Origin of the sequence: Lactiplantibacillus sp. ME-2, from assembly GCF_022549155.1 — a bacterium.
In the GTDB taxonomy this organism is placed as follows: Bacteria; Bacillota; Bacilli; order Lactobacillales; family Lactobacillaceae; genus Lactiplantibacillus; species Lactiplantibacillus plantarum.
On the sequence record NZ_JAKZEQ010000029.1, the window covers coordinates 1 to 47,967 of the forward strand.

Consider the following 47,967-nt stretch of genomic DNA (forward strand, 5'->3'; position numbering starts at 1 on the left):
GTTGTAATATCGATCAGAAAGGTCGGCCGTACCGAAGACTTCCCGGAAATTCAGTCCATTGTCCATTGAAGCTAACTGATTGTCTAATACAAAATTACGAATGTCTTTAGCATAAAGATAATTGTCATGGTCACTAAAGTCGATTTCTTGGATTGCAAGCTGGTTAGCAACGACTGCATAGGCATCATCCGGGATTCGTTGTGCGACCCAGTAATGACCAGCACCAGTTTCCATGTACCAAACTTCGTTGACATCACTAAAGAGAATCCCGTTAGTTTCGTAGGTGCCGTGTTCTTCAATAATATGCCCGAGACGTTCAACGCCTTCACGAGCAGAATGAATGTACGGTAAGGTGACAGTGACCATTGCTTCTTCACCGATGCCGTCCTTAACATACGGGTCAGCAGCCAGTACGCGTGTATTACAGTAAGCACTTTCAGTAGCACTCATTGCCACGCCGTACTCGTTAATGCCATCCTCCTCGAACAGGCCATATTCGGCAGTCCATTCAGGGGTGGCTGTGTATTTCGCACGAATCTTTGGCAGGGTCATGGTAAAGGGATGAGTTTGATCCTGAGACTTGAAGGTCTGTGGTTCTTCGAATTCGCGGTGCGCGTGGATAATCATTTTTTTCGCCCAAGCGGCGCGTGAATCTTCATTACGGCCAATCATGGTCGAACCATCCGCGCTGGCATTTTTACCCACTAGGATACTAGTGCAGGCGGAATAAGGATTAAACTGATGAGTCAACATATGGGGCCTTCTTTCTCCACGGTACGAGCAGTCAATGGCGGTATCGTGACATAATCATTTTTGTTAAATTAATTTTAGCATGTTTAGTCATCAATGGGGGTTTTCGGTTTGTGCTTCTGATTAGTTTTGCAAGGTAGCCTTAATTGGTCAGCGTGCTGGGCATTAGAAAAGAACCGTTAAATCAACAACGTCGTGGCTTGCAAAATAGAAAAGATTAAAGTAAGATTAAAACATTCGAAAATAGTGAATTAAGATAGGAGCGTGGCCTCATGCCAATCGTACACATTGATCTAATTGCTGGTCGTTCACAAGAACAACTTAAAAACTTGGTGAAAGATGTTACTGACGCGGTCAGCAAGAATACCGGTGCACCAGCAGAACACATTCACGTGATTTTAAGTGAGATGCAGAAAAATCGCTATAGTGTTGGTGGTGTCTTAAAGAGCGACGAAGAAGCAGAATAGGTTGTTCATTGCCGGACCGGTCGAATATGACGTGGCCGGCTTTTTTTAAAAGTTTAGAAGGTAGGTTAAACTGTGAACGAACAAATTAAGACGGATGCATTAAATTCGGCGCACCATTTAATGGTCGGGGGCGTCGATACATTGACCCTTGCAAAAAAATATCAAACACCGCTATATGTCTATGATACCGGTGAAATTCGTGCCGAAATCGCAGCATTCAAGCAAGTTTTTGAAGAAAACCACGTGGACTATCAAATCAGTTATGCTAGTAAGGCGTTTGCAACGGTCGCGATGTATCAATTGATCGCCCAAGAACACATTCATTGTGATGTGGTTTCTGGTGGTGAATTGTATACCGCCCAACAAGCAGATTTCCCAATGGCCGCCGTCTCGTTTCACGGTAATAACAAGTCACTGGCCGAGCTAACCATGGCCTTAGATGCCGGTGTTGGTACCATCGTGGTCGATAATTTCGGTGAACTACGACAACTGACGACGTTGACGACGCAACGGCAACAGCCGACCACGATTATGTTGCGGATTGCCCCAGGGATCTCAGCGCATACGCATGATTACATTTCAACTGGTCAGGCCGATTCTAAGTTTGGATTTGATTTGGACAGTGGGCAAGCAGACCAGGCTATCAAAGCCGCGCAAGCCGCACCATATTTGAAACTGGTCGGGATTCATTGTCACATTGGGTCACAGATTTTTGAAGTGAATGGTTTTAAGATGATTGTTGATAAGCTCGTTAGTGAGTTTGCTCGCTGGCAACGCGAACTTGATTTTTACCCACAGATTATGAATGTGGGGGGTGGCTTTGGCGTGAAGTACACTGCCGAAGATCATCCGCTACAGCCAACCGATTTTGTCGATGCAATTATTAAGGAAACGCGCGCGCAAACTGCAGCCAAACAAGTTCCAATGTTAGAAATCTGGATCGAGCCTGGACGCTCGTTAGTCGCTACCGCTGGAATGACCCTGTATACGATTGGCGATGAGAAGGATATTCCGGGCATTCGGAAGTATTTGTCTGTTGATGGAGGTATGGGTGATAATATTCGGCCAGCTTTATATCAGGCCAAGTATGAAGCGGTATTAGCCAAGAATCCGGCCTTACCAGCTGAACAGGTAGCCTCGATTGCTGGTAAATACTGTGAGTCAGGTGATATGTTGATCTGGAATCAGCAATTACCGGCCACTGCACCAGGCGACGTGTTAGCGGTCCTAGATACTGGTGCATACGGTTATTCGATGGCTAGCAACTACAATCGGAATCCACGACCTGCCGTTGTTTTTTGTGAACAGGGACATAGTCAACTTGTTGTGCAGCGTGAAAGCTATGCTGACTTAACACGGCTGGACCTCCCACTCTCAGTGCCGGAGAAAACCAAGTAGATTAGTCACCAAAAAGCATTTCAAGAGTTAGGCTCTTGAAATGCTTTTTTGGGTCTGCTGCTGTCGTCGAAGGGCTTGTGGCAACGTTTGACTAGGATCAGTGCTAAAATGGGCAGTATGAATTTATTAGTTACGGTATACTTATCATTGAAGGATGTTAATGGCTGCTATGAAGTCATTACGCTGGTCTGAAGATGGCTAGCAGGGGTGCCAGCATGTGGCGTGGGATTTCCAAGTGACCGGTTGCATACTGGCCCTAATTTTTTTGTTAAATCTATCCGCTTTGCTTGCGTTAGGCGTGAAGTTTGTTAAAATTTGATAGTTAAAGTCTTCGACGGTGACGATGGTCAATAAGGTCCCAATAGATAATTAACGATTTAAATAACCGGTGGGGGAGTTGTTAAAATGTTTAAAAAATGGCTAACTTGGCCAGTATTCTATGAGCTGACAGAAATTTATACGGCACCACTTAATATCATGTGGTTTGTTCTCGGAAGCGCCATTGCGCAATATCACTTAGGTACGGTGAATTGGCTTAACGTGACGCTGTGTTTAGTTAGCGTATTTATTTTTGATTTAGCCGTCAATGTTTCTGATAATTATTATGATTATCGGCATGCTCGTGATCGGGAAGGCTATGCGCAGAAGACGAATCCGATTGGTCGCTTGCAGTTACCCGTAGCGGGTGTCGGCCGCTTAGCATTGGGATTGTACCTGATTTCATTGATTCCCGGAATCTGGCTTGTCATGCGGACTGGGTGGTTAGTGCTCGTCCTTGGATTAGTTGGCTATGTGATTGGTATTTTTTACACAGCTGGGCCCTATCCAATCAACGCGACCCCGCTGTGTGAGACGGTCGTGGCGTTAGCAATTGCATTTTTAATTGAATTGACCTGTGTGGTCGTATCGACGTATGGACAGCATCCGTTGACTTGGTCGATCGTTGGGACGACTTTCTTACTATGTTTACCACTGACCCTGATTTTCTTTTGCCTACAACTGGCTAATAACACAGCGGACCGTGATGAAGATATTTTGAATCATCGCTACACCTTGGCCTACTACCTTGGTAAACCAGGTTCGGTACGGCTGATTCAAGCGTTTTTAGTTATTGGTGGCATTTGGCCGCTCGTGAACGTCTTACTGGGACTGGCACCCGTTGTTACGATTTGGGTCGTACTCTTACTACCAATTATGTGGCAAGGTATGCGCCCGTTCTTTGAGGTGCAAGATAAAAAGAAGACGTTTATTACGACGGTCAAGAGTGCCTCGCTGTTCTTCATTCTATACCCAGTGCTATTTGTTTTAGGGACTTGGTTGTAACGAATTAGTAAAGCTCACTTAATTTTTCGCACTTATCGTGGTTATTTTTATGAAAGTGGACTATATTATTACCAGTTTATAAAATAGGGGTAAGCAGGATGGAAACAGAACAGCGACAGCAACGAAGAATTGCGGTGTATCACTTAATTGTCACACTTTTGACACTCTGGTCAGCAGTTAACGTGATCCTATTATCGTTTCATATCGGTGATTGGCACGTTGAAACCCGCATCAGTAACGGCTTATTAGTCATGTTTGCGGTGGACTACTTTGTGCGCCTAATTCGTTCTCGAGATCGGAAGACTTTTCTCATTCATTCAGCGTTCGATTTGATGGGGATTATTCCCATGCACCCGGTGTTTGCACTCTTTCGACTTGGGCGTTTGGCACGGATGGTCCAATATCACCATTTGTTCTGGAAGCTCGGACTGGATGGTAAGTGGACGCACGATTTTCACCGCTTTATCTATAGCACCGGGTTTATCTACCTGTTTTCAATTAGTATTGCGATTATTGTTCTTAGTGCGTTGCTCTTTTCCGTTTTCGAGCATCAAAGCCTGTCAGATTCACTGTGGTGGGCCATCACAACGGCGACTACCGTGGGTTATGGTGACGATACGCCCCATACTGCCGTTGGCAAAGTGATCGCGGTCGGGCTGATGTTCGGTGGGATTGGTTTTATTGGTTTGTTAACGAGTACGATTACTGACTTCTTCACAACGCAAGCCAGTCAGAATGTCACGATCGAGGAACCACAGCATGATGACGAGCTGCGACAACTACTGATTAAAATTGACACGTTGACGACGAAGGTCGATCATTTACAAAATCAAGTTAAACGTTTAGAAAAATCAGGCTACAAAAAACAACATTGAATTTTCGGACCGTTGGATGCCCTCAATGGGGCGCAGCGGTCCGTTTTGCTATGCTATAATAACGGTAACAAATTCGAAACGGTGGTGGTGAGATGGGACAAGCAATAACACGGTGGGTCTGGCTACCAGCCCCAATTGTGACCCGTCAATCAACGTTTAAAATTCATGTGGGGGATTTACAGCGGCATCCAGTGCCATTACGTGCCGCACAGTGGTATCAATTTGAGCAGTCACGAACAAAGCTAATCTGCTCGGTGCCAATCACAACGACTCAGTATGCGGCCGTTACGCACTTAGCAGCTCAGCGGCTTAAAGCTGGTCAAGCGGGAATGTTACCAGCACCCGAGCAGCCCGTGATGACCCGGGGGACGACGATTACATTCACAATGTAAAGCGGCGTGATGACAGTTACTTACTGTAAAGATACTTTGTGAATGGTACTTGACGGTTGGGGGGCACGATGCTCACGTGTTATATTCAGGCTAATCAAATTGCCGCGAGGTCGCGAATTCACGAGGGAGTGATTTTTCGATGAAAACACGCTATCAGTTACAAGTCAAGTACGACGGAATCAGATCGTTAACACGTTGCCGCGTGTTGGCAATCATCATTGCGAGTTTTACGGGTTGGCTGACCGGGTGCGAATTAGCGCAGGCCACCACGGTGCCGACTATGATGCAAACTTACCATCCTTGGTCCGTACGGGGGCTGAATCTAGAAAGCTTGCGTTTGCTGGTGGCAACGACCGTCTTAGGGCTAGTCTGTTGGGGCCTAGCCACTTACTTAAAACCTAAGGCCAAGTGAGACTGAGTAAACAAACGATTGTTGTCTGACCCTTGATAGGGGGCGGATGATAATCGTTTTTTCTTACCGCTTATGTGGCACTGAGCGGTGTCGTTCAATGTGGGAGCGCGTATCCATTCCCAACGTGCACTAGCATGGCCACGGACCTCGCGCGCAGCAGGTGAGCTGAGGAAAATGATGGCGACCAGCAAGGCAGTTTGGTGGTCGCGTTCACAATTTAAAATGATCCCAGATTGTTGATTAGCTGTTAGCAATTGGTTGAATGAACCGGTGATTTTTTTAATTTACATCTTATTAATTAAAAAATTGATTAGCGCTAAAGCTAGGGCTATGCTGGTAAAGACGGGTATTTGTAAACAAAAATATGGGCGCAAGGACTTGCATAGAAATTAAAATATGATTAAAATAAGTCTTATTAAATTAATGGAGGCTTGCGAATGATTAGTCAAAACCATCGTTTGGATCAGCAACTTATTGAACGTGAAGACCATTATATGGCGACGGCGGCACGAATCAATTACTATGATTTAGTTATTGACCATGCTCACGGGGCCCTGCTTACCGATGTTGATGGCAACCAATACATCGATTTGTTAGCCAGTGCTTCGGCCATTAACGTGGGCCATACGCACCCTCGCGTTGTTAAGGCCATTCAGGAACAGGCAGCCAAGTTGATTCATTACACGCCAGCATATTTTCATCATCAACCGGAACAACGATTGGCTGAGCGACTGGCAAAATCAGCTCCCGGCACTGATAATGAGGTGGTTTTTGGTAACTCTGGTTCGGATGCCAATGATGCCATTATTAAATTTGCACGGGCCTATACTAACCGACAATACATAGTCGCCTATACGGATGCCTATCATGGTTCAACGTATGGCTCAATGTCACTCTCAGGAGTTAGCCTGAATATGGTCCGTAAGATGGGACCGTTACTACCTGGGATCGTGCACGTCCCGTATCCTGATTGTTATCGTACGTTGCCGCATGAGACGGAACATGAACTTGCATTACGCTATTTTGAAGCGTTCAAGGCACCATTTGACTCATACTTACCAGCGGAGGAAACCGCGTGCGTCATTATTGAACCGATTCAAGGTGATGGCGGTATCCGCAAGGCACCAGCAGAGTATGTCCAATTAGTCTATGACTTTTGTCACCAGCACGGTATCTTATTTGCCGTCGACGAGGTCAATCAAGGGATGGGACGAACCGGGAAGATGTGGAGCATTCAAAACTTCCCGGGAATCCGCCCGGACTTAATGTCCGTTGGCAAATCACTGGCTTCGGGGTTACCACTTAGTGCAGTGATCGGTCGCCGTGAAGTGATGGAGAGTCTAGCAGCGCCGGCGCACACCTTTACGACGGCGGCCAATCCGGTTTGTTGTGCGGCGGCGCTGGCGACAATCGACGTTCTAGCAGATGAACAGTTGGTTGCCCGTTCCGCCAATTATGGCCGCTATGCCAAGGAACAGTTTTTAGCGCTTCAACAACGCCATCCTAAAATTGGGCAGGTACGGATGTACGGGCTGAACGGGGGCATTGAATTGGTGACAGACCGGCAGAGTCAGCAACCTGATCCTGATTTTGCCAGTGACGTCATTTATGCCGCTTTTGAACGGGGTGTCGTCATGATAACGCTCAAAGGAAATATTTTGCGGTTCCAACCACCACTAGTCATCACGAAGACGCAATTAGATACTGCGTTAACCGTATTAGATGAGGCAATGGCTGCTGCTGAACAGGGCCTGGTTAAACGGCCCCAAGGCAAGATTGGTTGGTAAAATAAGGAGGATTTTGATGCAACGGTTATTAAAACGGTTAACTTTAAAGGAAGATCCAAGCATATATGAAGACAAAGATTCTCACCTAGCTCGAGTATTGACGGTCAAGGACTTCTTGGCTTTAGGGGTGGGGACGATTGTTTCAACGTCAATTTTTACATTACCCGGAGTGGTGGCTGCGAACCATGCGGGCCCTGCGGTAGTCTTCTCATTCATCGTCGCAGCCGTCGTTGCCGGCCTGGTTGCATTTGCTTATGCTGAAATGGCGGCGGCGATGCCGTTTGCCGGTTCTGCTTATTCGTGGATCAACGTAATGTTCGGTGAATTCTTTGGTTGGATCGCTGGTTGGGCGTTGCTTGCGGAGTACTTTATTGCGTTGGCATTCGTCGGTTCAGGACTGTCCGCCAATCTGCGGGGGCTCTTGTCACCATTAGGACTAACTCTACCGAAAGCTTTGTCAAATACGTTTGGGACTGATGGTGGTGTGGTCGACCTGATTGCCGTCTTGGTGATTGCGCTGGTCTCGTTACTGCTCTCACGTGGAATCAGTAAGGCCTCCCGGGTCGAAAACGTGTTAGTGGTGTTGAAAGTGTTAGCCGTACTCACGTTTATCGTCGTGGGTGCGACGGCGATCCACGTGCAAAACTACGTCCCGTTTATCCCCAAGTATCATTTAAACGCTGATGGTAGTGCTTTTGGGGGCTGGCAAGGAATTTATGCCGGGGTATCGATGATTTTCTTAGCTTATATTGGGTTTGATTCGATTGCCGCTAATTCAGCGGAAGCTAAGAATCCTGGCAAAACAATGCCACGAGGAATTCTTGGTTCACTCGTCATTGCGGTGGTACTCTTTGTGGCTGTTGCTTTGGTCTTAGTCGGTATGTTCAAATATTCATCATATGCTAATAACGCTGAACCAGTCGGCTGGGCATTACGACAAGCTGGCCATCCGATTGTTGCCAGTGTTATTCAGGCCATTGCCGTGCTGGGAATGTTTACTGCGCTGATTGGGATGACTTTAGCAGGGTCACGGCTAATTTATTCCTTTGGGCGTGATGGTATGTTACCTAAGTGGCTTGGCAAGTTACATCATAATCAACCTAATAACGCGCTACTTGTGTTAACAATCGTTGCTATTATCATTGGGGCGTTTTGCCCGTTTGCTTTTCTGGCCCAATTGATTTCAGCGGGAACCCTGATTGCCTTCATGTTTGTCTCGCTGGGAATCTATGCTTTGCGGCGTCGTGAAGGTGTTGATATTGCGGTACCAGCCTTTAAGATGCCGTTCTATCCAGTTTTACCAGCTATTGCCTTTCTAGGCGCACTGTTCGTTTTTATGGGCTTAGATATCCAGGCAAAATTATACGCGGGCGTGTGGTTCATCGTCGGTTTAGTGATCTACTTTAGCTATGGTATGCGTCACTCATATTTGGCTGAAAAACGTCTGTCTGAGACTGATACTGCGGCTAAATCAGCTTCGAAGGTGGCTGATTCGACTGTTGAAGAGCGTGACTGAGCTTAGCTAACGCAAGCCCTTGATAGTTGAACAACAACTAAAATGGCACTTCCAGAATTGAATTTTATCTGGAAGTGCCATTTTTGAGTGGTGATTACGAGCTAGTGTAAAGTCCGAAAATTAATAGTGATGCGCAGTCAGCAACTTAAGATACAACTGACGACTACTTGCATCCGAACTTATTCCGCAATTGCAAAATAATCGTTCAAGTAACGAGCAACACCGTTTTGATCATTATTATAGAGGCCGTTACATCGTCAGCCGTTGCTTTGATCTTGTCAGTACCATTGGCCATTGCCACACCGAGACCCGCGTATGCTAACATCTCGAGGTCGTTATGTTCGTCACCAAAGGCGATGATATTGCGCCGTGAAATTTGAAAGTAATCCGCTAAGTAGGCGACACCCTTGGCTTTGTGGACGCCTTTGGAGGTGATCTCGAGGATGGCATTCGGGCCGCCCCAAACACCAACGTCAACTTGATCGCCAAAGCGTTCAGTGATCCAGTCAATGATGGCAGCCCGCCGATCAAGATGGACTAGCAAGACGAGGGAATTCGGATTACGAGTCAACGTATCTGGTGTAAGTCGGGGGCTGTCAGCAATCTCTGGGAAGAATTGACCAGCAATCAAATCTTGACCCGCTGTCATGGTACTGTTTTTATTTTCTGCAATAATTTCATTGATCCCCAATTGTTCGCGATATTTAACGAGTGCTAAGACAATCGCTTTGTTGATCGTGAACTGATATTCTGAGGCCCATGTTTGGTGAGGTAAATGGCCCAGAGAACCGTTAAAGTTGATCATTGGGCTTTTGAGACGCAGCTGGTCATAGATCGCTTGTGAACCCTGATATGAGCGACCAGTAATAATGCTAACAATGTGACCCGCTGCTTGTAGTCGTTGCATCGTTTGGATCGTCGCTGAATTGAGTTTGGATTCAGCATTCAAAGTGGTTCCGTCTAAGTCTAACGCAATTAGTTTTCTTTCCATATTCAACAAACATCTCCCATATTTCCGGCAGTTAATTAATTTAATTTAGCATAAATCTCACCTAATTGCGAATCTTTGCTACCTTACAGTCGGGGCAAAATGTGGTAATCTAATTGAGGATGCTTTTTAATTGAGGAGGAAATTTGGGTGCAATTACCAGCAGAATTTATTCAAAAATATCAACGACTACTAGGCGATCAAGCGCCCGCTTTTTTGGCAGCTTTCGATGGCCCTGTTGAAAAAGGGTTTCGGATTAATCCGAACAAGACTGTGACGGCCACGATGCGCGCCAAGATGACAGCACCCGTTCCGTATAGCCCAATTGGGTATTATGGCAAGGTGAACGGCAATGCGCTGGAACACTTGGCTGGTGCCGTCTACAGTCAAGAACCAAGTGCCATGACCGTTGGCGAGTTTGCAAAACCAGAACCTGGTGAACGAGTGTTAGACTTATGTGCGGCACCGGGTGGCAAAACGACGCATCTGTTAAGCTACTTGCATCAGACCGGTCTACTCGTGACAAATGAGATCAATCGGCAACGGGTGACCGCCCTTGGCGATAATGTGGAACGCTACGGCGCCCGCAATACAGTGATTACCAACGATACACCCGCCGCCCTTGCCAAGGAATTGCCAGGCTTTTTTGACCGGATCTTGGTGGATGCGCCGTGTTCGGGTGAAGGGATGTTTCGTAAGGATCATGACGCAGTTCAGTATTGGACGCCCGACTATCCAGCGGCGTGTGCTGAACGCCAACGGGAGATTTTGACGGAAGCGGTCAAGATGTTGCGTCCGGGTGGACATTTGATTTATTCGACCTGTACCTTTGCACCGGAAGAGGACGAACAGATGATGGCCTGGCTGTTAAAAACTTATCCTGAGTTTGAGCTGGAGCCACTGGCCAAGACGGCTGGGATGGTCGATGCAAAGCCGGAATGGGCGGATGGCAATCCTGAACTGGCTAAAGCGGCCCGGTTATTTCCGCACTTGATGCGCGGTGAGGGTCACTTTATTGCCAAATTGGTCTATCATGGCACGACGGTGGGCAAGGACAAAAAAGTGGTTCGCGAACAGTTAAACGCCACGCAACGGCAGCTATGGACGGACTTTTTAAAAAAACAAGCAATGGCCGGTTTACCACAGCTCGTGTTACAGGCACATGGTGATCAGTTATACGGCGTGCCAGCGATGATGCCCGTTACGCGAAAGCTCAAGGTCTTTCGCCCCGGGATTTTATTGGGAACGTTTAAGAAGAAACGGTTTGAACCAAGTTACGCGTTAGCCTTAGCGAGTGATGATTTGTCCTTACCCAAAACTGAAATAACGCGTGAACAGTGGGCATTGTATGTCCATGGTGAGACATTTGAATTGACAAGTGCGCCTGTAGCTGGTTTTCGGGTCTTAACTTGTGATGGGTTGCCAGTTGGGTTTGGAAAAATCGTCGCCAAGACGGTTAAAAATTTCTTTCCTAAGGGCTTACGGTTCTTGGCGACCTCTGAAAACGCGACGCTCTAACCTGACATGATATTGACTAAGTCATAACGTCCGCGTGCGATTGACGCTGAACAGGTGATGAGCAGCGGCCGTCATGAATCATTCGATCCGTGGTAAAATCGGGGGAACGATCTACGCAAGTTGATGGTCAAATGGACCCAATCAATCGTAATATTGGAGGAAGAGTTTATGTATTGCCCAAATTGTGGGAAAAAGAATGATATTGACGCGTTATTTTGTGAAAATTGTGGTGCGCGGCTGATTATCCCAGCCAGTTCAGCGCAACCAACACCGGCGTCAGCTGTAAGTTCTGCTGCTCAATCCACGTCGTCAACGGCTGCTTCAGAAGCACCGAGCGCCAGTACATCGATTTCAGCTGCACCGACTGCACCTGAACTTAGCACCCGTTCAGCGCAACATGCGCGTCAAAATGCGCAACCACGTTCAACGTCAAAACTGTCTTGGGTTATTTTGATCGTGGTATTAGCCGTGGCACTTGGTGGTGGTTATTACTGGCTGGGATACCAGCGTCAGAGTAATTCGACGGCAACAACAACGGCCAAGTCTTCGTTGCGCACTGCTACATCGGAAAAAGCCGAGTCGTCATCATCGTCCAAGGCATCTGCTAGTACGGCAACTCAGACGGCATTGTGGTCGACAACCAAGTCGAGCGAGTTAGCCTCGTTTATGTCGTCATGGCAAGATACCATGAACCAATCGTACGAGGGGACTTATGATGGTCAGTCGGTAACTATTGGTGAGTTGAATTTACCTTCAGACATCAAAAACAATCAGTACCAAGATAAGATTACGGTCAATGGTGACACAGTCAAGCTCAAGTGGACGACGGCTGCTGATACCGATGCGAAGTACCAGGTCGTTGCCGCGGCCACTGATCCGAACGCGTCTAGTGGCGTGATTACGTATCTGTATGTTTTCCATAATGGTTCGCCAGACGTTCTGGTCTCGCAAGACAGTGCCACTGCCACAACGTTTAACTTCACTAGTTCACAAAATACGGATTTACAAGATGGCTTTGCAAAGATTGCCAATGCGGATTAATAACTGAATTATTCGGAATCGTGTGTTTATGCTAAGTCGGCCTGAACACACGATTTTTTTGCGCCAATATTCGACAGAAAATGGCGTATTGGCGCTTTAAAACTGAATAATTAGTGTCGGGTAATGGAAAGCGATGCTGATTTACAATCGATTATTGAAAATTATTATTTATTTACAAAATGATATCCGTCGGCTGGAACGGTTTATTAGTGCAACGGCACGCAACGTTTCAGCGACTGCATCTATTTGTTCATGCAACAGCATGCAATATAATGACTTTTTTATGAATTATATGTGAATTTTATATGAATCGATGTATCAGCTAATACTATTTGAACCCTTGATATTAGCCGATTTCATGCCAAATAGGCACGGATGTCAATAAGTAAAACGCCTTCATGCAATTTAACGCAAACGCTTGCATAATTTTGGAAGCGGTTTTATAATCTAACTTGTACTCAAGCGATTGATATTATTTTTGGGAGGCTTTATTGTGAAAGAAACATCTAAAACAACGGCCGGATTACCGAAACTGTCATCCAATAAGATTTGGATGATGAGTCTAGGTTTTCTCGGTGTTCAAATGGCATTTACACTTCAGAGCTCACAGATGAGCCGGATCTTCCAAACTTTAGGCGCGGATCCAAATAACCTTGGCTGGTTTTTCATCTTGCCACCCCTTGCTGGTTTGATCGTTCAACCGATCATTGGGAGTTTATCCGACCGAACATGGGCCCCACGTTTAGGCGGGCGACGGTTACCTTACTTGATTCTGGGAACAGTCGTTGCGGCAATCGTGATGTTACTACTACCCAATTCTGGCTCGTTTGGATTTGGTTACGCTTCCATGGCGGCCTTAGTTTTTGGTGCGATTACCGTGGCATTTCTTGATTTATCGTCTAACGTCGCAATGCAACCTTTCAAGATGATGGTCGGGGATATGGTCAACGATGACCAAAAGAGTTACGCCTATGGGATTCAAAGCTTCTTGTTGAATACTGGTGCCGTCATTGCGGCAATCTTCCCATTCCTGTTGACCTTGTTCGGGGTCGCCAATACGGCTAGTAAAGGTGTTATTCCCAATTCAGTGATCTGGTCATTTTATATTGGAGCAGCAATCTTAGTGGTTTCAACGATTATCACGATTGCCCGGGTGCGGGAATATGATCCCGTAACTTACGCGAAGTATCACGGCATTGATGAAAGCGCTAATAAATCTGGTGGTAACTGGTTGGCACTCTTGAAGAAAGCACCAAAGGTTTTCTGGTTAGTAGCCTTAGTTCAATTCTTCTGCTGGATGGCATTTCAATACTTATGGACATACTCAACCGGTGCAATGGCTGCCAACGTTTGGCACACCACTAATGCCAGTTCTGCAGGCTACCAAGCCGCTGGTAACTGGTACGGGATCTTATCTGCTGTTCAGTCCGTTGCCGCGGTTGTTTGGTCATATGTTTTAGCCAAGGTTCCGAATAATCGGCATAAACTTGGTTATGCTTTGAGTTTATTACTTGGTGCAATTGGCTTCTTCTCAATTTTCTTCATTCACAGTCAATCAGCACTTGTCGTCTCATTTATTCTGGTTGGGATGGCCTGGGCCGCAATGAATACGTATCCATTGACGATGGTAACCAACGCCTTATCTGGCGAACACATGGGGACTTACTTGGGTCTCTTTAACGGCTCAATCTGCCTGCCACAAATTGTTGCGTCCTTATTGAGCTTTGCATTATATCCATTATTTGGCAATTCACAAGCCAACATGTTCATCTTTGCTGGGATCGTCCTTGCAGTAGGTGCGGGCACAGTTGGTTTGATCAAAGAAACGTACAAAAACTAGGAGGAATTAACTTATGAAACGAATTTTTGATGTTAATCCATGGCATGTCTTGACGACTGATTTCAAACCAGAAAACAAACGGCTGCAAGAATCAATGACTAGTCTAGGAAATGGTTACATGGGCATGCGCGGCTTCTTTGAAGAAGATTATACTGGGGATACGCTTCCCGGTATTTATCTTGGCGGTGTCTGGTATCCAGACAAGACCCGGGTTGGCTGGTGGAAGAATGGCTATCCAGAATACTTTGGCAAGGTTATCAACGCCGTCAATTTCATCAAAATCAATTTCAAACTCAATGGGACTAAGATCGACTTGGCAACTGCCAACTTCAGCGATTTTAAACTTGATTTGGATATGCAACACGGGACTTTGACACGATCATTTATCGTTGATCAAGATGGTCAACGGGTTCGCGTGACCTTTGAGCGTTTCTTGAGTGTTGCGCAAAAAGAACTTTCGGTCCAGAAGGTGACGTTTGAAAACTTGAGCGATCAAGCGGTGGAATTAAAAGTTGCTTCCGCACTGGATGCTGACGTTAAGAACGAAGATGCGAACTACGATGAACATTTCTGGAACGTCCACGAAGTTACGGATGATCGGTTAATTGCTCAGACGGTACCAAATGATTTTGGGACCCCACAGTTTACCTCTGGGATGCAAGTTAGTTATGTAACGAGTTTAACCCATAAAGCGGCCGAAGTGACTGATACAGCCACGGTTGATCGCTACTTCGGTACGTTAGAAGCTGGGGCCAGCGTTAGTTTTGAAAAGCGGGTCGTCGTGGTTACGTCGCGGGATTATCCGACTGATGATGCCATTATGACTGCACTTCAACGTCTGACAGATACGGTCAGCGCCCAATCTTTCGATGATTTATTGGCGGCCCATGAAGCGGGCTGGGCCGATCGGTGGCAACAATCAGATATTCAAATTGAAGGCGATACCGAGGCCCAACAAGGCATGCGTTTCAATTTGTTTGAACTCTTTAGTACTTATTATGGTGATGATCCACGGTTGAATATTGGACCAAAGGGCTTTACTGGTGAAAAGTATGGTGGTGCGACTTATTGGGATACGGAAGCATTTGCCGTTCCAGTTTACCTGGGGATTACCAAACCAGAAGTTACCCGCAACTTACTGATGTATCGTTATAAGCAGTTGGATGGTGCCTATCATAATGCTCGTCAACAAGGGCTTGATGGGGCATTGTTCCCAATGGTGACCTTCAATGGGATTGAATGCCACAACGAGTGGGAAATCACTTTCGAGGAAATCCATCGTAACGGCGACATTGCCTTTGCTATTTATAACTACACGCGTTATACCGGTGATACATCATACGTCTTACATGAAGGCAGTAAAGTGTTGACGGAGATTTCTCGTTTCTGGGCAGACCGGGTGCACTTCAGCAAACGTAATCAGCAGTACATGATTCATGGGGTCACTGGCCCAGATGAATATGAAAACAACGTTGATAATAACTTTAATACCAATTATTTGGCGCAATGGACGTTGAAGTACACGCTTGAAATTTTAGATCAGGTTAGTGACGACCAAGCAGCGGCCTTAAACGTGACTGCTGAAGAACGTGCCCACTGGCAAGATATCGTTGATCGGATGTATTTACCATATGACAAGGATCTGGATATCTTTGTTCAACATGATGGTTATCTGGATAAGGATTTAACGCCCGTTTCCGCAATTCCAGCTGACCAGTTACCAATTAATCAGCATTGGTCATGGGACCACATCTTACGGTCACCTTATATCAAGCAAGGTGATGTGTTACAAGTGATGTATGACTTTATTGATGATTTCTCAAAGACACAATTGAAACACAATTTTGATTTCTACGAACCGATGACGGTTCACGAATCAAGCTTGTCACCAGCCATCCATGCCGTGTTAGCTGCTGACTTACACTATGAAGACAAGGCTGTGGCTTTCTATAACCGGACGGCACGGCTTGATCTTGACAATTACAATAATGATACGGTCGACGGTCTTCACATCACCTCAATGACTGGTGGTTGGATTGCGATGGTCCAAGGATTTGCTGGCATGCGTGTTCATGATGGACAACTGAGTTACCGGCCGTTCTTACCAAAACAATGGACGAAGTATTCTTTCCGTCAGGTCTTCCGTGATCGGATTATTGAAGTCACGGTTGATCACGATGGGACGACTTTGAAGTTGATTGCCGGGGAACCGATTGATGTTCAAGTGGATGGTACCACGCAAACATTGACACAGAACTAGTTCAATCCGCACTGATCGAAGGGAATGAGGCGTACGATTTCTGCAGTACCATTTGGTGTGTATCAAGGCGAGTCAGTCTATTTATACACGATTGAAAATATCCATCATAGCAAACTAAAAGTGTTGAGTTATGCGGCAACGTGGTATGACTTCGAAGTGCAGGTCGACCGCCAGCCACACTCATTAGTGCTTCACTTTGATAACTTGGCGGATTATATCGAGACGCCTTATCAAGTCGGCAAAACAGTGGGTCGAGTTGCTGGCCGAATCGGTAACGCGACGTTTTCCTTGAATGGGCAGACGTATCACTTACCACCAAATAACGGCCAGCATTTGCTACACGGTGGCAATCATGGCTTACAAACGCATAATTTTCGAGCTCGTTTTGATCCTGATGGCGACACTGTCACATTGACGACAACGCTAGCGAGCGCTGACGATGGTTTTCCAGGCGACTTGACGGTAACTGTAAGCTATACGTTAACGGCCGATGATGAGGTTCAAATCAGCTATCACGGGGTGACCACTGCTGATACGTTATTCAATCCGACCTGTCACGTTTACTTTAATCTTGATGGTCAGGCCGCACTGATTAATCCCCAGCAATTACGTATCAACTCGACCAAGCTAGTTCATACGAATCACGAGAAGGTTCCGACCGGCGTCTTCTACGTCCCGTCACCAGCGTATGACTTTCGTGAGCAGCCAACGATTCAATCGCAGCTCGATCGATTGATCCAAGAAACTGGCAGGACGGAATACGATGATTGCTATGTGCTTGACCACCAGGATGAACCCGCTGGCGTGTTGGCAACGACTCACGGGCGACTGCTCATCAACACGGATCGCAATGGTTTAGTTATCTTTACCGCTAATCCCGAACGAACGCAGTCGTATCGTTTAGGGGACTACCATGCGCTGGCCGTGGAATTGCAAACCTTGCCGGATGCTATTAATCATCATGGCTTTGGCGATGTTGTTCTACGGGCTGGTCAGCCACGGACGTACGTGAACCGCTACCAATACGTGTCAAAATAGCAATCAATAGATGATGGAAATTATTTTCTTTACCACGATCAAAAAGCAGTGCTCGCCATAGGGGCACACTGCTTTTTTGGTGTACTTGGTTATAACAAAAACGCGTCATCACAAGTATAGAATGACATTCCGTAGTTTGTGATGACACGCTTTGTTTTAATCTTTAATCGATTGCTTGTAGTTAACAAGTTCAGGTGATAACAGAATCTTGTCCTGAATACGGCTACTTTTGAATTGATCAACACGCGTTACGCCGACGAGTGCAAATAGGCGTTTTAATTGCGACTGCCAATCCGTCAGCATCGCAATGACTTCGTCGTCCGTATGATGGAGTAAAGCGTGTAGCACGGTGCCAGCCATGCCGACCGCGTCAGCGCCTAACATCAACGCTTTTAAGATGTCGAGTGGCTGTCGAACGCCACCAGCAGCTAAGACCGTGAGATCATCCGGTCGGTTCTGAACGCCTAGCAAGGACTCAACCGTGGTGAGGCCAAAGTCGTGAAGGTAGGCCATATCGCGGTTAGCACGTCGGCGATTCTCAATGTCGACAAAGTTAGTCCCACCGTGACCGCCTAAATCTAGGTAGCGTACGCCGGCAGCGTAGAGCTGTTGCATCGTGGGGCGGGAAATACCAAAGCCCACTTCTTTGACGATCACTGGTACCGTTAAGGCTTGGACTAAGTCCGAAATGTTAGTTAGCCAATGAAAGTCACGATCGCCTTCTGGCATGACGATTTCTTGAACGACATTGAGATGGAGCTCGAGCGCATCGGCCTGGAGCATTGCAATCGCTGTTTGGGCCGCAGATAACGGGTGGCCGGCACCAAGATTGCCAAAGATCAGCCCGTTCGGATTGTGGTCACGCATCGTGGCAAAAGTGGGGGCTACTTGGGGATCTTTGATGGCGACACTTTGAGAGCCGGTCGCAATCGGTAAGCCACAAGCTGCAGCGATGCGGCCTAAACGAGCGTTGATTTCGCCCGTTCGCTGTGAGCCCCCAGTCATCGCTTCAATGTAGAGGGGGCTGTCCCAATGCCACTGGCCAACGGTGGTGGCTAAATCGACGTCGGCCACGGCAGTTTCCGGCAATGCGTCGTGGCGAATCCGGACCTGGTCAAAGGCATTGGCTTGTTCGCCATGAAAATACTTTTCAGCTAACGAAACATGTTCATCTTTCCGATGAGATTGTTGACTTTGTGGCACGGTGCCACCTCCAATTAATTTAGAATCTGAAAACGAGTCCAGCAAGGCTGCCAGGCTCGTCAATAAACTGCTTAAGAATTTGGTAAAACGGTATCCTGAACCGTATGCACGTTTAAGTTAAGTTGTTCGATACCATCGTGAGCCCACGCAGCTAATAATGGTCGTGGGTCGATGGTTTGATCAATCAAAACGATCCCACAGTCACCACCACCAGCGCCCGAAGTCTTTGCGGCCGCCCCAGCACTTTCGGCGAGTTGAATCATACGCTGCAGCAGGGGTGTTTCAATTGTCACGTGACTGAAATAGCCCAATTTCTGAAGTAGTTGACGATTCGTTCGCAACTCGGTTTGAATCACGTGCAAGTCACTGTGATGAAAACCAGTGATCATACGTTTTAGACAAGCTTTGCTGGCTTTTAGAAAGGTCTGGTATTCGCTACGTTGCTTCGCCTTGACTAAGGCCACTTTATCGACTAAGTGTGATGTGGAGGCCGGTGAACCCGTCCAACCAATCATCAAACGTAAGGCTGCTGGAGGGGTCAGTAACTCGATTTTTAGATCGGGCCACGGCATTGTCAACAAATCACTTAAGCTTGACTGAGCTTGTTGTAGGTGTAACCATTGCCGATCGAATGAATGGTAGGCGATCCAGCCACCATAGACGCTGGCAGCAATGTCACCAAGCGAACCATTGCCTTGCACGGATAGATGGGCAATCGCGGCTAATTTGAACAGTTTATTTTTATCCATCGGTAAATGGTAAAACTGACATAGTGCTTTGACGGTTGCCACGGTCACCGCTGCTGAAGAGCCGAGACCGTATTTTTTACCATCAGCACTATCGAGCTCGCTATTGATACCGAGATGATAAACACCAAGTTCACGCCCTAATTCATGGGCATAACTTTCAGTGAGATTGATTGCCGCTAAAATATAATGGAAGGGATTGTCACGATTATCAAAAACCATCGCGTCTCCCTGACGTCGCCAGACGATTGAGTTTTCTTGATACTGCTCAGAAACGATGCTCCCAATCGTTTCGCTAGGTGAAATCGTTGCCGTCACAAATTGATCTAGTGCAACAATAATTGCTGGATAACCACTTTCCACTACGGCGTATTCACCGGCAATGTAGAGTTTTCCAGGGGCTTTCACCGTTATCATGCCATCATATCCTTTCATGACCATCGCTGATCATTTTAAATTAAACTGAATTATTTTTCCGTTATCGTGATACCTGGACCTGGTTTAGCGACGATTAATTGATCAGCGTCAAAATGTTGTTGTAACCCGGTCATAATGGTGTCGGTATCTTGACCCGCACAAATGATTTTGACGTTTGGGCCAGCGTCCAAAGTATAATAACAGTTTATCCCGTGTGAACGCAAGTCGTTGACTGCTTGAATGGCCGTCAGTGTATCTGCGGTGAAGTAGTTAAAGGCGGGCTCAGCGCTCAAATTAAGCGCGTGCATTCGCATTGCGTTCGTTTCAGCAATTTGGCCAACAGCAGTGAGATCACGATCGGCAATGGCTTGGCGCATTCGCTTCAAGTCCGTCTCAGCCGTGGTGACCCAAGCTGGATAGTAGGGGGATGTCGCGACGACCCGTGCCATGCCGTCCGTTGAGCTGATTGGCTTTTTGGTAGCCTTCAAAACAACGGCGATCATTTGAATGTCCCAATCGACCGGGTCTTGTAAGACTTCCGCGTAAGAACTCTGATCATCATGGCCGGCATGCCATTCGACAAAACCACCAAAAATTGAGCGGGTTGCAGAGCCTGAACCGCGGCGTGCTAGTCGTGATAGATCAGCCGCATCTAGTTGTAAGCCAGCCGCACGACTAGCAGCCCCTGCTAAGGCCGCGAATCCGGAGGCGGAAGAGGCTAAGCCAGCTGAGGTCGGCACATGATTTTCGGTTTTGACCGTTGCATAGTTGGTTTGACCACTGCGCTGGCGAATAAGGTCGAGGAACTGGCTGATTCGTGCTGATTTGCCCGTGGGTAAGTGTTGATGGTTAAAGTAAATTTGGTCAGTATCAAGATGCTCATCAAAGGTCACACTGGTCTGGGTATAGAAGTGATCAAGGGTCAGCGAAATACTCCCATTTTGTGGTAGCATTAGCGCCGCATCTTTTTTCCCCCAATATTTAACTAACGCAATGTTAGTATGGGCCTTTGCCGTAACGGTTTTCACTATGTCTTTTCCTCCAAAATTAAAATTAGTCATCGCACAAAAGTGGTTCGACCCAAGTCGCAGTCGCACCGGCTGCGGCCAATTTTTGTGATAATTGGTTGGCGATGCTGGCTTCCGGAGCGAGCGCAATCAAGCAACCGCCCTGACCACTACCGGTTAATTTGGCAGCGAGCGCACCATTTTGGCGAGCCACTGCGAGTAGTTGTTCAAGGGCAGGATGACTGACACCCATGGAACGTAAGTCATCTTGCGCACCATTTAGGGCTGTTGCCAGGGCCCCCATGTCACCATCTTCAAGCGCGGTTCGGGTCTGACGAGTCAATCGGCCCAAGTCATCAATGCGTGCTTGAATCGTCGCACCCTCAACCATTAGTAAGTTGCGAACAGTCGCCACTGCAACTTTGGTCTGACTTTTAATACCCGTGTCCGCGATGACTAAATAGCCGGGAAGCTTTACCGGAATCGGAAAGTTCTCACGACCCTTGACAAACCAGACGGGACTTTTGGCACTGGCCGTCGCAACGTCTAGGCCGCTGGGTTGACCATGCGTGTAACTTTCCGCCACATTGGCAGTGGCCAATAATTCTTGGTGGGAGAGTGGTCGGTCGAAGAAATCATAAAAAGCCCGCGTTACGGCCACGGCTGCTGCGGCTGAGGACCCCATTCCGCGTTCAGAGGGAATGTCGCTCGTAATGTGAATATCGAAGCCCTGCTCGGGGGCACCAAAACGTGCAAGTAAGGTTCTAATGAGCGTCTGAATACCGCCTAAGTTGGCAGACATCATCTTAAAGTCGCCGTTGAAGTAACGGCTTTTGACCGTCTGCGCCGCATCACGGCGGTGAATAATGGCCTGCATTTGGATGGTCGAAATCGGCAAGGCAATGGCGGGTTGTCCGTAAACCACACCATGTTCGCCAATTAAAATAATTTTGGCATGACTAGTACCGGTAGCTAGATCTTTCAATCGTGTCGCTGCCTTTCTGTAAGTAGATTAATAATAGCTTCATAATACCTTATTAGCGCTTCTTTTGCCACGCTAACCCCGGCGAACGCGCTGAATTCAGTTGAAATGTAAGTTAAACTGGTTTGAAAAGTAACAATTTAATTAAATTAAATCATTCACGTGAGGGGCGTATGGACAGACTGGTTATCAACGGCAGACGAAGATCGATTACTATGTTAAAATTAGTAAATGATTAGAAATCAGTCCGATAATGATGAAAAAGAAGTTGAGCTGCTTGTGACGGACTACGTGGCCCAGAATTCACTAATTAGGAAAGTAAATTTTGGGTAGCAGTGCCGGCTATTCAAGCGCGCGTACTCAGCTGACTGTGTTATGGCAGATGTACGCCGAGACACTTTCATGAACTTTATCGTTGCTCAATCATACTCTTGACCAGTCTCTGCCCGTTGTCCTCAGACTGACGAATTTGGCTTAAGAGTTGGTTGGGCTGAGTTCCCTACGCCGAATATGCTATAATTTACAAGGATCGACGTGACGTATGTGTGACGATCGGTGTGGAGGATGAGCCAAGCGGCTTGCGTCATCAGGACGACTTGTGTCACTGGCACAGTTTAGTAGGTTGAACTCAGCTAAGTTGGGCTGACCGACGAACCGTTAAAGTTAGTGGTCGAGACCAAGTGTAGCGCTACTTGGACCAGCCTTCAGTCTGATTACAAACACATCGCACGTGATATGCCATAAAGATCGATTAGTTGGTCGAACATCAGCGTTAGTGTTGATGACGGATTCAAGCGGTAACCAATCTAATGAACATCTTTACAATCCATAACTTGGGGAAATGACCATGAAACCAAACACAACTTATGCGGTAGTTGATATTGAAACTACTGGAACTAGTGTGAAGGACGGCGACCGGATTATTCAAATCGGTTGCGCGTTTGTTAAGAATAATAAAATAATTAATACATTTGCCACGGACGTTAATCCGTTAACAACGGTTCCGGCCGTTATCGAGAATTTAACGGGGATCAGCAATGCACGGGTGCGCAAAGCACCACCCTTTGATGATCTGGCTGGTACGGTATACAGCTTATTACAAGGGACTGTTTTTGTCGCCCACAACGTGAACTTTGACCTGCCATTTATCAATTCAGAATTGCAGCGTGTCGGTTATCCAGAACTACCAATTCAGGCCGTTGACACTGTGTCTCTTAGCCAAATTCTGTTACCGACTGCTTCGAGTTTTCGGTTGCGGGACTTGAGTCACTTGCTTGCGATTGACCATAATCATCCGCATTCTGCGGATAGTGATGCAATTGCTACGGCCCACTTGTTTATCACGTTACAACAGCGGCTCGCACACTTACCATTGATCACGTTACAACAAATGGTGCAATTAGCACCGGAGTTACCACGTGAAACGGCTGACTTGTTTGCATACGCCTTTCAACAGGGCAAACAACATCCACAGCAGTTACCAACTGACTTAGTGATCAAAAACGGGCTCGCTCTGCGTAAACAGCGATTGCCACAGCAAGCCGCGGGTCGTAAAGCGGCACGCTATCCGTTGACGAAAGTACAAAAGCAGCATATCTTTGGTGATCGTTTGACTTATCGGCCACAACAGGCCCGGATGATGAACCAGATTTATCGGCACTACTCAAAACAGTCTGCTGAACAAGTACCATTGCTGATTGAAGCACCGACCGGAACGGGTAAAACACTCGGGTATTTGCTGCCACTCGCCTACTTGGCACAGGATGGTCAACAGGTGGTCGTTAGCACGGCGACGACGGTCTTACAAACGCAGTTACGTGATCAGGGTGTGGCGTTGTTGAATCAGTTGTTGCCTAATCCTGTGACGGCGGTTGTGATTAAGGGTAATCAGCATTACGTTGATTTAAACCGGTTTGCCCGTGGCTTGGCGTTGCATGAACATTCGAAGCAAACGCAATTATTGAAGTTGCGCGTGCTAGTGTGGTTAACGATGACAACGACTGGTGATCTGGATGAATTGCACTTGAGCACGTATCAAGCGCCGTACTTTAGCGAAATCGCCCATCATGGCGTGGCCTCGTTGAAAGCTGATGACCCGTTTTTTAAGGAAGATTTCTTACGCTTTCGGGATCAATTGACCGCGCAAGCGACTTTTATCATTACCAATCATGCCTACCTGATGCGCCACGTGGCCCAACTGGGTAGCCGTCAAGAGCGGCCACTGCTGGTTCTTGATGAGGCCCAGCATCTGGCAGATGGCGTCGTTCGTGACTCACGGCAGACGTTTGATTTCAATGGCTACATGGCGACCTGCCACAGCTTGATCAGTCGCATTGACACGGAACATAGTCTAAATTTACGGGCACTGTTCGCGGAACAACCACAGGCCGATTATCGTCTGAAATTATTAGATAATTCATTGAATGATACTGACCTACACCTGCAACAACTGCAGGCGGCGCTAGCCAGAACGTTTGTACCAGCACAAAAGGGCGGCAATCAGCCTGCTGAATTAGGAATCACCACGGATCAGTTGACTGATTTCTTTGCGGCCCACAATCCGCTGATCAAACAATTACAAACGGCCATTGAAAACTGTTTTTTACAGTTTCAACAATTAAATGAGCAGTATCAACATGATCAATCGCAAATCTTGCCTAGTGAACAACACGTTCTCGACGACTTTGACAATCGTCTTCAACATCTTCGTCAGGGCTATGAGTTATTACAAACGTGGTTAGTGCCAGCTTCGCGGGAACAACGGGTCTTCTGGGTGAGCCTTAATCAATGGCATGATCGCGGCAGTCTCACGCTCGCGGGTAGCTTGATCGATACGCAAGGGTATTTTAAGACGCAACTATATCCTTACTTCAGTGCGCCACTATTAACTGGTGCCACGCTATTTGCCACTGGGAAATCTCAGTACGTTTATTCGCAATTGGATATTGACCAAGCAACGGCTAAGCATCACCGATTATCAACACCGTTTGATTTAGAACACCAGGCACGGCTATTCGTCGCTACGGATGCTACTGCGGCGGAAGCACCCAGTGGCAAGCAGCGCGTGGCATACTTGACGCATGCGATTCACGACATCGTGATGGCAGCGCCTAAGCAAACGTTGGTCTTGTTCAATTCACTGAATATGATTGAAGCAGTCTTTTACAGTTTGCATCAAACGGATCTACCTGGTGTTCGCGAAATTTTGGCTCAAGGCGTCAATGGTAGTCGTGAAAAGCTGCTTCGTCGCTTTATGCAGGGGGACGATGCCATTCTCCTGGGTGCCGGTAGTTTCTGGGAGGGGATCGACTTGCCACAAGAACAGTTGGAATTGTTGATCGTCACGCAATTACCGTTTGAATCGCCCGACCAGACGACAACCAAGGCCCGTTATCAACAACTAAGGCAAGCACAACTCAATCCGTTCTATAACGAAGCGTTACCGAAAGCGGCATTGAAGTTACGTCAGGGAATCGGCCGGTTGATTCGGACGGATGAAGACCGAGGGGCAGCGGTGATTCTCGATGACCGTTTGATGACGAAACGATACGGGCAGACGATTCTTAAAGCTTTACCGAAAACGTTGCCGCCCGCAACCGGTTCATTGACGATGATTACGCAGGAACTTCAAAGTTTTTTCAAAACTAAGTAAGAAACCATTCCGCAATCAGTTAAATTTGCTATAATTAATTTATCTGTTTTTGAAAGGAAGAGCATATGCGAGTTCAACGTAGAAGGCGCCCTGAGCGACTCATTATGATTATTCTGGTCGTCATTTTAGCTATTATCGTGGCGGTCTATGGCACGTTATGGGCCGCACAACGGCCAATGCACCAAGCCCAGAAGACGGCGTATAGTCTGGCCGTCAGCAAGGGCAAGCTAAAGACCACGACGGCCTTTTCACAGTACAATGGCACCAGTAGTTATTACGTCGTTACGGGAACGTCGAGTAAAAATGTTCCGGTATACGCGTTAATTAACGCGAATAAACATCATAAAACGACCGTTATCAAACAGTCCGCTGGGATTTCACGTACGAAAGCCTTGAAAAAGGTCTGGTCTAAACGCAATCCTAGCAAGGTTATCAAAGCGACGCTTGGGAAGTATGATGGGACGGTCGTGTGGGAAATTACGTACTTGAACCAGAAAAAGAATTTATGTTATGAAATTTTGCAGTATTCTAATGGAAACCAGCTGAAATCAATTATTAACATTTAAGGTTAAAGGAGTGCGGATGTACATGGAATTATCGCGTAAAGTAATGCAGGTTCAACCGTCAGCGACATTGAAGATCAGTGCGACTGCCAAGCAAATGATGGCGGACGGCGTTGACGTTATCAATTTAGGAATCGGTGAACCGGATTTTCAGACCCCGGATAACATTAAGCAAGCAGCCATTGATAGTATTCAAAATGGTCAAGCGAGTTTCTACACACCGGCAACTGGATTACCAGCTTTAAAACAAGCCATCAGTCAGCGAATTGAAGCTGACCATCACTACCATTTTGATCCTAATCAGATCGTCGTAACGGATGGCGCAAAAATGGCGTTGTTTACGTTATTCCAAGTTATTCTGAATCCCGACGATGAAGTGTTATTACCAGTCCCATACTGGGTCAGCTATTCGGAGCAAGTTAAATTAGCTGGTGGTGTGCCAGTCGAAGTTAGCACCGATGAACAGTTGCGGTTTACCGCTGCTGATTTGGAAGCGCAGCGGACGCCTAAGACGAAGGCCTTAGTCTTGAATTCGCCACAGAATCCATCCGGTCTGGTATTCAGCCGTGCAGAATTGACGGCGATCGTGAACTGGGCCGTTGAACACGACGTTTTGGTAATTGCGGATGAAATTTATGAAAAGTTATTATATAACGGTAATGAATTTACATCCGTGTTAGAATTAGATGATGCTAATATGGATCACGTGGTTTTGATCAATGGGGTTTCAAAAGCCTATTCCATGACTGGTTGGCGTATCGGATATGCTGCCGGGCCACAAACCATCATGGCTAAGATGGGGGTCGTGTTAGGTCACGCTGCTAGCAACCCAGCCGCCGTATCACAATATGCTGCGATTGAAGCTTTTAGTGGTGACCAATCATCGGTTGAAACGATGCGTCAGGGCTTTGAAGCGCGGTTAAACGAACTATACCCACTGATCGAGCGTTTACCTGGGTTTAAGATGCCTGCTGGCAAACCAGCGGGAGCCTTTTACTTGTTCCCAGATATTACGGAAGCATTGCGTTTAACAGGCTATGCAGATGCACCGGCCTTTGTGACGGCAGTGTTATTAGAAGCCCATGTCGGTTTAGTGCCTGGAGAGGCGTTTGGCATGCCCGGTTGTTTACGGTTAAGCTATGCAACTGATATCGATTCCTTGCGAGAGGCCCATCGACGGTTACAAAAATTTATGACAGAAAAAATTGCTGAACAAGCAAAGTAATTGGAGGATGTAAGTAAATGGTGCAACAGATCAACATTATCGATGCTAAGGACCATGTCGACGAAAAAGTAAAGATTGGGGCTTGGCTCACTAATAAACGTTCAAGTGGTAAGATTGCCTTCCTACAATTACGTGATGGCTCCGCCTTTTTCCAAGGTGTCGTTGTTAAGAGCCAAGTTAGCGAAGAAGTTTTTGAACTCGCTAAGGAAGTTAAGCAAGAAGCCAGTATGTGGATTACGGGTGTGATTCATGAAGACAGTCGTTCAAAGTTCGGTTATGAAATCGAAGTTGAAGACATTGTAGTCGTTGGTGAAAGTGAAGAATACCCAATTACGCCTAAGGAACATGGGGTGGACTTCTTACTAGATCACCGGCATCTATGGTTACGTTCTAAGCGGCCATGGGCAATCATGAACATTCGTAATGAAGTCATTCGCGGAACGTATGAATTTTTTAATCAAGAAGGTTTCATTAAGATGGACTCACCAATTTTGACTGGGAGTGCACCTGAAGGGACAACTGAATTGTTCCATACTGAATATTTTGATCGGGATGCCTACTTATCACAGAGTGGTCAGTTATACGCCGAAGCCGGAGCTTTGGCCTACGGAAAGGTCTTTACTTTTGGCCCAACATTCCGGGCTGAAAAGTCCAAGACTCGGCGGCATTTAATTGAGTTCTGGATGATTGAACCAGAAATGGCTTTCATGCATCAAGAACAAAGTTTGGAAGTTCAAGAACGTTATATTGCCTTTCTTGTTCAAGGTGTGATTGATCATTGTCAATACGCACTCGACATTTTAGGTCGTGATGTTGAAACGTTGAAGAAGTACACCAAGTTACCTTATCCACGAATCAGTTACGATGAAGCCATTGAATTGTTGAAAGAAAATGACTTTGACGTGGATTGGGGTGTTGATTTTGGTTCACCAGAAGAAACCTTCTTGGCTGATCACTTCGATCAACCCGTCTTCGTTTTGAATTACCCGAAAGCTATCAAGCCATTTTATATGAAGCCGCATCCAACCCGGGACGACGTGGTGATTTGTGCGGATTTATTAGCCCCAGAAGGCTATGGTGAGATTATTGGCGGGTCAGAACGAGCAACTGATTACAATTACTTACTTGACCAGATCAAACAAGCCGGCTTAAATCCAGACGACTATGCTTGGTACTTAGATTTACGTAAGTATGGTAGTGTTCCTCATGCTGGTTTTGGTTTGGGACTCGAGCGATTCTTGACTTGGATTACGGCCGAAGATCACGTGCGGGAGACAATTCCGTTCCCACGGTTGTTGAACCGGATTTACCCGTAAACTTTAATTGAAGGTTAGTTTTATTAAGAGCGTGGGACCTAGTCTCACGCTCTTAATAGTGAAAGGATGATAACGAGATGGAGTCCTTAGCTGCCGCGTTAGTGAATGATGGTCAAACGACCATTGCGAACGCATTATTGGCCCACTATCGTGAAATTGGGGTCACAAACGATGAATTATTGGTTTATTTGCAGTTCAAACGGTTAATTGATCAGGGTAATCAATTCCCAGATGCTGCGGTAATTGCCAAGAGTTTAGGTGAATCGACAAATGCCGTTTTTCAGCGGCTACATGAAATGTTAGCCAAAAAATTGCTGACGATTGAATCGATCACGGCTGATGACCAAAAAATTCATGACCGTTATAATTTTGACGGCCTGTATGATAAGTTAGCAGTTGCGCTCAAAAAGCAGCCAGTTAGCACTCAAGCTTCGGAACAAGCCACGAGTGAAAACAGTCGGCAAAAGGTTTTTCGGGCAATTCAGACGGAATTTGGCCGTGACTTATCACCGATCGAAATGGAAAGTATTAGTAAGTGGTTCGACGAAGACCATTATGAACCAGAAGTTATCGAATTGGCATTGCGGGAAGCAGTTCTGCGTCAAGTCTATAACTTGACGTATATGGACCGAATTCTGTTGAACTGGCAGAAGCGTAACTTAAAAACGGCTGCCCAGGTGGAAGCAGAGCGCCAACGCAGTATTGAGCAACGCTTGAATTCCGCTCCGCAACCACAACGCCAGACGGGCGCAAATGCTGGTCCGAAGATTCCGTTATTCAAATTAGGTGAAGACCAGTCTTAAACACTGTGCTGAAAAGCTTATCGGGGAAAACTGATTTTTAATAAAGTGGTGGCGATTGCCTGTGCGAGGCGTCGCTACCACTTTTTTTCGGGATGGGTTAGTCGTTGTTTCATATCAATGGCGTTTGCCCACGTCATTGGCGCAGCGTACTGAGGTTAAAACAGGACCACCAGGATTTCCTGTCCTGGTAAGCCGGTGGGATGCACATCATTGGACCAAAATCAGTGGGCACCACTATAAATTAGAAAATGGTTATAATTAAATGTTGACTTCTCATTAAAATAGCGCAATACTGTAAACAACCAAGTAAATATATTAATAAATACGTCTAAGATGAGTAGCCGTTGTTGGAATGCCTTAGAGAACTGCCGGTTGGTGCGAGGTAGCCATTTCGCAACGTTGAAGATGGTCTTATAATGCAAGTTTCAACGCTGAGCTGACGGGGTTAAGCGTTGACGGCTACGCCCGTTATGCGGTTAGAGTCTCGCTAAGAATTTTCAGTGGCGGTACTTGAAGTGCGGTGGCCTGTGAGGGTCATTTGAAGTAAGGTGGTAACACGGAAAAACGTCCATTCGTCCTTAATCTGATAATCAGATTAGAGACGATGGGCGTTTTTTAATGGGAGGAAGCAGACTATGACAGAGGCAATCATTGATTTAAAAGACATCGCAGTGACTTTTGACGACGGGCACCAAGTCGTTCACGCGGTTCAAGATGTCAATCTACAGATCCAGACGGGTGATATTTATGGCATTATTGGATATTCCGGCGCTGGCAAAAGTACCTTGGTACGGGTGATCAATTTATTACAGTCACCGACAACGGGCCAGGTAGTCGTCAATGGCCAGGCCTTACAAACGCTATCGCCAGCTGCATTACGTCAAGCCAGGAAACACGTTGGGATGATTTTTCAACACTTCAACTTGATGCAATCACGGACCGTGTTGGGAAACGTTATTTATCCATTATTGGGTCAAAAAATTAGTAAACAGGACCGACGCGCCAAAGCATTACGGCTACTGAAGCTCGTTGGGTTAACGGACTATGCGCAGACCTACCCAGATAAATTATCTGGTGGGCAGAAACAACGGGTGGCAATCGCACGGGCACTAGTCACTGACCCGCAAATCTTGATTTCTGATGAAGCAACTAGTGCGCTTGATCCAAAGACCACGGCGGCAATTCTTGAGTTGCTACAACGGGTCAATCGCGAGCTAGGGATTACCATTGTCCTCATTACGCATGAAATGCAAGTCATCAAGAGTATTTGTCATCATGTCGCCGTTATGGCTGATGGGCGGATTATTGAGCGGGGCCCCGTTGCTGAGGTTTTTACAGCCCCCAAAGCACCTCTGACCGTTGATTTTGTGGAAACATCTACCAATGTTCGGGCCGCCATTCAGCGAATCACTAAAACGATTAAATTGAGTGAATTAGCAGCGGACCAAGAGCTGATTGCGTTCAAATTCGTTGGTCAATCAACAAAGCAGGGAATTGTCTCGCAGTTATCGCAGACGCTGAGGGTCGACGTTAACATTTTGTTTGCCAATATCGACCAGATCGATGGTCAAAATGTTGGTGACATGATTGCGATTATTACGGGGGATTTAACGGCCTTCAATGTGGCGGTCACTAATATGTCGGCTCAAGGTGTCCACACTCGCATTATCAATGAAGAAGTTGTGAAGGGAATGGTGGACTAATGACAGCATTAATTCCGAATGTCTTACAAATGAAAGCTGAATTTATTCAAGCAACGTTAGAGACCCTCTATATGACCGCAGTTTCCGCGCTGGTTGCAGGAATACTGGGGTTGGGTTTAGGGGTACTGTTAGTGGTGACACAGCCCCATGGCATTTTAGCTGATGGCCCCTCGTATCAAGTGTTAGACAAGCTAACCAACTTACTCCGTTCGGTGCCATTTATTATTCTGTTGGCCGTAATTTCGCCGTTGACCAGCTATTTAATCGGAACAACGGTGGGGACCACGGCATCGTTAGTCCCACTAGTTTTTGGTATTTTTCCTTTTTATGCCCGGCAAGTGCAAAATGCGTTACTCGATGTTGACCAAGGAATCGTTGAGGCTGCTCAGTCCATGGGATCTAGTCCCATTGCAATTATTTTTCGGGTTTATTTGAAAGAGGGACTACCTGATTTGATTCGCGTCTCAATCGTGACGGTGATTAGCCTGATTGGTCTGACGACGATGGCTGGTGCGATCGGTGCGGGCGGCTTGGGTGATATTGCAATCAGTATTGGTTACGCTCGCTTTGAAAACGACGTGACGTTTGTCGCAATGATCATCATTTTGATCTTAGTCTTTGCTGTACAGCTGTTTGGTGATTGGCTCGTTAAGAGCGTCACACATCATTAATAAAGGGGGAATTAGCCGATGAAACGATTAGCATGGTGGTTGATTGGTATTGCTGCAATTGTTGGTATTTGTGTGGGATTACATGAAATAACGAGTTATTCGGCCCGTACACAACAGAGTGCCACGATTACGGTCGGATCAATGGGATCGGACTATGAAGTCTGGCAGCACATTGCTAAAAGCCAAGATGCCAAAAAGATGGGCTTAACGATTAAGGTTAAACAAATCACGGATGGTGTTCAGCTGAACAAGGCCACGGTGGACGGTAACGTTGATGTGAACGCCTTTCAGTCCTGGTCATATTACCAAACTTATAATCAGCAGAATCCCAAGGCCAAGTTGGCGGCGTTAGGAACGACTTATTTGGAACCAATGGGAATCTACTCCAAAAAATATCAAAGCGTTGATGAAATTCCGGATGGCGCTACGATTGCAATTGCTGACAATCCCTCACAAGCTTCGCGAGGCTTGTTACTGCTCCAAAAAGCGGGCCTGATCAAACTGGCAGCTAATTTTGGTGTCTTAGGTTCAGTGAAGGATATTACAAGCAATCCCCGTCATCTGAAATTCAAACAGATCGATGATACTACTGGTCCCCGGATCATTAAAAGTGTCGATGCAGTTTTGATTTCGAATACGGTTGCTTTGGAAGGACATTTACACGTTTTACGGGATTCGATTTTCCACGAAAGTCTGAATAAGAGTACTAGGGATAATGTTAATATCTTAGCAACGGCCGCTAAGAACGAGCATCGTGCTAGTTATCTTAAACTAGTTAAACTTTACCATCGGGCGGATATTCAAAAGTATATCAAGCAAAAATATTACGGTACTAAGATTAACATCAATAAACCGCTATCTTATTTTGACAATTAATAAGCATATTGGGTGCTGGATGATTATAGATAAGTTATGATTATGATAATAAATGTTGTAACTCATTGAACTTATCAGGAGGTCTCAACCATGTATAAACGAATCCTAGTCCCATTAGATGGTTCCGATAATGCTTATTATGCACTTGAACATGCGATTGCCTTAGCGAAGGTTTTTGACTCCCAGTTATTTTTATTGAATGTCATCGATGTTAATCGATTTGGCGTCTACAGTCCAGATGTTTTTACGAGTGCGGCGCCAGATATGATGAGTTTTGATCAAGCCCAGAGTAAGAAACTGTTGGAGCGGGCCCAGGATCAAGTTGCAGCCCATCAGTTGCACGCCGAAACAATTCGGCAAACTGGGGTACCCAAAGTGACAATTGCGGTCGATGTTCCCAAGGCTCAAAATATTGATTTGATCGTGATTGGTCGCTCTGGGACTAATGCGATTTCTCGCCTGTTCTTAGGTTCAACGACAGCGTATGTTGTTCGTAATACGGAGGCTAACGTCACCGTTGTTAACATGCCGAATGATGAAGCTGAAGAGGTTGAACAAACCGGTGATGTTTCGGCCGATGATTCTAAATAACTTGTCAGTGATGATTGAAGCTGGTCACACGACGTCAACATTGACGCTCGTGCGACCAGCCTTTTTAGTTTGGGATAGGCGATGACGAAAAAACAAAGTCGTTTTCCGCTACTGACGATTACCGATTTGAGTGCCAACTGATGCCGTTTGGCTGGCGTACTGGCTTAGTAGCTGATTGCAGGTGATTAGCTGCAATCAGTCCAATGAATGTCAGTGCTACCGTTAATACCGCTAGGGCCATACCGGCGGCCGCTTCACCTTGTTCGAACGATTGATAGATAAATGTTGAAACGGTCGTCATACCGGAAGGCAGTAACAATAGGGCAACGACTAATTCACGACTCGTGGCAATGAAAGCCATCACAAAGCTGTTGAGTAGCGCGGGCCATAGAATCGGAAGTGCAATTTTTAGGATAATGCGGCCGAAACTAGGTTCGAAGATGCGTGCGCTAGCCAGCAATTCCGAGTCAAAGGCCTTGAGGGCGGTCGTCAAGTATTGCACCGTTGTTGGTAGAAATAAGGTGACATCCGCGATCAGGAGGATGGTTAGGGTGCCGTATAATTTGGTGAACGCCAGCACCTGTGAAAAGAGCATCATTAAGCTCAATGCTAAGACGACGTTTGGAATTGCGAGTGGCAATGCGCCCAAGGTATGACATAACTGTCGCAGCCACTTGGGAAAACGTTTTGTTAAACTCCCAACGCTCAAGAATAAACCAACGATCACATTGAGACTGCTAATCAGTAATGCCAATCCGACGGTCGTAACAATGGCCTGCCAGGCAGGACTATCAAAGCGTAAGAGGTCTATATAGTGTACAAGTGTCAAATTAGACGGACTCCAACCAAGACTGCGTTGTTTGAGTAGCGATTGGAGCACGATGGCACTGAATGGCAGGACAATAGCAATACTGATGACTAGGGTGACGAAAGTGCCTGCTAATGTTGTCACTCCAAGCTGCCGATATTGTGACGCTGACCGTTGTCCGGTGAACTTAACAGCTGGCCGGCGTAACAACCATTGCTGGATACCCCAGGCAATCAGGGCAATGGTCAGTAGGAGGGTGCCGGTGAGTACCCCGTTTTGGAAATCTAAGGGCCACTGGTTGAGGTCCTTTTGAATCGTAGTCGTCAGAACTTCGAAGTGGATGCTCCGACCAAAGGTGGCTGGCGTTCCAAATTCAGCCAAGGTTTTGGTAAAGACTAAAATCCATACAGCTAAGTATGGGACTAACATGATTGGTAATGTGATTCGCACTAGTCGTTGCCAGGTGTTGACCCCATGAACTTCGGCCACTTGAAGCCAGCGCTGGTTGAATTGCATGAGGGCTGCGCGTAAGCCTAAGTATGCCACGGGATACAAATGCAGACTCATGATAATGACCATCCCGAACGGTGAAAATAGCCACTGAAATTGGTGGTGCCAACTCGGATTAAGCTGAGCCAGTAATCCGTGTGGTTGAAAGAAATATAACCAGCCCATCGCGTTAATATATGGTGGTGTCATGAATGGCACTAACAAGAGCCAATGCAACCAGGCGAGCTTTGTTAAACGGGTGTGCGTCATGATCCATGCCAAAGGGGTGGCTAGCAGGGTTGTCCCGACGACCGTGCCCCCACTGAGGAACAGACTGTGTTGAATGCTCACACGGTTGGTTGGCTGCGTCAGTTGTGACCATAGCTGGCTTGGCGATTGCCCGACTAGTGTTTGACCAATCAGGGCGACTAACGGGCCGATAATCAGAGTTGCCAACAAGCAACTGGTGATGATTGATAAGGACAAGCGGATTTGATGATTACTCATTGGCTAAAGACCTGATTGAATGCGACAACGTTTTTAGTCAGGGCCGCGTTGGCACTGGTCCAATTGACCGTGTAGGCTTTGATGGCTTCGCCATTGCGTGGATCGGTCAAAGTGCTCGTGGTACCTGGAATTAAGTTACTTTTTTGAATTTGTCTTTGAACTTTAGCTGATAAGAGATAGTCAATAAATTGTTTGGCAGCGGCTTGATGACGACTAGCCTTCAAAATCATCGCCGGTCGTGGATTGACCAAAGTCCCACTCTTAGGATAAACGAAACCAATTTTTTCGCCTTTTTTAATAGCTGTTAGACTCATGTAATCGACCCCACCAAAGACGGCGATTTTTTGGCCAGTGATGACTGCATCGAGTACTTCCTTGTTAGCACCCCCGATATCGGCACCGTTTTCTTGAAGGGCTTTAAGTAGTTGCGTACCGTGTTTCATTTGATAAGCGTTAATGAAGTCCAAACTAGAACCAGAGGTTTGGGGGTCCGGAATGGTCACTTGATTGCGATACGGAGTGGTTGTCAAGTCAGACCAGTCTGTCGGTGCCGATTTGATGTGCTGCGTATTGTAGGTGATGCCGACTGCCGAAGCACTGTAATTGATCAACTGGTGGCTAGTATCTTTAAATTGTTTATTCAGGTGTTTAGCTTGAGAAGGCTGATAGGTTAATAGCTGGCCATTCTTTTGTAAATCGACGCCAGCGGCCATTGAAGCTAAAATCAGCACATCAGCTTGGGGATTGCCTTGCTCGGCCTTGACCTTACTTAAAATTTTCCCGGTCGTGCCGTCAAAACTTTTGACTTTAATGCCAGTTTTGGCTTCAAAACCGTGGATGATTTGATCAGAAAGGGGTTTAGGTCCAGCAGCGTATACTGTTAAGACTTGTTGACTGGTTTGCGCGTTGGCGGTTAACGTTTTTTTCTGATGTTGATTAACATAAAGCGACGTGCCAATTGCGAGCACGCCGAGCGTGGATAATGTGATAATTGCTGCTTTAGACATGTGAGTCAACTCCTAAAAAGTTAGTATTTGATGTGGATCGATGCCTAATGTGATCGGTGCAGTGGTATAGGGTAGCTGGGTCTTGACGTGCCAATCATAGGCGCCGACTTGAACGTAAGTATCAAAATGATCGCCCATAAAGGTTGAACGCTGCACCAAGCCTTGGTAAGTGGGCTGCTGAGTACCCGTTTGACTGACTGCGACATATTCCGGGCGAATGGCCTGGTGCGCGTTGATCTGATTAAGGGTGCCCATAAAATTGGCGACAAATTGAGATTTTGGCTGTTGGTACAGCTGTGCTGGTGTGCCCGTCTGCACCACGTTGCCCCCTTGCAGTAATACGAGGTGGTCGGCAACTTGCAAGGCTTCTGGACGGTCGTGAGTTACAAAGATGGCCGTCAGATGCTGGTCGTGAATCAGGGCGCGAATTTCTAATTGAAGCCGTGTGCGCAGTTCGGGGTCAAGCGCACTTAAAGCTTCGTCGAATAAAATCAAATCCGGTTGGGTCGCTAGTGCCCGTGCAAGGGCGACCCGTTGCTGTTGCCCGCCCGAAAGTTCACGTGGATAACGATGTCGGAAGTCAATCAGACTAACTTGTTCGAGGGCCCAGTTGACTTGAGCAGTCAATTCCGGCTTGGTCAGATGCTTTTCTAAAGCGAAAGCGACATTTTCTTGGACCGTCATGTGCGGCCACAGGGCAAAGTCTTGAAAAACCATCGCCAAGTGCCGCTGGGCAGGGGGCTGATTCCAATGGGTCGCGGCGTCAAAAATGGGCTGATTATCAAATGAAATTTGACCACTGTCAGGTGTCGTGAGACCCGCAATCATGTTTAAGAGCGTTGATTTTCCGGAACCGGACGGGCCAATTAATGCCGTGATTTGTTGATCAGGAATCGTCAGACTGAGTTGATTGATTACCGGACCTTGAAAACTTTTGGATAATTCGTGTAGCTTAATGGCAACCACGATATGCAACTCCTTTGTCTTAATTGGTTTGCTCAGTTTATTAAGTTACTTTGTATTGTAGTGGTAATTCGCCGTGTTAACGTTGATTTTGAGTTTAGTTTATGTAAATTTTGTGTGTTATTTCGGTAAAACAGTGCACATAAAAAAAGACCACTGAATCGAATTCAGTGGTCTTGGGTGATTCTTATTGTCCTTCAGTCGTGTTATTGGTATCAGCGGTCGGTGTTTCCGATGAAGTCGCTTCGGAACTTGCTTCGGAGCTTGAACTTGCTTCCGAACTGCTGCTACTTTCTGAACTAGATTCAGAAGATGAACTTTCGGCGCTACTTGAGGAAGAAGCAGCTTCGGAACTACTACTGCTACTTTCCGAACTACGACTACTTGCTTCTGTGCTGGTGCTTGAACTACCCGTTGTTGTTGAACTAGAGCTAGCTGAACTAGCGGTTCCTGACGAGGCTTCGCTACTGGAGAAGAGGTGACCAACAACGTAAAGTTCTTCGATACCGTTCTTCTTAGTCGTGCCAACTGAGCTTGGCTTGGTCCAATCAGAGTTTGGTGAATACTGTTGAAGGTAATTCATCATGGCACGATAAATTTGTTGTGAAATCTTTTCGTTGGAGGTATCTAGATAACCACCAGCTTCGGTGGACTTATCATAGCCAGTCCAAACGGCGACCGAATAATTCTTCGTGTAACCGGCCATCCATGAGTCAACGACGGCATCGGATGGTACTTTGTTTTTATACTGAGAAGCATAGTTGTCAGTACCAGTCTTACCAGCTTGGTAAACGCCGCTGATCTTAGCGGTTGTCGCCGTCCCAGTAGAACTATTGATGACCCCTTTCAGCATATCAGTAATCATGTATGCCGTTGATTTCTTCATGGCGCGCTTACCAGTGCTAGTATACGATGTCGTAACGCCATCAGAAGTAGTCACTTTACGGATGTAGTATGGCTTATGATAAACACCACCGTTGGCGAACGCAGCGTAGGCACCGGCAACTTGTAAGGTGGAAACACCAGCACCGATCCCGTTGGCATAGTTAACGGTTTTGAGGTTCATCCCAAGGTTATTGGCAAAGGTTTTGGCTCGGCTTTTACCAACGGCTTGTAAGGCCCGAATTGCTGGGATGTTCCGTGATTGAACCAGTGCTTCACGCATCGTCATATTGCCCAAGTAATTATTGTCAAAGTCATGCACGGAAATGTTAGTCCCGGGATATTTGTATTTCGTATCAGACAACGACTTGTAAGTTGGCCAATTCAAATATTCAATGGCTGGTCCATAATCGAGAATCGGTTTCATCGTCGAAGCGTTTGAGCGTGATGTCCAGACAGCTCGGTTGGTTCCGTACGTGACATTACCGGTTTTCCGACCACCAATCATAGCTGAGACCTTGCCAGTGTATGAGTCAACAACCGATACCCCTAATTGGAAAGTCTGTTTTCCATTATTAGGATAGTTGACGTATTGAGACGTGTTGGCAATGTCATAAAGCCGTTTCTGGGCATCCATGTCAATGTTCGTATAAACTTTCTCGCCATCGGTTAAATTATAACCTTTTTTGAGGAGGTCTTGACGGACTTCGTTCAGGTAAGCATCCAAGATTTTATTTGTCTTTTCATGCTTCGCTAGGCTTGAACGTCCCGAACTAGTTAAGCCCGTCTTGACACTGACTTTTTCAGCAGCAGTTTCCTGACTCTTGGAGATGACCTTGTTATCGTACATCGCTTCCAGCACCAGATTACGGCGGCTAGTTGCGTATGATGGATAAGTCGTCGGGTCGTAGTAGGTTGGTGATTGCGGCATACCTGCGAGCAGTGCGAGTTGACTAAGGCTCAGATCTTTTAATGACTTACCGTAATAATACTTGGCGGCAGTCCCCATACCATAAATCCCGTTACCCATATAGACCTTATTGATGTAAAATTCCAGAATCTGAGATTTACTGTAATGTTTTTCAAGATTAAGCGCAATCCAGGCTTCCTGCGCTTTGACTTTCAAATTTCGATCCGAAGTACTGGTGGAAAAGACCGCAAGTTTAACGAGTTGCATGGTCAAGGTACTCCCACCTTGCATCCCGAGTGAGCTACCTTTTAAGTTGCCGACTGCAGCCCCAAGAATCCGGTAATAATCGACCCCCTTATGCTTGTAAAAACGGCGATCTTCGATTGAGACGACGGCATTCTTAAGTGTGGATGGGATATTACTAGACTTAACGTATTCGTGGTCGTTAGTTCCCAAAGAGGTCAAATACTTGTCGTTCTGGTCATAAATCTTAGCGGTCCCCGTATTGACAAGGTCACTCTGTTTGACTGTTGGTGCCGTCTGCGCATAGTAGAAGAAAAGTGCTAGACCAGCGAGTACCCCGATGACAAACAGTGCAGCTAAGGATAAAATAATCCGCCGAAACCAGTGTTTCTTAGGTGGTTTAGGTTGGCTTTTTCTGCGAGCAACCCGTGAGTTCTGTTCATTGTTACCTGCCATGATGTTCTCCTTTAATGAATTGATGAGGTCTCATCAATAATATGATCAAGCGCATCCAAATAGGGAATGCGTGGATTGATTTGATAATGTAGCTCCGCGGCTAAATGTTCAATATCCGTCAGTGGAATTGACTTGCGACCACCATCTCCTTGATGATCCCAATAAGTAAATAAGTCGCTGGCTGTTAACAAAAATAGGCGCCCCAAACTCGCAAACCGAATGATAACAAAACAGATTCCGCTTTGAGCTAAGCACTGGCGCATGTGCTTAATTTGATGCTCATGAAAGTTTTTTAGCGGAAAAGCCGTTTTGTTCTTGGTCTCCTTGGCCTCAAAATCTAAATACTTCCCCCGATAGACACCGTTATAATCAGTAGTAGAAGCTTGTTTAAAATAAGCTTCGCGGATTACAGCGGCGCTGCGTTTGGGATAATCGACTTTAACGATTTGAATGGGCGTTGGCTTTTTATGAATAACTGCGATATTATTTTCAAGATAATAGGCGTTACTATCATTGATTTCTTGTTCCAAGCTCATTCCACGATCGCCAAAATTGACGTTGGCAAATTTGGAAGATTTCGATTTAGTTGGGCCGGGTTGGCGATAAACTTGACCGTTTGGATAGCGAATCGTCACATTAATCAACCTCCTAATAATGTTACATTTTACCATTAACTAATAGGGAATGTGAAATATCTGTGAGTTTTTAACTGATTTAGACCGATTTAGTGACAGAAAGGAGACTTTTTTATGAGCCGGTTCTGGCTTAGTGGTTACCGGAGTTACGAGTTGAATGTCTTTGGTGATCAGGATGATAAACTAAAAGTTATTAAGTTTGCGTTAACTAATTACTTAACGACGCAGATCGAGGATGGTATGGATTGGCTGATAACGGGTGGTCAGCTCGGTATTGAACAGTGGACAGCGGAAGTAGGGTTAACGCTCAAAAAGACATATCCAGAATTGAAAGTGGCAATGATGTTACCATATGGTGAATTTGGTGGGCGCTGGAATGAAAATAACCAAGCTAAATTACAGACTTTGCTGGCCCAAGTCGATTTTCATGCACCAGTCAGTAAACAACCGTATGAAAATCCGCAACAATTAAAAAATTACCAAGAATTTATGGTTACCCATACGGATGCGGCCACTCTGGTATATGATCCAGATAACCCCGGGAAACCCACGTATGACTATGATTTGATTCGGAACTTTAGTGACACTCATCCGTACCCATTGACCCTGATCGACTTCGACTGGTTACAGGAAAGTGCCAATGAATATGCAGAAAAACAGAATAATGGTTTTAATTTTGAATAAAGTCTGCTACAATGTTTTAAGTAATGCGGATGCCGAATGGGTATCGCGCGAATAACAATGAGGTGTTTTTAAATATGGCTAAACGTAATTTTACTCCCAAAGACATCCTTCAAAAAGAGTTTAAGCCAAAGATGCGGGGTTATGATCCTGCCGACGTTGACGGCTTCTTAGATAATGTCATTAAGGACTATGAGTCATTTACTAAAGATAACCAACAACTTTCAGATGAAAATGAACGGTTACGGGCCAAGGTTGACGAGCTTACCAAGCAAGTCGCTGTCGGTGCAACCAGTCCATCTTCTCAACCGACTAGTACGGTGACGAATATGGATATTCTGAAACGTTTGTCTAACTTGGAACGTCATGTCTTTGGTGCCCAATTAGATAATAATCAAAATGAATCACACCGTCTATAATTGTGATTCGATGTAAATTCTGGGTAATCGCGGTCGGCTTATGTCGGCTGAGGAAGGTCCATGCTCGCACAAGCTGCGATGCTTGTAGTGTTCGTGCTCGGTGAAAAAATAAGCCGGGGTACCGATTTATCGGTAACGGCGGAAAAAACGGCTAAGGCTTCGGCTATGCCCGAGTATTCCTGAAAAGTGCCACAGTGACGATACTCAATTGGAAACGGTTGAGTTGGAACGCGGTAAACCCCACGAGCGGGCAACCCAAACTACGGTAGGGGCGCTTCACATAAGGAACTGAACTAAATGTGGGGGGAGATTAGTAATCTCGAGATAGATGATTACCGCCTAGTTAACAGACCCTGTACTTTAACTAGGTACAAAACATGGCCTACAGGAATTTACATTTAGACAGGAGACTGGGACAAAAGTTCGCTTTTGTCCCAGTTTTTTTATTCGATCAGTTAGCAAACTAGCAACTTATGCTAAACTAGGTGAGGAAACCAATTTAGTGGAAATCTTTACTCAACAAGATGCGCCTACAGAACAGGCGTCGCAGGAGGAAACTATGCAAGAATTTAGATTAATTGCCACCGCCGCTAGCGGAATTGAAGCATTAGTGGGGCGTGAATTACGAGATTTAGGGTATCAAGTTCAAACTGAAAATGGCCGGGTTCGATTTAACGGAACGATCAAAGATATTTTGCGGACCAACTTGTGGTTACGAACGGCTGATCGAATCAAGATCATCGTTGGTGAATTTGATGCTTATACGTTCGATGAGTTGTTTGAAAAGACCCTCGCATTGCCATGGGACCAGTTATTGCCGATGGACGCTGAATTTCCAGTTGAAGGTAAATCGCGCAACTCTAAACTCCACAGTGTTCCCGACGTGCAATCTATCGTCAAAAAGGCGATCGTTAATCAGTTGGCCGATACTTATCATCGGAGCGGGCACCTTCCGGAGACAGGCGCTTTGTTCCCATTAGAAGTGGCTATTAATAAGGATCACGTGTTGTTAACGCTGGATACAACTGGCTCTAGTTTATTCAAACGGGGTTACCGAGTCGAAAAGGGGGGCGCACCCTTAAAAGAAAACATGGCCGCTGCCTTAGTGATGTTAGCTAAGTGGTATCCGGATAATCCATTTGTTGATCCAGTTTGTGGTTCGGGGACGATTCCAATCGAAGCCGCTTTACTGGCGCGCAACATTGCCCCGGGGTTCAACCGCGCATTTGCGTGCGAAAAGTGGGACTGGGTTCCCGCTGGCCTGAGTCAACAATTGAGAGACGAAGCTGATAGTTTAGCCGATTACGACACTGAGCTAGATATTAGTGGGTACGATATTGACGGTAAAATGATTGATATCGCCAAGCTGAATGCGCGGGAAGCCGGGCTGTTGCATGACATTCATTTCAAACAACTGGCCGTCAAAGACTTTACGACTGACAAGATCAACGGGGTCCTAATTGCGAACCCACCATATGGGGAGCGGCTAAGCGATCGGGATAGTGTCCGGATTCTCTATCGGCAAATGGGCCAAGTTTACAGTAAATTGCCAAGTTGGAGCAAGTATATCCTGACCAGTGACTTAGAATTTGAAGACTTCTATGGACAAAAAGCCACGAAACGCCGGAAACTCTATAACGGTGCGTTACGGACAGATTATTTCCAATATTGGGGCAAACGAATTCGGCCAGCACGGACGGAATAAGCAAGCGACCTTTGCTGGTAAAAGTAGGTGAAAAATATTGGCAAATGAAATACCGCGGTCTGAAGTTGATTCCCAGCAGCTATTAGTATTTAAAGTGCTGGCTGACGTGGTTAGACTGAACATTGTTAAGTATTTGAAGCTGCAGGATCAGGCCGTTACTTGTGGGCAAGTCGGACAAGCAATGGGGATTAGTAAAACCGCTGGTTCATATCATTTTAAATTGCTGGAAAAAGCAGGATTAATAACCGTCAAAAAAGTTGCACGTGAAAAATACGTCATGTTGAACCCCAAAACTTTTGATCACTATGTTACCCATTTTTATCAAAGCCTTTAAATTGCTGAGTATTTTGGGCGGTCTTCAACTGTGATTCTGACTAATACCAGTTCTTAAGTGCCGATTGGCCTTTTGAACTGGTATTTTTTTGTTGCCGAATCGTTAGTGGGATGGTACGCTGCAATAGTTCAAAAGTATTTGAACTATTGTGGGTGGCCACCCAACTAAATCTAAGAAAAAGATTGACATAGTAGATTTAAACTTTGTGTGAGTAGGCTTATTCAGCATTGGTAAGTCTGAATAAATGATAATGGGGCGGAAAACATGGAAAATCGACAGCGACAGTTTGGCTGGTTATTAGCGTTAACTTCATTAGGCTTTTTTATGGCAATGATGGACTCAATGATTGTGACAACGGCGTCAACAGCAATTAAAATTGATTTCGACATCTCGGAGGCCAGTTTACAGTGGGCCCTCAACGCTTACAATGTCGCGATTGCAGCAACGTTACTTGTGGGCGTTGCATTAGGTGATCGCTTTGGACGCCGCCGGGTTTATAATCTCGGCATTTTAGTTTTTACGCTGGGTTCAGTGTTTTGTGCATTAGCCAATCGAATGCCATTATTGATAGTGGCACGTGTCATTGCAGGTATTGGGGCCTCCGTCATGACACCGATGTCAATGGCTATTTTAACGGCTGCAGTTCCAGTTGCGAAGCGTGGGAAAGCTTTAGGAATCTGGAGCGGTATCGGTGGACTGGCACTGATTGTCGGGCCGGCTCTGGGTGGTCTAATTGTAGCTAAATTAACCTGGCAGTGGATTTTTTGGATCAATGTGCCACTTGGCCTGATTGTCATAGGATTATCCCGGTTCTACTTACCAGAAAGTACCGGGGTAGCAACACCAATTAATTTAACGGACGCAGGTCTTTCAATGTTAGTGATGACCGCAATCATTTGGGCCTTAGCTGCCAGTTCGACTAGTATTAATGGAATTGGTCCGTTCGTTGGCCTGATAATTGGCTTAGTTGCAGGCACTTGGTTTATCAAGCGACAGCAACATGTCGTTGCACCGTTAATGCCGTTAACGCTTTTTAAAAAGCGTATTTTTACGATGGGAAATGTGGCGACTTTTTTATTATATGCCGCGATGTACGGAGTCGTTTTCTTTTTACCCCAATTCTTACAAGTTGTTCAGCATGATAATGCGTGGGAGGCAGGATTGTCCTTATTACCTTGGACTGGGACACTAGTATTAGTTGCGCCATTTGCTGGCAAAGCTGTGGACCTCTACGGGGAAGCGATTGTGGCAGTTATCGGGCTATTATCTCAAACATTTGGGTATTTCATGCTTGGTTACCTAGTTGCCAACCATGCGGCTTATGTTATGATGATTGCTCCGCTGGCAATTGCTGGGATGGGATTGTCAATGGCGGGCCCCGCGTTACAGCATGCAGTTTTGGGGGGAGTGTCACCGGCAGTTATCGGTAAGGCAGCCGGAATTTACAACGTTTTTCGGTTACTTGGAGGTGCGGCTGGCACGGCAATTGCTGTGGTGGTGTTTACAGTGGGTAGTCGGGTACCCGCGATGAATGCAATTGGCTTTCAAACAGTCATGTTTAGTACAGCATTGATTTCAGCTATAGGCGCCGGTTGTGCTTGGCAAATAAGAAATTCAAAGAACTTGTAGCTGACAATAACGATCATTACAATGTGTGACAGATAGTTTGAGTAGCCTTAAAAGAGCGTGTTTAATCGGGTGACCGACTAAGCACGCTCTTTTAAGGCTAACGTTAACCATGGTTGAGCCTTTGATAATTAATTTAAATAATAATCGAAGAAATTAGCAACTTTGTTCATCAGAGGCACTTTGACCAGATGTTTGGCTTGATAACCCGTGATAAATGCCACTTGTTCAGCATACGGGGCGGTATGCACGCGGTCAAAGAAATTACGAGACTGTGAATAAGGAATCCGTTCATCCTCAGTACCATGCCAAAATAAAAGTGGCCGATGATTGATGGTTTCCGGTTGCAGGTTAAGATCATAGTGATCTAGCCAACTCGTCAATAGGGCTAAATCACTGGGAATGTAATAAGCATGGGCCTGCGCATGCTTGCGGACTAGTTGGGCGTACGCGTTCAGGTTAGGGGTCCCCATAATGATTGTGGCTGCTTTAATTTCAGGATGATGGGTCAATAAAGCCCCGGTCGTCATGCCACCCATTGAGTAACCGCCAACACCAATCTGCTCATTCAAAATGAGTTTGCGCTCCCGGTAGTAATTCACAATTAGCTCGAATTCGCCAAGATTACCTTGGATACTGTTCCAAAAAGTAAATGAAGGAATCTGGCTAACGATTTGGTGTCGTTCACCGTGATTCATGGCATCGGGCAAGACGACTCGTAAATTCTTGCGAGCCAGTTTACGTGCTTGGGCCAAGACGAGTTCTTTATTGGACTGCCAACCGTGGTAAAAAATCACTAGTGGCAGCGGTTGGTCTAAATGGGTTGTAGTAACAACTTCCAGCGCAGGCACATCTTGAAAGTGTCGGTTAGTAACTTTGATCATATTTATCGGCTCACTTTATTAATATTATGATTAAGTTAACTGTGCCAGAAATGACTGCTGAATACAACTGATAGACTTGTTTAGTCAATATTTGGTCTTGTTAATTGTTAGTGATGTTAAAATAATGGTAATCGCCTGTTTATTAACTAGAATTACGGCCTCTAAAAAGTAATCTTAAAACGGAAGGTGTTATAAATGACCGAAATCGAAACGGCACTACTTCGGGACCGAAAAGCAAAAGTCCAGCAATATTTTGCGATGTGGGTCACTCGTGATTTTGAAGCGTTACCAAGAATATTTGCGGTCGATTGTTATTATCAAGAATGCTATGGACCAGCATATCTATCATTAGCGGAAGTTCAAGCCTGGATTGAACATCAATTAAGAGTTCAACGGGTAACGGCGTGGTCGATTCAGCGGTTGTGGTCAGCAACTGACAACATGATCTTTGCCCAGTGGTCCTTCACCGCTGTTACTGACCGGATGACTCAGTTTGATGGGCTTTCAGCAGTTCATTTTAATTTAGCAGAACGTATCGACGATTTACGAGAGTATCAGACCACGACTGCGCATGATTATCCCTATCATGGATCCGTGCTGTGATATGCGAAGCATGTGTGTCATAATGTAAGCGAAATCATTTGGAGTGTTGGGGGAATCAGTATGCAAGTTCAAGTTTCTGTTATTGTGGCTGCGTATAATGAGGAGCACTGGTTAAGGCGTTGTTTGACCTCATTAAAAAAACAGACATTAGCGGCCTTAGAAGTCATTATTGTTGATGATGGTAGTACGGACGGCACGGCTACAATTTGTGACCAATATTGTGCGCGCTGGCCGCACCTATTTCGGGTTATCCATCAACGTAACCAAGGACAGGGACCTGCACGTAATGCGGGGATTACCGCCGCGCATGGCCGCTATTTAGGTTTTGTCGATGCTGATGATTGGGTCGAACCGACGATGTATGCGACCTTAGTAGCAACGGCTGAGCGTAGTCATGCCCAAATCGTCGTTTGTGATGTTCGTAAAATCTACGCGGCGACTCACCGCACAACTAGTCTGCTGAGCTTGCCAGATGCGACTGAGCACGTGGCAATTGCGACTTATCTTAAATACGGTCTAAATAATGCTTATTCCGGAAATAAATTATATGCACGTTCGTGTTGGCAGAAATATCGTTACCAGCGGATGGTCTACGAGGATTTAGATATTTTGCTGGACATGTTGAGTTACTGTGAGCGAGTCGCCTATGTGCAACAACCATTTTATAATTATTATAAACATGCTGGTTCGACAACTTTAGATTATATCAACCCACGACTGTTTGATATTATGACAGCCTATCAAGATGCCATTGAGCACGCCAAGGTGACGTATCAGGATGCGGTGACTTATTGCGTCGCTAAGCGAATTTTGATTAATTTAGCAACGCCAGGCTTTGCCGATTATCTAGCGGAGTTTATTGAACTGATACGACAATTACGTCCTATTTTTGAAGCCAGTCCGTCAATAATGAGTGATCCGGCTATTAAAAAAGTTTGTGATTATGCAGGTCAATTGACATTACCCCGGCGATTTATCTGTGAGCGTGAGGACTGGGCTCAATCGTGGCATCAGTATAGTCGGAATTTCAAAACGATTATACCGGTAGCTAAAGCATTGCCGGCCGATTTACGACAACGGTCTAACCACTTTAAACTCGATTATTGGTTGTTGAAAACGTTATTTGAACAAGGTGGCTTGCTGATTTTGGGTACCGTCAAGTTGCACCGCCCGTTTGGCCGTTTACGGGCGGGAGGTGACGTGTTAGCCTTTGAAGGTGAACATTGTTTATTAGTTGGTGCGCAACCACGTTCCCCACTGATTTCTGAATTACTGCAACAGTTGATTGTTGGTTCCGAGTCACTAACAGAGTTGCTGACAATGGTTAAGGCACAGCCAGAACGATGGTCAGCGGGTACGCATAAGATTCGCTTGGTTGACATAAAAGATTGGCTACAATAGGGCGACGGGTCACTGAGTCATGCAGAGCAGCGGACTCAGTGACCTATTTAGTCG

At 46.1% G+C, this 47,967-nt stretch carries 40 protein-coding genes, 1 other RNA gene and 1 pseudogene; 30 read left to right on the forward strand and 12 right to left on the reverse strand.

From position 1 onward, the window contains the following. Positions 1-753: C69 family dipeptidase (locus MMY95_RS10835; RefSeq protein WP_241277642.1), on the reverse strand; the 753-nt coding region annotated here is incomplete at its 3' end. Between the two features lie 269 nt (positions 754-1,022). Between MMY95_RS10835 and MMY95_RS10840 the strand changes: the two genes are divergently transcribed. The 8 genes from MMY95_RS10840 to MMY95_RS10875 all read left to right on the forward strand — a co-directional run bounded on the left by MMY95_RS10840 (position 1,023) and on the right by MMY95_RS10875 (position 8,920). Beyond that, on the forward strand, positions 1,023-1,217 hold the full coding sequence (locus MMY95_RS10840) for a 2-hydroxymuconate tautomerase (RefSeq protein ID WP_003638693.1): 195 nt from the start codon (positions 1,023-1,025) through the stop codon (positions 1,215-1,217). Between the two features lie 72 nt (positions 1,218-1,289). Continuing rightward, positions 1,290-2,615: a diaminopimelate decarboxylase gene (gene lysA, locus MMY95_RS10845; protein WP_015380320.1), complete on the forward strand. Its 1,326-nt coding sequence runs from the start codon at positions 1,290-1,292 to the stop codon at positions 2,613-2,615. A 405-nt stretch (positions 2,616-3,020) separates the two neighbouring features. Next, entirely contained in the window at positions 3,021-3,938 is a 918-nt protein-coding gene (locus MMY95_RS10850) for a UbiA family prenyltransferase (protein WP_011101519.1), read from the forward strand. 98 nt (positions 3,939-4,036) lie between these two features. After that, a complete protein-coding gene (locus MMY95_RS10855; protein ID WP_003640453.1) occupies positions 4,037-4,813 on the forward strand; it encodes a potassium channel family protein in 777 nt (258 codons plus the stop codon). 92 nt (positions 4,814-4,905) lie between these two features. Then, positions 4,906-5,205 (forward strand): hypothetical protein, encoded by a 300-nt coding sequence (locus MMY95_RS10860; RefSeq protein WP_003640454.1) that lies wholly within the window; start codon positions 4,906-4,908, stop codon positions 5,203-5,205. Between the two features lie 139 nt (positions 5,206-5,344). After that, a complete protein-coding gene (locus tag MMY95_RS10865) occupies positions 5,345-5,617 on the forward strand; it encodes a hypothetical protein (protein ID WP_011101521.1) in 273 nt (90 codons plus the stop codon). Between the two features lie 437 nt (positions 5,618-6,054). After that, the gene (locus MMY95_RS10870) at positions 6,055-7,404 is read left to right on the forward strand and encodes an aspartate aminotransferase family protein (RefSeq protein WP_011101522.1); all 1,350 of its coding nucleotides are present in this window, start codon (positions 6,055-6,057) and stop codon (positions 7,402-7,404) included. A 16-nt stretch (positions 7,405-7,420) separates the two neighbouring features. After that, positions 7,421-8,920: an amino acid permease gene (locus MMY95_RS10875; RefSeq protein ID WP_053267275.1), complete on the forward strand. Its 1,500-nt coding sequence runs from the start codon at positions 7,421-7,423 to the stop codon at positions 8,918-8,920. A 179-nt stretch (positions 8,921-9,099) separates the two neighbouring features. Here the strand turns inward: MMY95_RS10875 and MMY95_RS10880 are convergent. After that, positions 9,100-9,911, reverse strand: a pseudogene (locus tag MMY95_RS10880) (Cof-type HAD-IIB family hydrolase). A 147-nt stretch (positions 9,912-10,058) separates the two neighbouring features. Here MMY95_RS10880 and MMY95_RS10885 point away from each other — a divergent pair. The 5 genes from MMY95_RS10885 (at position 10,059) to MMY95_RS10905 (ending at position 17,605) form a co-directional block, all read left to right on the forward strand. Continuing rightward, a complete protein-coding gene (locus tag MMY95_RS10885; protein WP_003640460.1) occupies positions 10,059-11,426 on the forward strand; it encodes an RsmF rRNA methyltransferase first C-terminal domain-containing protein in 1,368 nt (455 codons plus the stop codon). 168 nt (positions 11,427-11,594) lie between these two features. Then, a complete protein-coding gene (locus tag MMY95_RS10890; protein ID WP_046039189.1) occupies positions 11,595-12,467 on the forward strand; it encodes a DUF4767 domain-containing protein in 873 nt (290 codons plus the stop codon). 493 nt (positions 12,468-12,960) lie between these two features. Beyond that, complete coding sequence (locus MMY95_RS10895) at positions 12,961-14,307, forward strand: SLC45 family MFS transporter (protein WP_003644357.1); 1,347 nt, start codon at positions 12,961-12,963, stop codon at positions 14,305-14,307. A gap of 13 nt (positions 14,308-14,320) precedes the next feature. Beyond that, the gene (locus MMY95_RS10900) at positions 14,321-16,567 is read left to right on the forward strand and encodes a glycoside hydrolase family 65 protein (RefSeq protein ID WP_003645091.1); all 2,247 of its coding nucleotides are present in this window, start codon (positions 14,321-14,323) and stop codon (positions 16,565-16,567) included. Positions 16,568-16,591: 24 nt separating this feature from the next. Beyond that, a complete protein-coding gene (locus MMY95_RS10905; RefSeq protein WP_003644358.1) occupies positions 16,592-17,605 on the forward strand; it encodes an aldose epimerase family protein in 1,014 nt (337 codons plus the stop codon). Positions 17,606-17,761: 156 nt separating this feature from the next. On the opposite strand, the gene fni is transcribed toward MMY95_RS10905, so the two are convergent. The 4 genes from fni to mvk form a co-directional block, all read right to left on the reverse strand. Beyond that, complete coding sequence (gene fni / locus MMY95_RS10910) at positions 17,762-18,808, reverse strand: type 2 isopentenyl-diphosphate Delta-isomerase (RefSeq protein WP_003644359.1); 1,047 nt, start codon at positions 18,806-18,808, stop codon at positions 17,762-17,764. A 71-nt stretch (positions 18,809-18,879) separates the two neighbouring features. Next, the gene (locus MMY95_RS10915; RefSeq protein ID WP_053267299.1) at positions 18,880-19,971 is read right to left on the reverse strand and encodes a phosphomevalonate kinase; all 1,092 of its coding nucleotides are present in this window, start codon (positions 19,969-19,971) and stop codon (positions 18,880-18,882) included. A 50-nt stretch (positions 19,972-20,021) separates the two neighbouring features. After that, a complete protein-coding gene (gene mvaD / locus MMY95_RS10920) occupies positions 20,022-20,999 on the reverse strand; it encodes a diphosphomevalonate decarboxylase (protein WP_076635296.1) in 978 nt (325 codons plus the stop codon). A gap of 25 nt (positions 21,000-21,024) precedes the next feature. Further along, positions 21,025-21,963 carry a mevalonate kinase gene (gene mvk, locus MMY95_RS10925; protein ID WP_053267277.1) on the reverse strand — a complete coding sequence of 313 codons (939 nt, stop codon included), beginning with the start codon at positions 21,961-21,963 and terminating at the stop codon, positions 21,025-21,027. 844 nt (positions 21,964-22,807) lie between these two features. On the opposite strand from mvk, the gene MMY95_RS10930 reads away from it, so the two are divergent. From MMY95_RS10930 to MMY95_RS10970, 9 genes are all read left to right on the forward strand, one after another. Then, positions 22,808-25,612: a helicase C-terminal domain-containing protein gene (locus MMY95_RS10930; RefSeq protein WP_104795702.1), complete on the forward strand. Its 2,805-nt coding sequence runs from the start codon at positions 22,808-22,810 to the stop codon at positions 25,610-25,612. 65 nt (positions 25,613-25,677) lie between these two features. After that, positions 25,678-26,178, forward strand: a complete 501-nt coding sequence (locus MMY95_RS10935; RefSeq protein ID WP_003644363.1) for a DUF5590 domain-containing protein — start codon at positions 25,678-25,680, stop codon at positions 26,176-26,178. A 22-nt stretch (positions 26,179-26,200) separates the two neighbouring features. Beyond that, positions 26,201-27,400 carry a pyridoxal phosphate-dependent aminotransferase gene (locus tag MMY95_RS10940; protein ID WP_027822580.1) on the forward strand — a complete coding sequence of 400 codons (1,200 nt, stop codon included), beginning with the start codon at positions 26,201-26,203 and terminating at the stop codon, positions 27,398-27,400. Positions 27,401-27,420: 20 nt separating this feature from the next. Next, positions 27,421-28,716 carry an asparagine--tRNA ligase gene (asnS, locus tag MMY95_RS10945; protein ID WP_015640374.1) on the forward strand — a complete coding sequence of 432 codons (1,296 nt, stop codon included), beginning with the start codon at positions 27,421-27,423 and terminating at the stop codon, positions 28,714-28,716. Between the two features lie 77 nt (positions 28,717-28,793). Further along, positions 28,794-29,519: a DnaD domain protein gene (locus MMY95_RS10950; protein ID WP_003644365.1), complete on the forward strand. Its 726-nt coding sequence runs from the start codon at positions 28,794-28,796 to the stop codon at positions 29,517-29,519. A gap of 635 nt (positions 29,520-30,154) precedes the next feature. Beyond that, complete coding sequence (locus tag MMY95_RS10955) at positions 30,155-31,222, forward strand: ATP-binding cassette domain-containing protein (protein WP_003644367.1); 1,068 nt, start codon at positions 30,155-30,157, stop codon at positions 31,220-31,222. Beyond that, positions 31,222-31,893 carry a methionine ABC transporter permease gene (locus MMY95_RS10960; protein WP_003640477.1) on the forward strand — a complete coding sequence of 224 codons (672 nt, stop codon included), beginning with the start codon at positions 31,222-31,224 and terminating at the stop codon, positions 31,891-31,893. The genes MMY95_RS10955 and MMY95_RS10960 overlap by 1 nt, the downstream gene beginning before the upstream one ends. Positions 31,894-31,911: 18 nt before the next feature. Next, positions 31,912-32,769: a MetQ/NlpA family ABC transporter substrate-binding protein gene (locus tag MMY95_RS10965; protein WP_015380333.1), complete on the forward strand. Its 858-nt coding sequence runs from the start codon at positions 31,912-31,914 to the stop codon at positions 32,767-32,769. A 90-nt stretch (positions 32,770-32,859) separates the two neighbouring features. Next, a complete protein-coding gene (locus tag MMY95_RS10970; protein ID WP_003645081.1) occupies positions 32,860-33,360 on the forward strand; it encodes a universal stress protein in 501 nt (166 codons plus the stop codon). Between the two features lie 118 nt (positions 33,361-33,478). Here MMY95_RS10970 and MMY95_RS10975 read toward each other — a convergent pair whose 3' ends face one another. The 5 genes from MMY95_RS10975 to recU form a co-directional block, all read right to left on the reverse strand. Continuing rightward, positions 33,479-35,164 carry an iron ABC transporter permease gene (locus MMY95_RS10975; protein ID WP_087509775.1) on the reverse strand — a complete coding sequence of 562 codons (1,686 nt, stop codon included), beginning with the start codon at positions 35,162-35,164 and terminating at the stop codon, positions 33,479-33,481. After that, complete coding sequence (locus MMY95_RS10980; RefSeq protein WP_015825559.1) at positions 35,161-36,171, reverse strand: extracellular solute-binding protein; 1,011 nt, start codon at positions 36,169-36,171, stop codon at positions 35,161-35,163. Before MMY95_RS10980 ends, MMY95_RS10975 begins: the two co-directional genes overlap by 4 nt. Before the next feature lie 12 nt (positions 36,172-36,183). Further along, positions 36,184-37,137 carry an ABC transporter ATP-binding protein gene (locus MMY95_RS10985; protein ID WP_104795705.1) on the reverse strand — a complete coding sequence of 318 codons (954 nt, stop codon included), beginning with the start codon at positions 37,135-37,137 and terminating at the stop codon, positions 36,184-36,186. Between the two features lie 184 nt (positions 37,138-37,321). Continuing rightward, entirely contained in the window at positions 37,322-39,625 is a 2,304-nt protein-coding gene (locus MMY95_RS10990; RefSeq protein WP_003640483.1) for a transglycosylase domain-containing protein, read from the reverse strand. Positions 39,626-39,636: 11 nt separating this feature from the next. Then, on the reverse strand, positions 39,637-40,260 hold the full coding sequence (recU, locus tag MMY95_RS10995; RefSeq protein ID WP_003644374.1) for a Holliday junction resolvase RecU: 624 nt from the start codon (positions 40,258-40,260) through the stop codon (positions 39,637-39,639). Between the two features lie 114 nt (positions 40,261-40,374). Here recU and MMY95_RS11000 point away from each other — a divergent pair, with 114 nt between their 5' ends. The 6 genes from MMY95_RS11000 to MMY95_RS11025 all read left to right on the forward strand — a co-directional run bounded on the left by MMY95_RS11000 (position 40,375) and on the right by MMY95_RS11025 (position 45,028). After that, positions 40,375-40,944 (forward strand): DUF1273 domain-containing protein, encoded by a 570-nt coding sequence (locus MMY95_RS11000; protein ID WP_053267281.1) that lies wholly within the window; start codon positions 40,375-40,377, stop codon positions 40,942-40,944. A gap of 74 nt (positions 40,945-41,018) precedes the next feature. Further along, a complete protein-coding gene (gene gpsB / locus MMY95_RS11005) occupies positions 41,019-41,360 on the forward strand; it encodes a cell division regulator GpsB (protein WP_003638751.1) in 342 nt (113 codons plus the stop codon). A gap of 15 nt (positions 41,361-41,375) precedes the next feature. Then, positions 41,376-41,750: RNase P RNA component class B (gene rnpB, locus MMY95_RS11010), an RNA gene on the forward strand. 169 nt (positions 41,751-41,919) lie between these two features. Continuing rightward, positions 41,920-43,065, forward strand: coding sequence for a class I SAM-dependent RNA methyltransferase (locus MMY95_RS11015; RefSeq protein WP_003644375.1), 1,146 nt, complete (start codon positions 41,920-41,922; stop codon positions 43,063-43,065). A gap of 37 nt (positions 43,066-43,102) precedes the next feature. Then, on the forward strand, positions 43,103-43,399 hold the full coding sequence (locus MMY95_RS11020) for a winged helix-turn-helix domain-containing protein (RefSeq protein WP_003640488.1): 297 nt from the start codon (positions 43,103-43,105) through the stop codon (positions 43,397-43,399). Between the two features lie 264 nt (positions 43,400-43,663). Next, on the forward strand, positions 43,664-45,028 hold the full coding sequence (locus MMY95_RS11025) for an MFS transporter (RefSeq protein ID WP_053267282.1): 1,365 nt from the start codon (positions 43,664-43,666) through the stop codon (positions 45,026-45,028). A gap of 128 nt (positions 45,029-45,156) precedes the next feature. Here MMY95_RS11025 and MMY95_RS11030 read toward each other — a convergent pair whose 3' ends face one another. Then, positions 45,157-45,909, reverse strand: a complete 753-nt coding sequence (locus MMY95_RS11030) for an alpha/beta fold hydrolase (protein ID WP_104795706.1) — start codon at positions 45,907-45,909, stop codon at positions 45,157-45,159. A gap of 195 nt (positions 45,910-46,104) precedes the next feature. On the opposite strand from MMY95_RS11030, the gene MMY95_RS11035 reads away from it, so the two are divergent. Then, positions 46,105-46,512, forward strand: coding sequence for a nuclear transport factor 2 family protein (locus MMY95_RS11035; RefSeq protein ID WP_003645074.1), 408 nt, complete (start codon positions 46,105-46,107; stop codon positions 46,510-46,512). A 60-nt stretch (positions 46,513-46,572) separates the two neighbouring features. Then, positions 46,573-47,913 carry a glycosyltransferase gene (locus MMY95_RS11040; protein ID WP_202861365.1) on the forward strand — a complete coding sequence of 447 codons (1,341 nt, stop codon included), beginning with the start codon at positions 46,573-46,575 and terminating at the stop codon, positions 47,911-47,913. Positions 47,914-47,967 lie beyond the last annotated feature (54 nt).

Coding starts and splice junctions, on each gene's coding strand:
- MMY95_RS10840 (WP_003638693.1), top strand. CDS start 1,023: ATGCCAATCGTACACATTGATCTAATTGCTGGTCGTTCACAAGAACAA.
- MMY95_RS10850 (WP_011101519.1), top strand. CDS start 3,021: ATGTTTAAAAAATGGCTAACTTGGCCAGTATTCTATGAGCTGACAGAA.
- MMY95_RS10855 (WP_003640453.1), top strand. CDS start 4,037: ATGGAAACAGAACAGCGACAGCAACGAAGAATTGCGGTGTATCACTTA.
- MMY95_RS10860 (WP_003640454.1), top strand. CDS start 4,906: ATGGGACAAGCAATAACACGGTGGGTCTGGCTACCAGCCCCAATTGTG.
- MMY95_RS10865 (WP_011101521.1), top strand. CDS start 5,345: ATGAAAACACGCTATCAGTTACAAGTCAAGTACGACGGAATCAGATCG.
- MMY95_RS10870 (WP_011101522.1), top strand. CDS start 6,055: ATGATTAGTCAAAACCATCGTTTGGATCAGCAACTTATTGAACGTGAA.
- MMY95_RS10875 (WP_053267275.1), top strand. CDS start 7,421: ATGCAACGGTTATTAAAACGGTTAACTTTAAAGGAAGATCCAAGCATA.
- MMY95_RS10890 (WP_046039189.1), top strand. CDS start 11,595: ATGTATTGCCCAAATTGTGGGAAAAAGAATGATATTGACGCGTTATTT.
- MMY95_RS10900 (WP_003645091.1), top strand. CDS start 14,321: ATGAAACGAATTTTTGATGTTAATCCATGGCATGTCTTGACGACTGAT.
- MMY95_RS10905 (WP_003644358.1), top strand. CDS start 16,592: ATGAGGCGTACGATTTCTGCAGTACCATTTGGTGTGTATCAAGGCGAG.
- MMY95_RS10915 (WP_053267299.1), bottom strand. CDS start 19,971: ATGATAACGGTGAAAGCCCCTGGAAAACTCTACATTGCCGGTGAATAC.
- MMY95_RS10930 (WP_104795702.1), top strand. CDS start 22,808: ATGAAACCAAACACAACTTATGCGGTAGTTGATATTGAAACTACTGGA.
- MMY95_RS10935 (WP_003644363.1), top strand. CDS start 25,678: ATGCGAGTTCAACGTAGAAGGCGCCCTGAGCGACTCATTATGATTATT.
- MMY95_RS10940 (WP_027822580.1), top strand. CDS start 26,201: ATGGAATTATCGCGTAAAGTAATGCAGGTTCAACCGTCAGCGACATTG.
- MMY95_RS10950 (WP_003644365.1), top strand. CDS start 28,794: ATGGAGTCCTTAGCTGCCGCGTTAGTGAATGATGGTCAAACGACCATT.
- MMY95_RS10955 (WP_003644367.1), top strand. CDS start 30,155: ATGACAGAGGCAATCATTGATTTAAAAGACATCGCAGTGACTTTTGAC.
- MMY95_RS10960 (WP_003640477.1), top strand. CDS start 31,222: ATGACAGCATTAATTCCGAATGTCTTACAAATGAAAGCTGAATTTATT.
- MMY95_RS10965 (WP_015380333.1), top strand. CDS start 31,912: ATGAAACGATTAGCATGGTGGTTGATTGGTATTGCTGCAATTGTTGGT.
- MMY95_RS10970 (WP_003645081.1), top strand. CDS start 32,860: ATGTATAAACGAATCCTAGTCCCATTAGATGGTTCCGATAATGCTTAT.
- MMY95_RS10975 (WP_087509775.1), bottom strand. CDS start 35,164: ATGAGTAATCATCAAATCCGCTTGTCCTTATCAATCATCACCAGTTGC.
- MMY95_RS10980 (WP_015825559.1), bottom strand. CDS start 36,171: ATGTCTAAAGCAGCAATTATCACATTATCCACGCTCGGCGTGCTCGCA.
- MMY95_RS10990 (WP_003640483.1), bottom strand. CDS start 39,625: ATGGCAGGTAACAATGAACAGAACTCACGGGTTGCTCGCAGAAAAAGC.
- MMY95_RS11000 (WP_053267281.1), top strand. CDS start 40,375: ATGAGCCGGTTCTGGCTTAGTGGTTACCGGAGTTACGAGTTGAATGTC.
- gpsB (WP_003638751.1), top strand. CDS start 41,019: ATGGCTAAACGTAATTTTACTCCCAAAGACATCCTTCAAAAAGAGTTT.
- MMY95_RS11015 (WP_003644375.1), top strand. CDS start 41,920: ATGCAAGAATTTAGATTAATTGCCACCGCCGCTAGCGGAATTGAAGCA.
- MMY95_RS11025 (WP_053267282.1), top strand. CDS start 43,664: ATGGAAAATCGACAGCGACAGTTTGGCTGGTTATTAGCGTTAACTTCA.
- MMY95_RS11030 (WP_104795706.1), bottom strand. CDS start 45,909: ATGATCAAAGTTACTAACCGACACTTTCAAGATGTGCCTGCGCTGGAA.
- MMY95_RS11035 (WP_003645074.1), top strand. CDS start 46,105: ATGACCGAAATCGAAACGGCACTACTTCGGGACCGAAAAGCAAAAGTC.
- MMY95_RS11040 (WP_202861365.1), top strand. CDS start 46,573: ATGCAAGTTCAAGTTTCTGTTATTGTGGCTGCGTATAATGAGGAGCAC.